The following is a 57,671-nucleotide window of genomic DNA, read 5'->3' as shown; positions in this document are numbered from 1 at the left end:
ATTACTTTCCCCATGATTGCTCCGATGATTCTGGTGAACACACTGTTTACGATTGTCAATTCGTTTACTGCGGCCAATAACCAGATGATGGCCTATATACGTACTGTTGTGTTCAATCAAAATGATTACGGCTATGGCGCTGCGATCGGCTGGATTTATTTCCTCATGATTTTCCTGATTATTGCGTTCGTATTCTGGCTTTTCCGCAAAAACTTGAGCAACACGGAAGGAAGGAGATAGCGCATGTCCAAAACGGCAACCCAAAAATGGAGCGACAAGGTACAGGCCGACTGGGTGGTCACCGCCAAGAAAAGAGGCGGCCTGTTCATCAGCAAGTTGTCGCTGTACACAGTGCTGATTTCTCTTTCCTTTGTATTTTTGTATCCGCTGCTGTTCATTGTCTCGCAGTCGCTCATGATGTCCACGGATGTCTCGGATTCGACGGTTCAGTGGATTCCGCAGAGCCTGTCCTTCTCCAATTATCTGGATGCGTTTCTGGCACTGGGCGGCGCCCAAAGCCGCACTTACTGGGATGCATTCATGTACAGCGGAATCATTTCCTTCGGCAGCGCGGCGCTGCAGGTATTCAGCTGCGCGCTCGCCGGCTACGCCTTCGGGCGGTATCGTTTTCCGGGCTATACCTTATTCCTGTCGCTCGTCCTGTTCGCGTTTCTGGTACCGCCGCAGACGATTATCGTTCCATTGTTTCAACTGTTCTCGGATTTCGGCTGGATCAACACCTTTTATCCGTTTATTGTCCCGAGCCTGACCGGACATGGGCTGAAAGGCGCTCTGTTCGTGCTCATATTTATTCAATTTTTTCACAGGCTTCCGTTTGTGCTGGAGGAGGCGGCCAGAATAGACGGCGCGAGTGCATTCCGCACGTATTGGACGATCATGCTGCCGCTTGCCCGCCCGGCGATGCTTGTTGTCTTCCTGTTCTCCGTTGTCTGGCACTGGAACGATGTGTTCGAGCCGAATCTGTACTTGCGCGTGCCAAATTATTACAACCTTTCACAGACATTGGCCATTTTCAACGGTGTCGGTTCCGCCCAGATTGATGCTGCGACAGCCGGATTGAATGCTGCCCAGACGATCGGTGTTGCGCCGACGATGATGAACAAGATTATGGCTGCGGCAATGCTGTCTATTTTACCGATGCTGGTTCTGTATCTGTTCACGCAGCGCTATTTTGTCGAAAGTGTGGAGCGCGCAGGAATCGCGGGCGAATAACAGACAAAGTGATACGATTCGGGGGAGGCGATGTCCGGCATAAATGCGTGAATGGAACGCCAGCAAAAGCGTGATACCAATCCAATGGAGGATGATAGGCAATGAGAAAAACATCGATTTTTTTATTCATGCTGTTATTCGCTCTTTCGGCTGCACTGTCGGCTTGCAGCAGTGGTTCGGGCACGACCCCGACTAACGGTAATTCTGTCAACAGCAATACGGGAGGCGGCGATCAGGGTTCGAACAAATCGGAGCCCGAGCCTGAGCCGGTCAAGGACTTGAGCGGGGAACTCGAGTTGTGGTCGTTCAACCCGGACAGCTTCCCTGAATCGATAGAGGCGTTCGAGGCCAAATACCCGAAGGTGAAAATCAATGTTGTTGTCATGAGCATTGCAGAGATGCATGAGAAAGCGTTGACGGCAATTGCCAGCGGCTCCGGCGGACCCGACGTCCTGTTCCTGGAGGGTGGTTATTTCAGACAATTTAATGCTATTGAAGGGCTTGAAGACCTGCTGCAGGAACCTTACAACGCCGGGCAGTACCGCGAGCATTTTACAGATGCCAACTGGAACCGCTGGCTGTCGATTGACGGCAAACGCCTGATCGGGATGCCGTGGGATATGCCGCCTTCTGTAACGTACTACCGTCAGGATATTATGGAGGAGAACGGCTTCCCCACCGATCCTGCCGAACTGATGCAGTACATGGCCGATTCGAACAACTTCCTCAATATGGCGAGAACGCTGAAAAACAAAGGCGTCTACCTGCTGGAATGGCGGGATCAGCCGGTCGGTCTGATGAACAACGGCATCTCGTTCTTTGACAAGGACCTGAACTACCGCCGTAATACGGATGGGTTCGTTAAGGGGCTGGATATCTCCAAGCAGATTGCGCAAGAAGAGCTGTATCTGGGCCAATCCATCTGGTCTGAGGAAGGGCAGCAGGCGGTGAAAAATGGCAAATTGGCCTTCTTGTACATGGGTTCCTGGGGTGCCAATATTGTTCAGGACTGGGGCGGAGAAGAGCAGACTGGCAAATGGAGAGTGACCGGGCTTCCATTCGGCGCTTACGGCGGCAACGGCGGTTCCGTGTTGTCCATTCTGTCTCAAAGCAAAAATAAAGAGCTGGCTTGGGAGTTTGTCAAGTGGAATCTGGCTACGGATGAAGGGCAGCTGATCTGGACGAAAAAGGGGATGATGCCGGGCTATAAGCCAGCCTGGGAATTCCCGGAATTCAAAAATGTCAGACACCCGTACCTGGGCAACCAAAATATGAATCAGCTTTATGCCGCGCTGCTTGACAAGGTTCCGCCGTCCTTCGCGACGCCGCTGGACGGCCGGGCAGGCGAAATTTGGGGCAGTGGCATAGCCGAGGTCATGGATAAGAATCTGGATTCCAAAGCAGCGCTGCAAAAAATCGAGGATGATATTTTGGCAGCTGTAGGAGCAGAGCGGCAGAAGCTGCTGGATGCCAGAAATTAATTGAATTTTAAATCTCATGCGATTGCTGTCTTCCATTATCGGGGACAGCAATCGTCTATTCGGAAGGCATCAAAGGAGGGACATTCATGTCTGTCAAGCGGACGGCCCTAAAGGCAGGTCTGTTCATTGCGCTTGCCGGCATTCTGGCAGCTGGCGCAGCTGTCTATCTATGGGAAAGAGGGGGACGTGATTCTGTGAATGTGGAAGCCTGGTATTCCTCGGAGGACGGCTCGCGCGTGCTGGAGCAACAGGCGAGTCTGCAATGGCATCAGCCGGGGAGCGCAGCCGAGCCTATTCGAACCTTCACGATCGACGACTCCATTACTTACCAGCCATACTTTGGCGTCGGGTCCTCGCTGGAGGAATCCAGCGTCTATAATTTGATGCGCATGAGCAGGGAGAACCGCGAGAAGGTTCTGCAGTACTTGCTTGATCCAAAGGGCGGTCTTGGCTGGAACGTCATGCGCATTACGCTTGGAACATCGGATTTCACAGGCCGGGAATGGTACAGCTATAATGATAATCCGCCAGGCGGAGAAGACAGGGCGATGGAGCGCTTTTCGATTCAAAAGGATATCGACTACAATATCGTTCCCGTCATTCAGGAAGCGCTGCGCTACAATCCCGAGCTGAAGATTATCGCCTCGGCCTGGAGTGTGCCCGGCTGGATGAAGGACAGCGGACGCCTCGAAGGCGGCCCGTCCAAGAGCGGCAAGATGAAGAGTGAATATATGCCTGCTCTGGCATTGTATTACCGCAAGGCGATTGAGGCTTATGCGGAGCAGGGCATCCCGATCTATGCGATCAGCCTGCATAATGAACCGGGCATTCATGTCGATTATCCCATGACCGAGTTTTCGCTGGGACAGCAAATCGAGCTGCTGAAGCTGCTCAAACAGGAATTTGGCAGTACGGAGCACGGGGAGATTATCGACACACAGGTCTGGGTCCATGAATTCAATATTTATGACTGGGAGCTGCAAAATAAGAGAATTTACGACGACCCCGAAGCTTACGCTTTGTCTGACGGCACAGCCTTTCATGATTATTGGGGGCACTTGTCCGTCATGACGGATGCGCATGAAGCGCATCCCGACAAGCCGATCTATATGACGGAGCGGTCTGTATGGGGGACGCGGGGGGCAGATCGGATCATTCAATATTTCCGCAACTATGCCCGCAGCTATAACGCCTGGGTGACGCTGCTGGACAGCAGGGGCAAGCCGAATGTATCCAGTACGGCGGCAGGCCGCACCTTGGTGACCATCGATGCCGATACACCTGACAACTATACGATTAATTTCGAGTCGCATATGATGGGCCACTTCTCGCGGTTCATCAGGCAGGGCGCGCTGCGTCTGGACAGCAATTACTATGACGAGAGCTTTGACCGCCATGAGCCAAGGATGAACGGGGAGGAAGAGGTGCGCCCGGAGGTATCCAATATTGCGTTCAGGAACGAAGACGGCGCTATAGTAATGATTGTTGTCAACAACAGCCGCGAGTCCCGCCCGTTCCGGGTATTGTATGCAGACGGGGAGTGGCAGGATACGCTGCCGGGGAAGACAGTCGCGACCTACCGGTGGAAGGAAGCTGAGAAGGGGACATTCAAGGAGCGGGTGAAGGTGCCGACTGTCAATCCGCAGGACGGAAGTGTGTTTGGGGAGATTCAGGCGACGCTTGCATCCGCGACGGAAAGCGCAGAGATCAGGTACACGCTGGATGGCTCTGTGCCGGGTGCAAGCTCGACGTTATATACAGGTCCGATTGCAATTAAGGGACAGGGAGAGACGATCCAATTGAAGGCTATTGCCATGAAGGAAGGGATGCATGATTCTACCATTCGCGCCGTATCCTATCCATTTGTTCTTCCATCGGTCATTCCCGGACAAATCGAAGCCGAGGCGTATCTGGCAGCGAGCAGCGGACGAACGGAACCAAGCTCTGAGGGCGGCCTGAATATCGGTTGGGTCCAGCGCGGCGACTGGCTGGATTATCCGGTAGATGTGGAAGAGTCGGGGATGTACCGTGCGTCTTATCGTGTAGCAGGAGTGGGTGCTGAAGGCAACATTGAGCTTCAGGATGACGGCAAGGCGCTTGCGGCCACAGGTCTGGAAGATACGGGAGACTGGCAGAAATGGACCACCATTCAGAGCGAACCTTTTCTGCTGGTGGAGGGGGAGCGGGTGTTGCGGCTTCATTTGGACGGCTCCGGCTTCAATTTGAACTGGTTCAAGCTTGAACGGGTCGAACGGACTGATTAAGCAAGAGAGAATTCAAATATCATGTAAAAATAGGAATACTTCTCTATTTCACTCTAGGTTATAATAGAAGAGTTCGCAGCGGATGAGGCCCTATTCAGCAGTGGAGAGGCAGGAGACGGCCATGTTCAGACATACCATATTGACCAAAATGATTCTCGTAATCTTGCTATTCCTTGTTCCGGCGCTTCTATTATACGCTTACAGCAATCGGACGAGCGTCAAGGTTGTCGAGGATCTCATTCATCATTCTACTAAAAAACAGCTCCACTTCTTCTCCAGGCAGATGGACGATTCCGTCAACCGCCTATCCGACTTCGCGGTCAGCATGACGCAGGACCCCAATGTAAGGCAATTCATGGGGTATTCCTTTATTCGGACAGATTATGAAGAGGTAAGGCTGCATGCGGCGATACTCGAAAAACTTGATTTGAATAATATTTCTTCCGCCTGGCCCAGCGAGACGGCAATCTATTCGATGCTGGAGAAGCGTATGCTGGCCAAATCGACGGTACAGCCCTTCGAGCCGGGTCGGCTCGGGAGCAAAATAACCAGCAATGAATGGGCAAGCCGGCGGGATGAGGATGGCCGGCCAAGCTTTTTTTACTATGCGATGGTTCCGGCTGTCTATAAGAAGCTTGAAGACCTGCATATGGTGATCGAGGTGAAATTCCCGCAACACAATATTGAGAACCTGCTGGACCAGTTTGCATCTGCGAGCAACGGGCAAGTCTTTTTGTATTCATCGGACACGGGTCAGATCATTTCAGGCAAACGGTACATGCGCAGTCACTTGCGGGAGTTGGAGCCTCAACTGCACAATAGGGAGCTGTCCGATAGCGGAAACTTCCGAATACGTATGAGCAACATATCCTATGAACTCTACTATGAGAAAGTTTCAAGTCTGGGCTGGCATGTGGTGGAATATGTGCCTGTGGAGACGATTTTGCAGCCGATTCGCTCCAATCAGGTGCAGTTTTACGGGACAATGCTGTTGCTGCTGGCTGTTGCGGTCGGTCTTGTGCTTATGTTGTATCGAAATGTGCAGCAGCCGATTTTGAAGCTGATCCGCAATATTGAGCGGGTCAAGCAGGGCAACTATGTGAATACGACCCTCAGCGGAAGCGGGGATAATGAGTTCCAATATTTATTTGACCGATTCAATGAAATGACTATGGAGATCAGGCAGCTTATCGAGAAAGTCTATGAGGAAAGGCTGCGGTCACGGGATGCGACGCTCAAGCAGCTGCAATCCCAGATTAACCCGCACTTTCTGTACAATTGCCTGAGCTTTATTATGAATATGACGAAGCTGAAAAAGCACGACGACGTCGTTATGATGACCTACCATCTGAGCCAGTATTACCGCTATGTAACGCGGATTGAGGTAGAAACAGTTCCGCTCCCGGTGGAGATCGAGTTTACGAAGCACTATTTGAAGATTACACAGCTAAGGTTCGTGCAGATTGACATGGAATATGATATCCCGGATTCGGTGAAGGACGTCATGATTCCGAAGCTGCTTATTCAGCCGATTATTGAGAATGCGATCAAGCATGGAATTGAAACAACCGGCGAGCCGGTCAGACTCCACATCAGCGCGTTCAGGGAAAACGGCGAAGTTCGGATCATCGTCGAGGATAACGGGGTCGGGATCACCGCGGACAAGATCGCCGACATTGCAGAACGTATGCAGCAGCCGCTTGGCAGCGATATGGGAACGGGGTTGTGGAATATCAACCAGCGTCTGCAAATGCATTTTGGAGAAGGCGCGGGGATTGAGCTTTTTGAATCAACAGAATTAAACGGGTTGAAAATCGTCCTTCGCTGGAAGGACCCGGGAAGCGAGGCGGATCACTATGACTGAACTGATGATTGTCGATGATGAGCCGCATTCTGTGGACAGCCTGGCGGATACGATCGATTGGGCTTCAATCGGGATTTGCGGCGTGCACAAGGCTTATTCGGCGCCTGAAGCGCTGGATAAGCTGAAGGAAGCGCCAGTGGACATTATTATTACAGATATTCATATGCCGAAGATGAACGGACTGGAGTTAATTGAAGAAATTCGCAAGGTGTGGCCGAGAACCAAGTGCATTATTCTGTCCGGCTATGCGGAATTTGAATTCGCACAGAAGGCGATGCAGCTCAAGACGACGGAATACTTGCTCAAGCCGGTGTTGAACGAGGAAATTATCGAGAAGGTAAAGGCGCTGACCGAGCAGCTCCAGTGCGAATGGTTGGAGATCAGCTCCAGAGAACAGGCCGTTCGCGCCGTCAAGGAAAATCAGTCTCTTCTGAGAGGCAACCTGCTGCTGGAATTTCTCTATGGCAGTCAATATCCCCGTGAAACCTGGGAGCGCAAGCTGGAGTTGCTGCACCTGCCGTTCGAGTTTGGGGACCGCTATAACAAATTCATGATCCGGCTGGAGGATGGCTTTCAGTCGTTCAATCAGGGCAGCAGGCCGCTGCTGGAATACGCAGTCTATAATATTGTGGAGGAAATCTTCGGCCTGAGCTTTGATGTCTGGTACGGCAAGGATGACTATGATTATCATATTTTTCTATTCAAGTGGAAGGGTGATGAACAGGAACGCAATCATTATTTATCCGCATTGCATATGAAGGAGGATGAGTATATTGACGCGCTTTTTTCGCGTATTCAGCATAATGTAAGGGTTTTCTTGAAGGGTCAGCTGTCGATTCTGGCTGGCAATTGGGGGCATTTTCCCGAACAGCTGTCTGCGGATTACTATGAGATGCTTACCGTCTTTCGCCAGCAGATTGGCAGGGAAAGCGGTTTTTGCATGAAGCTCTCCGGCTACGCTAAAGACAAGGATGTGCATACGCTGAGTTCTCTTTACGAACCACCGGTGCTCTCGCAGCTGCTGGAGACCGGCAGATGGCAGGAGGCGGAGGATAAGCTGCGGCATATCTTCGGGCAGATGGCCGATGACAAATACAAGTCACGGGATAATCTGATTGAGGTCTATTTCCATATCTATAACGCCTTCACTTATATCTTGCATCGAAACGGGAGGAAAATATCGGAGTTTCTCGGTCGGGGGCTGGAGCAGCTGATAGACGGCAATACGTATCATCACGCCGAGCAACTGCTTGGCCGCACGCTGCGCATGCTGCGTCAATTGCAAGATGAATCGCTGCTGGAACTGAAGGATAGTCGCCGCCAGACTATTCAGGATGTGCAGCGCTATATTGAGAATCATTTGGCTGAAGATGTGTCCTTGCAGACACTGTCTGAGCAAGTTTTCATGCATCCGACCTATTTGTCCAAAATCTACAAGTCGGAGACCGGAGAAGGCATCAATCAATATATTCAACGGCTTCGTAAAGACAAAGCGATTCAACTTTTGAAGCATACCGAGTTGAAAATTTATGAGATCGGCAACCGGGTCGGCCTTGTGAATACCACCTACTTTATTAAACAGTTTCGCAAGGATACCGGTATGACGCCGCAGGAATTCCGGGATTCGCTGAAGGGGTGAGCGGGAATGAGGAAACTGACAGCAACAGCGGTCATTTTAATATTGATTATGGGATTGTCGGGTTGTCGGGCAGGCGGAGGTCTGCCTGAGGATATTGGGGATCAATCAGTTCCCGGAAGATCGGCCTGGAACGGGGAAAAGTATGATCCGCCGATTACCTTGACAAGAGTAGTGAAGCACAACACCTATTCGACTACCTTCCGGGATAATGAGGATTGGGACGATAACGTGTTCACCCGCTGGCTCGAAGACACCTTGGGCATGAAGACCGAAACGCTTTGGGCTATCCCCGAGGAAAATCATGCGTTTTCTAAAAAACTGCTGCTGTCGATCAGCAGGGGCGAGGCGTTGCCGGACATTGTCTCCTACCGAGGCTCCTATGAAACGATGATGCAGCTGATGGAGTCCGGCCGGTTTATGCCAGTTGATGAGTTGTTTGACAAGTACGCCAATGATATCTGGAAGGAAGCGGCGGCCAGCTATCCGCAGATGTGGGAGAACGTAACGATTGGCGGCAAAAAATACGCCCTCCCGCTGCTGGACTATACGATGAATACAGAGCCGGTATTATGGATTCGCGAGGATTGGCTGGAGAAGCTGGACCTCGACCCACCTGAGACGATCGAGGATTTGGAGCGGATTATGGAAGCATTCACCTATCTCGATCCGGATGGCAACGGCAAGGATGATACGTATGGGCTGGCGGTAACTTTGCGCGAGAATCTGAATGCATGGATGACGGATTTGAGCTGGTTGTTCGGGGCGTACGGGGCCGTTAACTCCCAGTGGAATAAGGTCGGAGATCGTCTGGAATACGGCTCGGTCCAACCCGCGGCGAAGCAGGCGCTGGGCAAGCTGAGCGAGTGGATGAAGAAGGGGTATATTGCCCGGGATGCAAGCACCTGGGATGAAGTGAAGGCGTCAGAATTATTCACGACGGGCAAGGCGGGTATTATTGCCGGACCTCACTGGCTGCCTGACTGGCCGTTCCCGAAGCTCAAGAGCTACGCGCCGGAGGCCAAGTACAGGGCGTTCCCGGTGCCGGCCGGTCCGGAGGGGAAGAGAGGGGTGAGAGCCGGCAGTCCGGCTCCGACGAATGGAGTTATCCTGATCAACAAGGACAGCGAGCACCCGGAGGCGTTTCTGCATTACTACAACTATTTGATGGAGCATTACGCGAACCCGGCGGAGGGCTCGCCGTTCGAATACGGATTTGCCAAGGGATATGACTACGACCTTATCAATGGCAAACTGGTGAAGGATAATCCCCAGTTCATCAGTCCGATGGATTATTCCCTTAGCTATGAGGGCGCTCGTATTCCCGAGTTGATGATCAACACGCTGGTTAAGCTCGCTACGGAGGAACCGACGACGCCGTTCGAGCAGCAGGTAAAGGCGAAGCGAAGACCAGAGGAGATCGAGGCTGCATCCATTGTGATGGACTATGATCGGCAGGGTATTCGCTACCATAACTGGTATTCCGGCAGATCCCTTGGCATTGCCAAGAGCCGCAGCAGTCTGCTTGTTCAGATGGAGCGGGAGGCGTTCAACAAAATTATATACGGTCAGCTCCCGGTTGACGCGTTCGACCAGTTTGTCGAGCAGTGGAGGCAGGCGGGCGGAGATGAGTTGACGGAGCAGGTAAATAACGCTTATCAGCTGAGCAAGAATGAGCGTTGACGGGACTCGCAGTTACATCAACTGGTGTACCGGTTGAGCATAGTTACTTGAGCGAACTGGAAACACCAAGGCTCCCAGGCTATGATGCGCCTGGGAGCCTTGTAAGTGGAACTGCGATCATCCCACAATCGTATAGCTTGCCTCTAGCATTATTCTTCCGAATACCATTCCTTGATCTTTTTATCGGTTGGCAGCAGGAAGGTCAGCAAACCGAGAATCGGCAGCACGCTGACAACTTTGAGCACGGCATTCAGTCCAAAGGCGTCGGTCATACCGCCCAGGGCAACAGCGCCCAGCGCTCCGAGTCCGAAGGAAAGGCCGGTTGTCAGTCCGGATACGGTGCCGATCATGCCGGGTACAAGCTCCTGCGCGTAAACAACGGTCACCGACCAGCCGGACATAACAACCAACCCGATCACTGCCACAAGCGGGTACGCCCAGAAGGCGTCAGCATAAGGCAGCGCCAGCGCCAGCGGGACCGTTCCTGCCATGGAAAAGAACAGCACATTGCGGCGTCCGAACTTGTCCGATAGCGACCCGCCAAGGAAGGTGCCCAGCGCACCGGTGGCTGCAAACAGGAAAATATAGATTTGCGCTTGCTGGAGATTCAAATTGAACTTCTCCATGAGCTGGAACGGGTAATAGATCATAATGCTGGAATGATACCAGGTGCGAACGAACAGCAGGCACATAATGACTGCAAGCGCAAACGTAATTTGCTTTTTTCGTTCCGGCGACACTGTGCGTGCGGTTCCCTTCTTCACAGGCATCGGATGGGCTTTAATATAACCTTGATACCACTTGGCTATCGAGATTTGCACGGCTGCTGCTGCCAGTGTAATAACGGTAAACCATAAGGCACCAAGCTGGCCAAGCGGAACAAAAATCAGCGCGGTCATAATAGCGGCCAGCGACTGTCCTGAATTGCCGCCGACCTGGAAAATGGACTGGGCCAGTCCGCGGCGGGAGCCGCCGGCCATGTAGGCGACACGGGAAGCCTCCGGGTGGAACACGGCTGATCCCAGTCCGACGAACAGGACAGAGAGCAGAATCGTCCAGTAGCCGGGTGAGAAGGCGATGCCCAGAACACCGAGAGTCATTAGCGCCATCCCGATCGGCAGCAAATACGGCGTAGGCTTTCGGTCCGAGTAGAGGCCCACGACGGGCTGCATGACGGATGACGTCATATTGAGCGCGAACACGATCATTCCGGCCTGCATATAGGACAGGTTCATAGCGTTTTTCAGTATAGGCAAAATGGCGGGAATAACCGCTTGGATCGTATCATTGACCAGATGGACAATGCTGATCGCGATCAGAATTCGGAACACGGTCGGCTTCACATCAGGCTTTAGCGTTCCCGCTGTCTGGATGGAAGCTATATTTTCGAGAGGGGGCTGCAAAGCAAGGTTCATCTCCTTCTTGTCTGTTTCTCACATTATAGCAAAGAGACAAAATAGGTTAAATCATTTCAGCTAAATCTGCTTCAATTGATTTTTACGGTTGTATAGAATACGCGGTAATTAGAATGCTGTGAAGCCGTTCAATTGTCAGGAAAATGGCTTGAAAATAGCTTTGCGTTCCAGGCGGCAATCAAGTATGATGTAGAGAATAGCGATTTTATGCAAAAGGAGCTCTGAACACATGAGTGCAAAGACAAGTGCGAATTACAAGATTGTAGACTGTACGATACGGGACGGCGGACTCGTCAATAATTGGGATTTTAGCGTAGAATTTGTTCAGCATTTGTACCACAGCCTGAACGAGGCTGGTGTGGAATATATGGAAATCGGCTACAAGAATTCCCCGAAGCTGCTTAAAGGCGCCGATTCAGCCGGTCCGTGGCGTTTCCTGGACGATAATTTCCTGCGTGAAGTCATTCCGCAAAAGCTGGGCACGAAGCTGTCTGCGCTTGTCGATATCGGGCGTGTTGATGAAAATGATATTTTGCCGCGCGAGCAAAGCCTGCTGGATTTGATCCGCGTTGCCTGCTACATTCAGGATGTGGACAAGGCGCTGGAATTGGTGCAACTGTTCCACGACCGCGGATACGAGACGACGCTGAATATTATGGCGCTTTCGAATGTAATGGAGCATCAGCTTCTGGAAGCATTTGAGCAGATTAACGACAGCGTTGTCGACGTTGTCTACATTGTAGATTCTTACGGCAGCCTGTCTCCTAATGATTTTAGCCTGCTGGTCGAGAAATTCCGCAAGTATCTGCCAAACAAGCGTCTGGGCGTACACACGCACAACAACATGCAACTGGCATTTGCCAATACCTTGATCTCTGCCGAGAAAGGCGTTGAATTGCTGGACGCTTCCGTATACGGTATGGGACGCGCGGCAGGCAACTGCCCGACGGAACTGCTCGTTGCCAATTTGAAAAATTCCCGCTACAGCCTGCGTCCGGTGCTGGATATGATCGAGAAGTACATGATCCCGCTTCGCGAGAAGGAAGAGTGGGGCTACATCATCCCCTACATGATTACAGGTATGCTGGACGAGCATCCGCGTTCCGCGATGGCGCTCCGCAATACCGCAGACAAGGATAACTCGGTTGATTTCTACGACAAGCTGACGACGCCTGAAATTTCGCACGGTAATTAAGAATGAATGACACGGTCCGGAACGGGCCGTGTTTTTAATTTTGCTAAGTGAATGAGCAAAATAAATATGTCGCTTGATAGGGCGGACGACTCCATTTTGCTTGCGGTGTCAGTCTTTTGTTAGGGAACGGGAAAGTTGCTAAAGCTGCCTGGTGCAATATAATGGTAGTAGAGATAAACGGGCAAAGGAGGGGAGGGGAAGACTGTGGCGCTATCCAAAGTTACAACACGCAAAATTTATGAACAAATCGCGGATCAGATGAAGGAGCACATCATGAACGGCGGCTGGAAGGTAGGAGAGAGGCTGCCGTCGACAAAAGAATTGACCGAGCAGTTCCAGGTAGGCCGTTCCACCATGCGGGAGGCGCTTAGCGCGCTCAAGGCGATGGGGCTGATTGATATTCGCCATGGCGAAGGCTGCTTTGTGCGGGAGACGACTGCTGCCGAGCTGGAGCTGCCACAGTTCGATACGTTGCTGCTGAGTAGAGAGACGATTCTGGAGCTGCTTGAAGCCAGGAAGGCGCTTGAGATATCCAATGCGGCTATTGCGGCAGTGAAGCGGAACGATGAAGATTTGGCGGGCTTCGAGAAGCTGCTCAGTATTATGGAACAACATGCGGGTGATGAGCAGGAAGGGGAGTCGGCAGACATCGGCTTCCATCAACTGTTGGCTAAGGCGACCCATAACTCGATCATGGTCAGGCTGCTGGATTCGATATCCTCCCAGATGGAGATTGCCATCCGCGAGACCCGGAGGTTGCAGATGTACAGCAGCAAAGAGGTTTCCCATCGCCTGTGGCTGGAGCATCGCGCCATTTACAAAGCTGTTGTGAACCGCAATCCGGCTAAAGCCGAGCAGCGTATGCGCGAGCACCTGGAGCATGTGGAGAGAGTGCTGCGGAAGTATCTGGAGCGGGAGTAAAATAGACAGGCTGCTAAAATAATTTGAAAAGATGGGCCTCCCTTTTTTGGTGCGAATGTGAAGCTCCCATGATTTTCCCGGTTCCTTCGCACCTCGAAATTTGTCGAAAAAGAAGTAAAATCATATAATCATAAAAAAGTCAAGTCGTGAAATAGTAGTTTTCAAACGGTATAATTGGAATAAATCAGTTGATTTGGACCCTGTTGTAATATTTATAGCTTTATTTCGCTGTCGCACTCTATGTGAGTGCGTGGATTGAAACGTAATGGGGTTACCTGGTGGCAAGGTCTCTCCCTTGTCGCACTCTATGTGAGTGCGTGGATTGAAACCAGACGAATCCGGCCTCCAAACGCCAACAAGCCGCGTAAGTCGCACTCTATGTGAGTGCGTGGATTGAAACAGCGGACGAATCGTAGTCAGCAATCGGTATGTGTGCCGTCGCACTCTATGTGAGTGCGTGGATTAAAACTCCAGGAATGTTTTGATCCTCCAACACAGTAATAGTCGCACTCTATATGAGTGCGTGAATTGAAACTGCCGCTTGCTGGATAAGAACCGTTTTGTTAATCACGTCGCATAAACGTTTCCGTTTTTGTACCCCAAAAATTGCAGGTCGCTTTTTATGTGCTTCAAGTGTTCAAACGTCCCTATCCGCCAATTCTCTTTATTTCACCGGGCAATGTTCTTGCAGATGCACATGTTGTGATAATGAATCTATGTTTCTCTCCGGTCTGCAAGCCACTGTAGACGACTACGAATTGCACAATCCAAACAAGCTGATACTGCTTGTTATCGCCTAATCAGCATTTTGTCCGTTATTTATAGAAGCTTGGCCGTATCATTTATTCGTTTTAGCTATTTCAAAATAAACGATTTCAGATAATCGAATGTGATGCTTTTTCCATGAATTACAAGAGTTACGTGATCCATAAAAACATTTTTTAAAGTACCTATTTAATTTGCCGACGGTTGTCGTGATGACAATCATTAGCCCTTTGTGTTAAAACAATTGCTCAGTGAAAAATACCATATAGTAAATACCCAGGTGGGGTTCCCGGTTGATGCTCGGCCTTAAATAAAATATGTTGAACAACAGTTGACATACACTAGGGGGGTATGGTAAATTAACAATTAAGGATGCGAGGTGAATTAATGTGGAGCAACTTCATGTAATCCGTTATGAAATTGAACACTCGTGCTGTTCAACAAATGATGAGCGGAAAAGCAATCATTCCGAAAAAGTGAAAAGCAATCTTAATTCCCGATTAAATCGGATTGAAGGACAGATTCGAGGTGTTAAAGGCATGATTGAAAAAGACACTTATTGTGATGATGTGCTGAACCAGATTGCTGCTATTCAAGCGGCATTAAACGGAGTCAGCAAGCTTCTTCTCGAAAATCATATGAAAAGTTGCATAGTTGATCGTATTCAAGCCGGAGAACTTGAAGTAATTGATGAGTTGTTGGTCACCGTTAATAAGTTAATGAAATAATTCAATTGTTATTTTCACTTGTATTATTGATTTTATTTACACAGAATATAGGGTACAGTGGTATAGTTTATTTAGATTTATAAATAATTAAGTTGTTGGAAATTACTAATAAGACAATCCGTGAAGGGAGCAAATAGAAATGGAGAACATTACATTGCAAGTAGAGGGAATGAGCTGTCAGCATTGTGTCAATAGCATCGAAGGTGCTTTAAAGGAAATTGGGGTATCGGGAAAAGTTAATTTACAACATCATACGGTGGATGTTTCATTCGATAAAAACAAAGCCAATCTTGAAAAGATCAAGGAAATAATTGAAGAACAAGGGTACGATGTTGTTTAATTCATAAATGCTGGAGAGGAATGTGATAGAAGATGGCGACAACTTCGGGCTCTGCCAATAAACAATCTACGTTGCAAATTAGCGGCATGACTTGTGCCGCTTGTGCAAACCGAATAGAAAAAGGTTTAAATAAACTTGATGGCGTAACTTCTGCTAATGTGAATTTTGCTTTGGAGAAAGCAAGCGTAACGTATGATCCGAACAAGGTCAAGCTCAACGATATGGAACAAGAAATTAGCAAATTGGGCTATGCAACGGTCAAAGAAACGGCTCAATTTCAACTTGAAGGCATGACTTGCGCTGCTTGTGCCAACAAAATCGAAAAAGGACTCGGCAAGCTGCCTGGCGTGACCAGTGCAACAGTCAATTTTGCGTTGGAAACAGCCCGTGTCGAATACTCGCCGGATGAAATATCTATTACAGATATGCAAGCTAAAGTAAAGCAACTCGGCTACAAGGCTCATGTAAAAGAAGAAGACGGCTCTGAGAAAGACCATCGTAAGAAGGAAATCAGTCGCCAGAAATTGATGCTGCTCATTTCGGGGATTCTCTCTTTCCCACTTTTATGGAGTATGGTTGCGCATTTTTCCTTTACTTCCTGGATTTACATGCCTGACTTTTTTATGAATCCGTGGTTCCAGTTTGCTCTGGCAACACCTGTGCAGTTCATTATCGGTTGGCATTTTTATGTCGGTTCTTATAAAGCACTGCGCAATAAAAGTGCAAATATGGATGTGTTGATTGCGCTAGGTACGTCAGCGGCGTATTTCTACAGTTTGTATCTGTCACTTGATTGGACGTTTGGCAGCAGTGGCGCGCATCATGAGCTTTCCTTGTATTACGAGACGAGTGCGGTGCTTATTACGCTGGTAGTGATGGGCAAGTTATTCGAATCGCTAGCCAAAGGTCGCACATCCGAAGCGATCAAATCCCTTATGGGGCTGCAAGCCAAGACAGCTTTGGTCATCCGTGATGGACAAGAATTGACCGTTCCGGTAGAAGAAGTAATTGTCGGAGATATCGTGCTTGTACGTCCAGGGAATAAAGTACCGGTAGACGGAGAAGTGCTGGAGGGCCAATCCTCGGTTGACGAGTCGATGTTGACGGGTGAAAGCATTCCGGTGGAGAAGAAAGCTGGCGATCCTGTCATCGGGGCTACAATCAACAAAAATGGGATGCTTCGTATTCGTGCGACCCGTGTAGGCAAGGAAACGGCATTGGCGCAAATCGTGAAAGTAGTGGAAGAAGCGCAAGGCTCTAAAGCGCCGATCCAACGGGTTGCTGATAGAATTTCAGGAGTTTTCGTGCCAATTGTTGTCGGTATTGCGATTGTAACGTTTTTGATTTGGTATTTGCTTGTGGAGAAGGGTAATTTCGCAAGTGCATTAGAGAAAGCAATCGCGGTACTTGTAATCGCATGTCCTTGTGCGCTCGGTCTTGCAACGCCAACATCAATTATGGCAGGCTCCGGCCGTGCAGCCGAGTTCGGGATTTTATTCAAAGGCGGAGAGCATCTGGAACAGACTCACCGGATTAATGCGATTATTTTGGACAAAACAGGAACTGTTACAAAAGGCAAGCCGGAACTTACTGATGTAGTAACGGATGGAGATGAAACGGCATTGCTCAGATTGGTGGGTGCTGCTGAGAAAAACTCCGAGCATCCGCTTGCAGAAGCGATTGTCGCAGGCATTCAAGAGCGAAATATTGAGCTTCCGGCAACGGAATCATTTGAAGCGATTCCAGGCTATGGTATACAGGCTTCGGTAGAAGGAAACAGCGTCCTTGTCGGAACGCGCCGGCTGATGGACAAATACGGCGTGGATGCAAAATCTGCTTTTCCCGTCATGGAACAGATGGAAGCAGCAGGGAAAACGGCTATGCTTGCAGCGATTAATGGCAAGTATGCCGGATTGGTGGCAGTAGCCGATACGATTAAGGAAACCTCTGCGGCTGCGGTTAGCAGGTTGAAAGAAATGGGTATTCAAGTCATTATGATTACTGGAGACAACGAACGTACTGCCAAAGCCATTGCGGCTGAGGTCGGCATTGAGCATGTGCTTGCAGAGGTTTTGCCTGAAGGCAAAGCGGAGGAAGTCAAAAAGCTGCAGGCAGCAGGAAAGAAAGTTGCAATGGTCGGGGATGGCATCAACGACGCGCCGGCATTAGCGACAGCAGATATCGGAATGGCAATCGGCACAGGCACAGATGTTGCGATGGAAGCAGCAGATGTTACGCTTATGCGCGGTGATTTGTCCAGCATTCCGGATGCCATTTATTTGAGCCGCAAGACGATGAGGAACATTAAGCAAAATTTCTTCTGGGCGCTTGGCTATAATTCACTAGGTATTCCAGTAGCAGCAATCGGCTTGCTGGCACCTTGGGTAGCGGGTGCGGCGATGGCATTAAGCTCAGTTTCCGTGGTCCTCAATGCGCTTCGTTTACAACGTGTGAAAGTAAAGCACTAGAGAAGTACGGATGAAAAGGCTGCGCCCTTGAAGGCTGATTTCGTGATCACTTTCCCGTAAAAAGGAACCCAAAAAATGAAGGTCAATTTCAACATCCAGGGAAAGTGTTCACGGTACCTTTTGCACTCCATATAAAATAATGCCTGAATAAAGGAGTGAATGACTTGTGAGGGAAACGGTCAAAATCGCTGTTAGTCCACCGATTCAGCTTGGTGGAAGCTTGTTCACTCCAAACCAGCTTGTAACTGTCGGAAACATCATTGGACCAGATTCAAAAGTGGAAATGACCAGTTTCAAACAACTATATGTAGAAATTCCGATCGAACAACGGGAAGCCATTAAGGAGGAACTTGAGCGCAATGGTCTTGAAGTGAATCCTGCAGGCTTTGCAACCAAAAGTCTGATTGCCTGTAACTTCTGTAAAGGTTCCGAAGATTCGGGGCTTGAAACCGCAGAAGCATTGAATAAAGCAATAGCTGGAATTGCAACGCCTGCGCCTCTTAAAATTGGCTACGCCGGGTGTGCGCTAGGAACCAGCGAACCGCTGATTAAAGATATTGGCGTTGTCAAAATGCGTGACAAGTTTGATATCTATGTTGGCGGTGAATCGAAGGGGCTTAAAACCTCCTTCGCCCAACTACTCTGTTCCGGATTAACAGAGGAGCAGCTCATCTCTGCTGTTACTGCTATCATTGGATTTTATAAAGGACATGCAAAAGGCAAAGAGAAATTCAGTAAATTTGTGCATCGGGTTTCGTTAGAGCATTTGCAACAACAAATTGCAGGTTAAAATCTTATAGGAAGAGGCGAAAACGAATGAAAGAAGCGACTGTAAAGGTACAAGGAATGTCTTGCCGCTCTTGTGTTGCGAAAATTGAAGGAGCCATCAGTGCAATCGGCGCCGAGGGACATGTGAATTTGGAACAAGGTACAGTTGACGTTCGATTTGATGAGGGAAAGATTCAGATCAATGAAATAGAAGAAGTTATTCGCAAAAAGGGATACAACGTCGAGGCGTAGTAATCGTCAATGAGCGAGGCAATCTCAACTTGCAGCGATTGTAATTACCTGCTCTCTTAAAATAATGGTGACAAAAGACACGGCCTTCCGAGGCAAACGTGTCTTTTGTCATTTGTGCAGGATACGGGGGGAGACTATACATAATTGCACGGGGATCCGAATTATTTTGTGAAATCTCAATAACCCTCTTTCCTTTATTACAGATGTCTGATAACCTGATAACATAAGATTGAGTCCAGAAAACAGAAGCAGAGGTGTCCATCCATGCAAGTGTCTTTATTTATTACTTGTTTGTCTGATCAAATGTTTCCTGAGGTTGGAGAAAGCATTGTGCGCATCCTCCATGATTACGGCTGTGAAGTAGATTTTCCGGAAGGACAGACTTGCTGCGGACAGATGGCATTCAACAGCGGCTACCAGGATGAAGCGCGCGAGGTGGCAAAGACGCTTATCCGCGCCTTTGAGCAAAGCGAATACGTCGTCTCGCCATCCGGTTCCTGCAACGGGATGATTCATCACTACTATCCGCATCTGTTTGCAGATGATCCGGTGTGGAAGGCGAAGGCGGAAGCGCTCATCGACAAAACGTATGAATTCTCGCAGTTTCTTGTGCAGGTGCTGAAGGTGACGGACCTGGGAGCACAATTCCCGCATAAAGTGACGTACCATCCATCCTGCCACGCATCCCGCCTGCTCGGTATTAAAGAGGAACCGATGCAGCTTCTTTCTAGTGTCAAAGGCGTCGAACTCGTCGATCTGCCTGCCAAGGAAGATTGCTGCGGGTTCGGGGGAACCTTTTCCATTAAAATGCCGGATATGTCGGAGGCGATGGTGTGCGAGAAGGTTGCCAACATTTGCAGCACAGGCGCAGAGGTACTGGTCGGTTCGGATATGGGTTGCCTGATGAGCATTGGCGGAAGGTTGAACAAGGAAGGACAACCGATTCGGGTCATGCATTTGGCACAGCTTCTTGAGGAAGGGAGGAAAGCGAAATGAGTGCAGGAGGGCAAGCAGCGGCGCTGGATCAGAAGATTGGTTCCGGGCTGAAGGATCGGACAAAGCAGGCGCTCGGCGATGAATTTTTGCGTAAGGCAGTTGCCTACACAACCGATAAGCTGAAAACCGGCAGGTTGCAAGCGATGGATATGTTCGGAGATTGGGAAGCTTGGCGTGACCGCGGCAAAGCGATTCGCGAGCATACCATTAACCATTTGGACTACTATTTGTCTCAATTCGCGGATAATGTAACGAAGAAGGGCGGCAACGTCTATTTTTGCAACGGGTCATCGGATGCGGTGAGCACTTTTATGGAGATTGCCGACAAGCAAAAGGCGAAGCTCGTAGCAAAAGGAAAATCGATGGTATCTGAGGAAATTCATCTGAACCATCATCTGGAGCAACGGAATATTGAGGCAATTGAGACGGACCTGGGCGAGTATATTTTGCAGCTTGCCAAGGAGACGCCTTCGCACCTGATTATTCCGGCGATTCATAAGAACAAGCAGCAAATTGCCACTCTATTCACGGAAGCCTCCGGGCAGCATTTTGAGCCGGAAACCAAGGTGCTTGCAGAATATGCCCGCAAGAAGCTTCGCAATTACTTTTTGGAATCGGATATTGGACTTACGGGCTGTAACTTCGGCGTAGCAGAGACGGGTTCAGTTACGCTGGTTGAAAATGAAGGCAACGGACGGATGGTATCCACCTTGCCGAAGGTGCATGTCGTGGTCATGGGGATGGAGCGTCTGGTGCCGACGATGGAGGATCTGGAGGTTGTGCTGAATATGCTGGCGCGCAGCGCAACAGGGCAAAAGCTGACAACCTATACGTCCTTAGTTACTGGACCGAAGCGTCCGGAAGACCTCGACGGACCGGAAGAGCTGCATGTCATTATTTTGGATAATGGCCGCTCGCAGCAGCTTGGAGATCCGATCTTTCAGGAGGTGCTGCATTGCATCCGCTGCGCGGCATGTCTGAATGTATGTCCGGTGTACCGCCATGTCGGCGGGCATACCTATGGTACGACATATAGCGGACCGATCGGGGCGGTATTGACGCCGCTGATCCAGCAGGATATGAAGGAAGCGGGCACCCTGTCGTATGCGTCCAGCTTGTGCGGCGCGTGCTATGAGGCGTGTCCGATGAAAATTCCGCTCCATGATATGCTTGTCCATCTGCGCCACCGCAAGGTGAAGATGAAGCTGACAGCGTTGCCTGAGCGGATTGCGTTCAAGTCGTATCAGACGGTGTTCGGGAATATTACCTTGTTCAAGCTGGCGACGAAGATGGGCTACTATATGCAAAAGCCGCTCGTCCGCGGCGGAATGATCAAATCCGGGCCGCCGCCGATTTCCGGCTGGACGCAGTCGCGTTTCCTGCCGATGCTGCCCAAGAAGTCATTCCGTGACCGCTGGGGCGATCTGCAAAAAGAACTGGCTGCGAAAAATACGGCAGGTGCGAGGGCGAAGGGAGGCCATGCGAAGTGAGTAGCGGACAGCAAGGAACAATGCGAGGCAAAGAAGCTTTTATGCGCAATATCTCCAGCCGTCTGGGCCGTCGCGAGCCGCTGGCTGAAGCGCCTTCCAGGCCATTCATCGGGGTGCCGGATTTTTACCGGGAGCGTACACGGACGCAAGATGAGCTGATTGATGAATTTATTCAGAGCTGGACTGCTCTGAGCGGCAAGACGCTTGTCGTAGATGAGGCCGAAGCGCCGCAGGCGGTGGAGGCCTATATTCGCCAGCTTGCCGGAGAACTGGGCATCAAGCGCATATCCCGCTGGGAGCATGAGGGACTGGAGAAGCTGGGCTTTGATCAGAGCCTGAATGAAGCGGGAATTGAAGTAGTTGCCTGGCGCGAGGGTGGAGCGGACCACATTGAACTGGGAGGTCTGCCGACCGGGCCGGACGGCAATTGGGCGAGGCGTTCGCATTTGCTTCATGCGGCAGAGCAATGCCGGCTTGGGGTAGTATGGCCGGATTGCGCGATTGCCAACACAAGTACGCTGGCGCTGTTCAGCCAGGGCGGCAAAGGCCGCTCGGTCAGCTTGCTGACGGAGGCGATCGTCGCTGTGTTCCGTGCGGACCAGATTGTTTACCGGATGGGAGAGGCGTTTGCACTGTTCAAAAAGCAGTTCCCGAATGTGACAGATATGCCGTCTTCTCTGAACCTCATTACCGGACCAAGCCGCAGCGCGGATATCGAGAACGATCTGACGATCGGAATCCATGGGCCAGGCAAGGTTCATGCGATTATTTTGAAATAAAGATTTGCAAATTCGGAATTGAATATTGTTCCATTAAGGACTGCTTTCTCCCTGCTTGTTTGCGGGAGGGGCAGTCCTTTTCAATGATTACAAGTCGTGGCCGTTATTTATGACGTTGATACTGTATTTTATTACATTATGGATTAGAACTTTGATTTGACTCTAAGAAATCTACAATGGATAACGTTGTTTTTCTAATTACATCACTACTTGCAGCGTTCTGCTCACCTTCTGAAAACATCGTAATTTTTATTAAGATATTACGATAGCTAAGAATATTATCATCAAATTTTTTTAACAAAGCATTATCTTTGTATTGATTTATTGAGTTGGTGTTCCAATAGACGAGATCATTGTCAAGTAGCTTATTTAAGTAAATCAAGTCAACAAACACGATGTATTTTTCGGAGGTATTTTCATAAGCGAGACGCCTTTGAGAAACACGTTCATCCTGTTGACCACTTACTGTAAGATAGCTCCTTTTGCCAAACGAACTTTCTTTATCTATAGCTACAAGTGCAATTCTATCTTCGATAGCTACTTTTGTTAAATCAGGTGGATTAAAATTAGTAGAAAAGTTTCTATAAAGATTGGAATATTCTTCGTAAGTTATCAATTTATCTGATGGTCCGTTATTAAAATTTTGACATCCCGAAATCCCAAGAGCCAGAAACATTATTAAAAGAAGGGGAGAAAGCTTAAAAAAATATTTTAAATTAAGTGATATCAACTTATTATACCCTCTTTCTGATAACCATGGTGGATTATAGAGTAAATAAATATAGATAACGCGCAAAAGTATGAGACTTTTGCTGCGTTATCTAGTGTGTTTTATAGCTTAATTTCTACTTGCCTCCAGCGGTCAATATTTTCACAAATACCCCAAGCCGTACCTGTTTCATAATAAAACCCTAAATCAGTCGCTTCTCCGGTAGATTTTACAATTTTATATTTTTTCCAAACACCAGAACCACCGCTGTACGCACCTTGTTTATATCTTGACAGTTCACCTATGTACCCTGGGCGAACAGTCATTGTCGACTCAATAGTTGAACTGGATTGTTGGGTCCAAGATTTGGAAACGGAACTTCCGATATTTGCTTTTAATTTAGCAAGCATAGCAACTCTAAACTCAGTTTCTATATCTACTTTCCCAGATACATTCCAAGTATTAGAAACAGAATTTGTTTGAGAGTATTTTAATTGTTGATTGGAGCCCGTTCTGTTTTCAAGGGACACTAAACCATAAAAAAATCGATAAGGATCAGTTAATTCGGAATTTTGAACATAATGCTGCCATGAGTAAGAGTAAATATAAGTACCGTAGTCTTCCACAAATGAAGGCGTGATAACCTCACCACTGGAAGAATAAGTTATCTCCCCATTCAACTCTTCTTTGCTAATAACAGGTGTAGAGCTTGCTACCCCATTGTTGTCAACAAACCAAGCAGTTGGCTCAGGTTCTTTAGGCTGAGAATTAAGAATCTCCAAATCACTTTCACTTGGTTGAACACTGAAAATTGGTTTGGGCTCATTATTGGCCTCAGCTGCAACAATAATAGGAATACTAGCAAAACATACTGATGCAATCAGTAGACTAACTGCGGTTCTTTTCCAAGAACTTAACACTTCATTCCACCACCTTATTTTATTTAATAACAAACATTATTATACTATATTATATTAAATTTCACAATAAGGTTATTTATAGAAATATTGTTGATCCGTGATCATGTCACTATGGGACAGGAGACAATCACATTGACTAACGCCGAGATGAAAAAAGTACTCGTTGTGGAAAAAATCTTAGATGAACATCTAACAAATGTGGAGGGGGCAGCGGTGTTGGGGTAACTCCCCGCCAAGTGATACGGTTTATGAAACGGAATGCCATTTTGACCGCACTCGTAGACATACCGAAGGCGGTCTTGCTGTACCTGCTTGCGTACAATACGGAGTCCTTGGCCAAAAGGACAAGGTTGCCCCAAACCGACCGTGCAATACAGGTTACCGTCTCCCCCTGTGTCAGAATAGTTGTCGTACTCATAGACGAGGTGGGAGACAATGAAGCAAGTGAATGAGAAGTTAAAGCAGAGCATCGTCCAACGTATGCTGCCGCCGAACAACGAATCGGTCAGTGGAATCGCTAAGGAAAGCGGTCTGTCCGAGACGACGCTATATAAATGGAAAAAGGCGGCGAAAGCGCAAGGGAAGAGGAGGTGTCACCCGAGCGTTGGAATACGCGTGAAAAGTTCGCCGTGGTCATCGAAACGGCAAGCCTAAGCGAAATCGAGCTGTCGGAGTATTGTCGGACAAAAGGGTTGTTCGTCGAGCAAGTTGAAGCATGGCGGGATGCCTGTATAGAAGCCAATGGTGGAATGGCCGCACAGGCGGGCAAGCTGCAGAAGGAGCTGCGGACGAAAGAGCAAGAGAACAAAGCGTTAAGTCGAGAACTGAGGCGCAAAGAAGCAGCGCTCGCAGAGGCAGCCGCTTTGTTAGTGCTGCGAAAAAAGGCCCAAGCGATCTGGGGGGATCAAGAGGACGAATGATCCATGCCTCAGATTGCAAGGAAGCCATCACACTGATTGGGGAGGCCGTTGCCGTCGGCGCAAGAGAAGCCGTTGCTTGTAAGGAGCTGGGACTGACGCAGCGAACGCTGCAACGCTGGCGTAAGCAAGGCGGCACCGAGGACGGACGTCCTAACGCCACGCGGCCAGCGCCTGCCAACAAGTTGAGCGAGGCGGAAGAACAGCAGGTACTCCATATTCTGCAGCAGCCGCAAAACAGGAGCCTGCCGCCTGTATTTCGTCAAGCAAAAATCCCCAAAAAAATCGTGCGTTTTTCCCCATCCTCATCATGGGGAATTTTTTTCACCGCTCTTTCATGAGCGCATGCTTCATTCTGTAGCTCTCACCTAAAATTATATACAAATTTATCTTCTGAACCCATTTTAAAAATAAAATTGTAAAATGAAGGAGGTTAATGAGGGTGTAGGTCGAATTTAGTAGTATCCTGTCTTTTTCCGGGACTTAAGTTGTATTTGTGAATGAAGCATCCCGTGCAAGAAGATCAGAAAATGATAAAGATGTGAGGTGAATTTATGTCGACTGAAAATGAAGTTCCATCGCAAATATTAACTAATGTGAGAGCGAAATTGAAACAATTGCAAGAGCAACAGGAGCGTATCGAGCCATATGTGATTACGCTGGTCACCCCCATGTTTGGTGGAAGCAGTGAACAAGGCAAGATAAATCTAAATTTCCCTATTCGGAGCAGTTCCATACGCGGTCATCTTCGTTTTTGGTGGCGTGCTACAAGGGGGGCCATGTATGACAATGTCCGCGATCTGCGGAAGCATGAGGTTGCCATATTTGGAGATACCGATACGCCAAGCAGAGTAAAGTTATGGGTGACAGCCGATAAGGCGAAAGTTGAAGATGCCAAGGAAACTATACTAAACAAAGACCAAAAAAAAGTTATCAAATTTAAAAAAGGATTCCCTAAATACGCTTTGTTCCCTTATGAAGAGCAGGGGCAGCTTTTCTATATTAAGCCTACTTACAAATTCCGTCTGTATATACGATATGAAGATGAGCCAGCGATAAGGCTTTCGAACAGTTCACCCCCCTTTACAACTGAAATCGAACTTGATCTGAGGAAAGAAATCGAGGCTGCATTGTGGGCGTGGATTAATTTCGGTGGGCTTGGCAGCAGGTCGCGCCGTGGTTGCGGAAGTATGCATTGTGATGGAATTTCGCCCGGAATGAACGAAGTACGAAACTTTAAAAAATGGTTTGCAGAGAAAATAAGACAATATGAGCTGTCTTTGCTTCCTGCGGGTCAATACCGGGAATGGCCGACGTTAAGCCGTGACAGACATATTGTTCAAGGCATAAAACCGGCATGGGATGCTCGTCCTCAGAATGTCTGGGGAGAAGTTATCCAAACTTATCAGACTTTTAGACAATCCAGGAATATCAAGGAAGACGAAAAAATTGGGCGAAGTCACTGGCCGGAAGCCGACTCACTTCGCAGAATTACAGGAATGGCTGAACCGGATCATCATGACAGTACTACTTTGCCTGATAAGACTAAAGAAGAACTACCCTATGCATTTCCAAGGGCGCAATTGGGGTTGCCAATCCTATTCAACTTTACACAAAGCAAGAATTTGAAAGCAAGCTTTCATGACAAGCGTGAGCCCTATAAAACAGAATTACTTCCCGCTAAAGCCGGAAAAACCAGACTGGCCTCTCCGCTAATACTCAAAGCCCTGGCGATAGAGCCGCATAAATCTGTAGGGGCCATCATTGTTCTTAACCATAAACCTGTTGAGGGATTAAAACTAACTGTCAAGGAAGATAAAGAATATAAGCCAAAGAAAAATACCAGGGAAGAGGAGCATTTCAAACAGGTTGAAAGTAATGTTTCAGAAATAAATATAGGACCAGAATCTATTTATTCCCATCTTGACTATCCAGATAGCCCAATGAGTATTACAAGGAATGAAACTGCTACTTCAGTAATTTCAGCAATTGAAGCCTTTTTAGAAAGTGAGGGGGTAAAGCAGTGGCAGAGAAACCAAAGGAACAACTCGCATCAAAAGAAACCATCTCAACCTCTCAAGCCGGGGCAACGTGCCTGGAACAATCACCGCAGCAAGTGATGATGTTGTTCTCTATCGGCCCTGTACAAGAATTCATTGCACAGGCTCGCAAAACAAGAGATTTATGGTTCGGTTCATACTTGCTGGCAGAGCTTGCAAAAGCTGCTGCAATTGCATTTACCGAGCATGGCGGGGACCTGATCTTCCCGGCTAGTAATCAGATTCAAGCGGCTTCAAATTCGCCTTACAGCAAGGTAGCCAGTGTCGCTAATAAGGTGCTTGGCATTATTGCAACCGATGATCCCCGGGCTGTTGCGCTGGCCATACGCAGAGCGGTTGATCTTAAATGGCGTGACTATGCTTCGCAGGCAGAGCAGTTGCTGAACCAAAAGATTAATCACGGAATCTGGAAACGGCAAATTAAAGACGTAATCGAGTTCTACGCAGTATGGAATAGGATGGATAAGCCATATAAGAATGTTTTGGAGGATACGGAGGGGCTGATGGCAGCCCGTAAAACATTGAAGGACTTCCGACAGAATGATCCTGCCGCGATTTATGGAGATATCAAATCCACACTGGATGGCGGAAGGGAGTCCGTCCTGTATAAGGAGCGTTATGAAGAATACAGCCGATACGGCATTAAGAATCGGGAAGCGCTGGACGCTATTTCGATGGTCAAACGGTTGTCCAGATACACCTTGGAAGAGCGCGAATTCAAATCCGTCTGTGATGTCGCTTTTCAGTCCTTCATTACTAAAATAGGGGAGCCGGATGCCCGTATTCGCCAAATTCAGGCCGGGGTCATCGGCTATTACGAGGAACTGAAAGCAAAGTATTCGAATGATTTCAAACTCACGGAAAAAGAAATTTCTCAATATGATACGCGCCTGTTTTACGAAAATCGCATGGAGGAATTTGTAGCCGAAAAGGCGATAAAATCATTAAGCCAAGACGAGCAAACCAAATATGTACAATGCTTTACAGAGGAGCTAAGAACATTTTATGCAAAAATTGGAATAGAACCAACCCCTTATTATGCATTTTTGATGTGTGACGGTGACCGGATCGGAAAACAGTTGCGAAAGTTGCAGACTCCTGAAGAGCATAAGAATTTTACCAAGAGTCTCTCGGAATTTGCCGAGAAGGCTGAAGAAGTTATCCGCAATTATAACGGGCAATTGGTTTATAGCGGCGGCGATGATGTTATGGCTTATTTGCCATTAAATTCTTGTCTTCTTGCGGTGGATGAGCTGAGACGGCAATTTGGAATCAAGATGGCTGAAGCGTTCCCAGACAGTGTTGAGCAAGGTACCACGCCTACCTTATCTGTGGGGCTGGCGATTGTCCATATGCTCGAAATGCTGGAGGATGCCAGGAAGCTGGCTTTATCGGCAGAAAAAGCAGCAAAGCAGGAACGAAATGCTCTGGCTTTGCATTTTCAAAAACGACATGGAGGAGACGCATTGAAATTTACGATTTCCTTCGATGCAGACCCGATAACAAATATAGGTGAAATTCAAGCTTTATATCGAAAAGGAACGATTTCATACGGGTTTGCTTATGAGCTGCGTTCGCTTTATAAGGAATATCAGGCGCTATTGCCGAAACAAACCTCTGAGCATGGCGTACGCTGGAAGACAAATATAAAGGAATTGCTCAATTATGAAGTGGCGAGGCTGATTGCCAAGAAGCATTCCGATAAAGCAAAAGCCGATCAAGCTGTGCAGGAAGTTCTGCCTTTATTTAGGGACATCAAGGGAGAACCAGAAGAAGTCGTACATCAGTTTGCTCAAGTTGCAGAGCAATTCATAGTTGCAGTGACATTGGTAAAAGAAGGTGATCCATATGAACAAGACGATACGCATACAGCCTCTTGAACCGATTTTGATTCGGGATGGCAGACCATTCGGAGATACGCCTGGCGCAGCCGCCCATAGTACAGGAACGATTTTCCCCAGTGTGGTAGCCGGTACGCTGCGTACTTTAATTGGAAAGCAAGTTTCAGGGCCGATGACAACCAGTTCTATCTTTAAGACAAATAAAATGGATGCGATAAAAAAGTCAGTTGTTCGGGGACCGCTCTATTTGTTGGGAGATCGTATATTTTTCCCGTTCCCTCAGGACCTTGATGTCTATGAGTCAGAGGAAGGAGCAATCCAGGTTTCATTTCGAAGACCGCGCCAGCTAACCCATTCGGGTCAGGGGTTCCTGGGCACGGACAAAGAGGGAAGGTATTCAGAGCTGTTATGGCCGGTTGCCGAAGCGTCAATACGCAAGCTGTGGACGGGCAAGCCTGCCTTCGTATCGAGTGAATGGATGAATCAGTGGCTGCTGGACGAGCTGACTCCTGTGGATTGGGAGAGAGAACTGGAGAAATGGAAAGAGGCCTCAAGAAACGGCAACTCAACAAGCGATAGTCATTTTCTTGCGTCGTTCAAGCGTGAGGTCCGGGTCCATACGGCAATCGATGCGAAAACTTATGCGGCGCACGATAAAAAGCTGTTCAGCACTGAAATGTTGATCTTGCCCGACGGGATGAGCTTGCTGGTAGAACTTGACGATCAGGTAATGGCTTTAAAAGAGCTCCACCAACCTATTTCGACTTTGCACTCCCTTGGCGGAAAAAGGAGATTAGCGCACTTCAGCCAAGATGTACAGAATGATTATTGGCGTTATCCCGATGCCTTGCAAAACGGGAAGCTGCATTCAAAAACCTTATATATCCGAATGGTGCTGGTGACCCCTGCCTATTTTTCGAGAGGGTGGCTGCCAAAATGGCTGGACGAGAATCTGGAAACGGACGATACATTTAGCCCTCACGTGAAATTAAGACTGTGTTGGGCCTGTATCCCACGCTCGGAGCCGGTATCGGGATGGAGTTACAAAGAGGAGCGACCGAAGGCGGTACGTCGCATGGTTCCGGCGGGAAGCGTCTACTTCTTTAAAGTAGAAAGCGGTAATCCTGAAGCCTTGGTCAGAGAGCTGTGGCTGAAATCGGTATCCGATATAAACCGGAGGAAGGTTGCTGTTGATAAGGAAGACGGATTTGGGCTGGCGGTTTGGGGAACATGGACGCCGGCATCCAGTACAGGTGAAGGAGAGAAGCGGGATGAAGAACAGTAAATTGTATACCGTCCATTGTCTCAGTCCGGTGCATGTAGGGACAGGAGAAGGGATCGGAATTATTGATATGCCGATCATTAGAGAAAAGACGACGGAATGGCCCTATGTGCCGGGTTCCAGTATCAAGGGCGTCGAGAGGGAGTATTATCTCACAAATGGAGACTTGCAATGGGTTGAGGCTGCGTTTGGCAAAGCTTCCTCGCATAAGGAAGATTCAGGTTATGCTGGAGCATTCATATTCTCGGATGCCCGGTTGCTGGCTTTTCCGGTAGCGAGCCGGTACGGGACCTTTGCTTATGTGAGCTGTCCTTTTGCTTTAAAGCGTATGCAGCGAGATTTGGCAGCCACAGGTACAGCGATGCCAACATTGGACTGGGATTCAATAGACGCTGTATTACAATCGGGAGACTATGCCATTGTGAATATGCCAACTGCTGTGACAGGGGAAGCACCAGGACAGAAATACATAGAATTGGACGAATTCAGATGCCCGGTTAATACAGACGGTCTGATTCCTGAAGAATGGATGAGTTGGCTGACGGATCAGCTATTCGATGAAAGCGACGACATGTTCAAATCATGGTTCGCGAAGCGATTTGTCATCGTATCCGATGAAGCTTTCCAATACTTTGCGACAAGCTGCTCGGAAATCGTTCCGCGTATTCGCATTGACCAGGAGAAGAAAACAACGGAACGTGGAGCGCTATGGTATGAGGAATATATCCCAACAGAAGCTATTCTATACGGAATCGTTTGGTGCGACAGAGTGAACGCGCCAGGGAGCAGCCTGAATGAAAAGCAACTGCTTCATCAGTTGTCGGGAGAGCAATATATTCAGATCGGCGCCAACGCGACAGTTGGAAAGGGAAGGGTTCGCCTGCGATTCTTTGGGGGTGAACGCTCTTGAAATCAGTTCAGCATCATTATGCGGCAACGGCATTGGCGTGTATCGAAAATATTAAAAGCACGAGCCTCCAACAGCAGCAACAGTACGGAAGTCTGTGTCATCGTTTTCCATCGATGGTCATGCTTAACGGGCTAAGACTGACGGTGACGTTTTTTAGCAGTGATAAAGGAATGCGATCACAGTATTTGGACGATATTTCGCGTGCATTGAACGTAAATCTAAGGAAACAAATCCCGGATGAAATGGACAAGTACCGTCTATTAACTCGTCAAGTGCTCGCTGCTTCCGTCTGGTATAAACGTTATGCTGAGGCTATTCTGGGCGTAACACAGTCGGATGCAGTGGAGGAGGAGAGGGATGAATCATGAATGCCTATTTGTCATTGACGAAGTTGAATGGCTTTGATAAAAAATCTAGTTTATTCCAATTTGTGGGCAATAAGACAACGAAAGACGATTTATATAAATCTGTTATAACGGAATTTCAAACAGCTTGGAAGACAGAAAAACAGCAGGATTGGTATAAGGAGCATTTTAATCGATTTTACGAGATTTCGAATCGGCAACAACGTTGTTATATTCATAGTGAATTGGCATGTAAATCCGCTTTTGTGACGGGGCAAGGGCGACCATCTGTTTTGGAAACACATATTACGCTTCATCCTATATATGGCATTCCGTATATTGCCGGAACCGCATTGAAAGGGATGGCAGCACATTTCTGTCATCGGTACTTGGGCGAAGATGAACCGAGATTCAAGCAGGGCGGGGCATACTATCAAGTTCTGTTTGGCTCTCAGGAGCAGGCTTCATCCGTTTGCTACTTTGATGCGCTTATAACTCCGGAGACAGTCAAGGATTCGTTATACCTGAATGTTTTGACTCCTCATCACCAGCTTTATAACAAAATTAATTTGAATCAATCCAGTGATGTTACTGATTCTGCTCCACATGATGATGATACCCCTGTGCCCGTTCATTTTTTGGAAGTAAGGGGAAGTTTTCGTCTAGAGCTTGCTTATCAAGGTAATGACAGTCATAGTGACGAATGGCTTGAAATCGCGGCCGAAATTGTATCTGCGGCTCTGCAGCAAGAGGGTGTAGGAGGGAAGACCAATTCCGGTTATGGACGGTTTATTTCATCCTTGCTAAAGCAAGAAAAGCAGGAATTGTGATTCTAAAATACATGTATAGAGAACATGAAGAATGAGGAGAGTAGGGGTCAGATAATGAGTCAGGATCATTCTAAAATAATTAAAAAAATTGCCGAAAATTACATTCAAATGGAGCAAACGATTGTAAAGCAGTTAGAAATGGAAAGTCACCATAATGTGACGATGGGTAGCTTTCGGGAAGAGGTATGGAAGGCGATGTTTACTCAAATCATTCCCAAAAAATTCTCTATCGAACGTTCGGTATTTATAATCGATTCAGAAGGAACAGTTTCGAACGAAGTCGATCTGGCAATTTTTGATGAGCAATACACCCCTTATATTTTTAATTATGGTCAAATGAAGTTTATCCCTGTCGAGGCAGTGGCTGCGGTGGTTCAATGCAAGAGTGAAACTACAAGTAGGAAGAAGCTAGAGAGTTGGGTTGATAGTATTACCGACCTGAAAACGTCTTTGCGCTCAATAGCCAGAATGCACAGTTACATGGCTGTTGGAGAGTACGATATTGATCCTGATGGGGAGTTTAATGGTCAAAAGACAACTCAGACAGCTACCAGGCCCATTCGGATTTTATGCCATACAAACGAAAAGGAGAGGCCGAAAAGCATTAGAAAGATGTTTGATCTTGTCATTGGCCCGGAAGCAGGGCGTTTAAAGGTGACATTCTCGTCGGAGAACAGTCTGTTGGATTGGTATAATAGTCTGAATCATGCAAATAAAAAGTACCAAGGATTCAAAAAAGAAAATATTGATTTCAAGGCTGCCAAAGAATTCAAGCTTGAACATTACAAAGTATTTCAAAAGAACAGTGAAGATCAGCAAGAGGAAATTGCTCTCTTGTCCTTGACCTTCCAATTAAATCAAATGCTCATGCTTGTGAATAATCCGATTTTATTCCCTCATTTGGCTTATGTAGAAATGTTTAATAATATGGTAAAAGACGCAAATGAATAGCAGATTTGATTGTCTGAAATTTGTATAAAAGAACAAGTTCAGACCCGCAGAAATTCATGGTACACACCATCGGTTCTTCGGGTCTTTCAACGATGTTTTAAAATTATTCTACGCCTTGCTATTATCCCTGAACCTCCCCCACCCCGGCCCCTGCAACTGCCAGTCCCTGGCGCGCTTGGCGCTTGCGGAAGACGATGCCGGAGAGCCAGACACTTAGCTCATATAGCACAATCAGCGGGACAAGCACCATCAGATGCGAAATGAATTCCGGCGGCGAGATCAGCGCGGATACGATGACCAGCACCAGATAGGCATACCTGCGCATCGTGCGCAGCCGCTTGGGAGTCAGGATGCCGATCGCCGTCAGGAACATCACCACTACCGGCAGCTCGAATGCCAGCGATACCGGCAAAATAATATTCATCATGAAGCCTAAATACTGAGTAATGCCGTACGTTTCCACCAGATCGAGCTTCCGTGAAATATTGGTCGTGAACGTGTAGCTCATCGGGAATACTACATAGTACGCAAAGGATAGTCCGGTGGCAAAACATAGTACGGTATAAGGAATGTAGCGAAGCGCCATCTTTTGCTCATGCTTGCTGAGTCCCGCCTTCACAAATTGCCAGAGTTCGAACAAAATATAAGGCAGTGTGACCGCAACGGCGAAAATCAATGCAATATTCATGTACATCCGAATACCATCCCAGGGAGAGAAAACGTTCCAGCTAATTTCCGATGCGGGAGGGACAGTCTTCAGGTGGTTCAAAATTCGAGGCGACACAAATAGTCCCCCGGCGGTAGATATCGCTAACATAATGAAAATCTTGATCAGCCGCTTGCGCAGTTCGCTAATATGAGCCAATATCGGCATAATGCTGTCGCTTTTCATTTTGGAAACCTTCTTTCCTCGCGTTCCTCAAGTTTATGTGCCTAACGCTTTAAGCCCCCTCTTTCTAAGCTCCACTGTTTGAAAACCGTCTCTCAGCTTTTGATGGATTTCTTTAATCGTCTCTACATCCGAAAACGAGTATTTTCTGACACCTCCCGGAGTCCGCTGCGGAAAAATAAGCTGTCTTTCTTCGTAATAGCGTATTTGACGCGCGGTCAGGCCGGTTAATTCACGAACAATGCCAATGCTCATTACTTTTTTTTCCATAAAATAACCTCCTACTCGAATGGGATTAATAGGATATTACAAATTTATTTTATATTACACAAAGTAATCTTATATGTAAATAATTTATTACTAAACAAATGGGAATTGTATGTTTTAAAATCAAAAAAAATCACTTGACCCTTGCAAGTTCTATCGTTCTATACCTGAATTACATACTCTTGTCGTGAGAAGAATGCGTCCCCAGGCTGTCATTGATGAGCTTCATCCTTTTTTCTTGGAGACTCTATGTAATAACCGTAATTTCGTCAAAAAGGCCGGATGTCCTCTTTTTGTTGATCATAACGACAAATGTTCTGATCATACGAGCTTAATCTACAAAGTTCTAAGGGGACATGTTTTTTACACTGGTGTTGATTACCAATTTTTTATCGATAGCTGGTTTTAATAGAAAACTTCTATGTTACATCTGGTTACATGAAATGCTGACGAATCCGTTACCGCCGTGATACTGTTGCCGTGTAGAGTTCAATCATACGGCAAAGGAGATGTCACATAAATGCTTAATGAGGATCGCCCAAAGGAAATGAGCCGCAGACAGTTTCTGACGACGGTCGGAAAAATCGGCGGATCAGCAGCTTTGTTCAGTGTAATGGGAACAATGGGGCTGCTTTCTCCGCAAACGCTCAAAGCGGCAGCCTTCACCCCGCCGGGGAAAAGCGATCTTGCCTTAACGAGCCGCAACGGTAAAAAAGTCGTGATCCTTGGGGCGGGCATTGCAGGTCTGACCGCAGCATACGAGTTGGGTGAAGCGGGCTACGATTGCGTCATTCTGGAAGCAAGAGCGCGGTCGGGAGGGCGGATTTGGTCGGTGCGCCGGGGTACGACGGTAACAGAGATTGGCGCTGCCAAGCAGGTAGCCAGATTCGCACCGGGGTTGTATTTGAACGCTGGACCAATGCGAGTTCCACAATTCCATGTCACGATGGAATATTGCCGCAAGTTCGGAATTCCCGTGGAGCCGTACAATAATGTCAATGATAATGCCTATTTCTACGGTGAAAATATAGGAGCACTGTCCGGGCAAAAGATTCGAAAGCGCGCAGCCAAAGCGGATATTCGCGGTTATGTAGCGGAGATGCTGGCCAAGGCGGTGGACCAGAAAGCACTGGACCTGCCGCTTACGGCGGAAGAGAAAGAAAAGTTGGTTACTTACTTGAAGATAGAGGGCGACCTGAATGCCGATTTGTTCTACAAGGGGTCTTCGCGGGGCGGGTACAAGGAAGAGCCGGGCGGACGTCTGGATGCAGGGGTTATCCGCGATCCGTTTGATTTGAAGGCGATTCTGAATACAGGCTTCGGCAACTTTTTCAGCAGCGAATATACCTATGACCAGCAGATGATTATGTTCCATCCGGTCGGCGGCATGGATGCGATCTCGGATGCATTCGAGAAGCGGCTGGGCAACCGGATCAAGCATCATGCCGAGGTAAAGGAAATTCGGCAATCGGATTCCGGTGTGCGAATTGTATATACAGATTTACAGACTGGGCAAGACCAGGAGGTAACAGGGGACTACTGTATCTGTACCATTCCGTTGTCCGTGTTAAAAGATATTCCTGCGGACTTCTCTCCCGCTATGAGCCGCGCGATCCGCAGCACCGATTATGACTCGTCCGGCAAAATCGGACTGCAATTTGGTCGCAGATTCTGGGAGGAAGACGAGAATATTTACGGTGGCAGTACCCTGACGAATTTGGATATTCTCGGCATCTTCTACCCGCCTACCGAGTATCTCTCCAAAAAAGGAATCCTGCTTGGCTATTATAATTATGGCCCTAACGCGGATAAGCTGGGCAATATGACATTTCAAGAAAGAGAGAACCACGCGCTTAAGCAGGGCGCCAAGATTCATCCGCAATACTACAAGGAATTTGAGACTTCTTTCTCCGTAAATTGGAAGAAGATCAAGTACAGTCTGGGTGGTTGGGCGTCCTATACGGAAGAGGATCGTAAAACTCATTATCCTTTGCTATGCAAGCCCGATCGCAGAATTTACCTGGCTGGGGAGCATGTTAGCTATCTTTTAGGCTGGATCGCCGGAGGAATTGAATCCGCGCGTCTTGTCGTGACGGATATTCATCAGCGTGTGATGAAGGCATAGAAGAAGGGAGCTGTAAAGATGGATATGAAGCTGAAAACGAAATTGAAAAAATGGGCGCCGGCGCTCCTCATTGCCTTCTGCTTCGTCGGGGCAACTGTATATGCCGCAGAGCCGGGCAAGCCTGCCAAGCTGCCGCTGGAACCAATTTATGAAGCGGAGTTCTACGGCAATCCAGCCTCTCCGATTTCAAGTGCGGTGGCCATTCCTGCGGGTGTCGCAACGTTCCATACGAGCGGTACAGTTCCTCCGGTCTTGAATAAGGCCGGGAAGACTGTTTATGAACGGTACGGCGATACGAAGACGCAGGGCATCGGTGTTTTGAAGGAGATCGAGAAGCAGCTCAAGGAGCAGGGGCTGACGATAAAGGATGTCGTTTACTTGCGGGTGTATCTGGTGGCAGACGCAGCCAAGGGGAACAAGATCGATTATACCGGGTGGTTCGACGCTTATGCCCAGTTCTTCGATAACAAGAGCAATCCGGTAAAGACTGCACGGTCTACAGTAGGGGTTGCGGGACTTGTCAACCCGGATTGGCTGATTGAAATCGAAGCCGTTGCGGTTTATCCGAAATTGCACAATCAGGACTAATTTGAAAATACATTCCAAGGAGTGAAGTATGATGCTGCAAAATATCGGGTTTCCGGGACTGGTTATGATTCTGGTCGTGGTGCTTATCGTATTTGGGCCATCGAAGCTGCCTGAGCTTGGCAGAGCTGTTGGCCGGACGCTCCATGAGTTCAAATCGTCGGCCAAGGAGCTGGTGTCTGACCACAAGGAGGAGAAGTAAGGAGAGAGGCCTCATTCAGTTAGAGATAGAGAGAATTCTCGGCAGCTTGCCCGTCAGGAGGACGCGGCAAGCTGCTTACGCTTGCGCAGCAAGCGGGAGGCGACAAGCGGCAGGTACAGCAGCAAGACAAAGATAAGCAGCGCCCCCCTTCCAACGCTAGTAAGTACCAGGGCTACAGACCTAGTAAATCGAGCAGAGAAGCGGTTTTCTGGCGAGAAACATATAATTGCCGCCTGTAGCCGTGTTGACAAATTTGAAGAGAGGCTACTGCTTTGGCGAGCAGCATTCAAGCCATGCTACAACAGGGAGATTACCAGCAATTCATACAGGACAAGCGGAAGAATGACATTATTGTAATAGTAATTTTGCGGAAAGAATGGACTGAATGCACGGTTGTCAAAGCCAGCCTGGGATGTCATCAGATACAGGTGCCCGTGTTGGACATCGGAAATATATCCGTCGTAAGTAGCGCCGTTAATCGTCTGGACACGGATCGGACGGTTAGCACATTGATGCAGGGCCGCTTGGATTTTATCCAGGTGTGTCTTGATATGCTCGACAACATTTTTATCGCAATGATACACAACTTGTAATCCCTGTACAGGTTCAGTCATGATAGTACCTCCAAATAAATAGTAAACCGATAAGCTGACCAACGGCTGCTCGGCCTGTAACCAGGTATTAGCCGTTACCGCTTGCATTAACAAAATATGCAGGTGCCTAGACATTGGTGATTAAAGAAAGTTGCCCTTACATGTGAAAAAGGAGTGCAGCCGCCTCGGCGGTATGCACTCCTTTTTCTGAACCCATTGATATATTTATTGCACAGATGCGGCATCTGTTTAATGTCTATATTGCCGCAATCATGATTTGACCAGGCAAGAAAGATTACAGTGATTCACCGTTCAGGTAGTTGAAGAAAGGAACGTCTACCCAGAACGTGTAGGACTCTACTTTAATAGATGGATCGACCTTCGCAAATCCTTCTTTTACCTCGGCGGCTTTTTCCGGAAGGGAGAAGGATTGTGCATAATAGTGACCATCAACAATTTTGTTATTGGCAATCAGCTTGTAGTCATCCAGCTTGGTCAGGGAGTAATACAGCGGCTGCCACCAGGAACCGGCGATCAAGCCTTTTTGATCTTTTTCGTTTTTCTTCGCATATTTCAAAATAATGCCCTGGAATTTCTCTTTGTCTGCAACAGTGTGGAATTCGAATTTCAGATCAAACTCTTTGGCATACGTAATATAATTGCCGTTTTCGATTTGTACAACTTTAGCAGTTTCGCTCTCGTACGGCTCTCCCCATTCTTTCAAATGAATAAATGCCGATGTTTTAGGCTCTAACTGAACTTTTGCATCCAGATATTCGCTGCGCAGCAAACCAATCAGTTGAATGATGTGCTTGAGGTCGGAGTGTCCGTAGGTGATGGACAAGGCCTCTACGAAATTGGAATCATAACGGGAATCTTTCAAGTTGTAGCCTGTTACGACATTTTGCTTGAGAGCCGTATCCACTATATTTTGCAGGTTCGGAATTTGAATGATGTTGGATGTATGGTAGGCATCCTGAATTTTGGTATAGATGTCTGCATCGCTAACGAGTCCGAGATAATGCTTGTAGTTGCCCTGGAAAGTAGCGATTTTGCCAAGCAGTACCTGAACAAGCTGGGAGGAAGCAGGTTTGCTCAATACGAGTTTCTCCTGGTAGGATTTCGGCAACAATCCGGTATCGATTGCCGCGGCCAGTTCCTGCTTTGTTTTCAGATCCAGTACGGACAGTGGAATGCCGGCCTTGGTCAGGGCAGCGTTCGCCTTTGCTTCTGGATAGGAGTAAGCAAGCTCCTTCAGATCGGAAGCTCTCAGGGCAATCAGGATGGCAGCCAGATTGGTCAGCGGCTGCTTGGCAGCGACTGCTGGTCCGTTCAGAATTCCGTTGTCATATAGCAGTGCAGCCTTGGCGAACAGGGGATCGCCTTGGTTCAAATCAGAGAACTTCGCTGTCGATTCAGCAGTTGCTTTAGGCAGCAAGGCAGCGACATAATCGATCAGGTCGCCTCTTGTCAGAGTGCTGTTCTCTTTAATCGCAATGTTGTACTTGTCCTTCAGAAAAACGCCGTATTCCGTTTCATAGCTTGTTGCTGCAGCGGCAGTTGGTGCTGCGTGTACAGAAGCAGCCAGCGGATTGAGCAGCAAAGTTGCCGCAAGCGCCGCGCTGAGCAATAGTTTGTTAGCGGGTAAGTGGATTTTCATAGGAACCTCCAATTTAATTCCGATCGGAATTCTATTATTTGAAATGTATAGTACCACCCATAGTTTGAGGTGTCAACGCATTTTTTTAGTTTTTAAGATAAGGTGGAAGTATTTGGACATCGTATCGAGTGGGCTTCGTGAGTACCGTTGCAGGGGGAACTGTGATTCTCCGTGATTCATCATAGTTTGGAACGGGTAAAAATTTACATCCTAAAAAGGTGGATAAGAGCCTGCCCGTAATTAGTAAAAGCGGGGGCCTAACAGTCGGTATTGCATGAACGGACAACAGGATCGTAAGAAGAAAGGGGCATGCGTCATGAAGATCAAGTTAAGATGGCTGCTGCTTTTCGCTGCGGTATTGCTTATACTGGCCGGATGCCAGAATCGGGGGGAAATACTGTCCCCGGACTATCAAGCGGATGGCGATACAACGGGTGCGGGTAATGGGGCAAGAACAGATGCTGACGGAGCAAATGCTTCCAGTGACGGGAATTCTGCAGTTGATCCGGGTCGTATAGCGCAGATTGCTGATGACGGACATCAGCCTTCAGGTGAGATCACTGCGCTCAGGCTTGCAGATAGAAATAAGGGATGGATTGGCGGTGACGGCTGGATCGCACGAACAGATAACCGTGGAAAGGACTGGAAGATCCAGCATGAAGGGGAGGGAACGGTCAACCAGTTGTTTGCGCTCAATGACCGGCAGGCTTGGGCGACCATTCGTACGAATGGCCAAATGACCGGAGGATCGCTGGAGTTGCTGCATACAGCAGATGGAGGTTCCAACTGGAGAGCGGCTGGTGAGGTACCGAACGACGGGTTTTTGCATTTTGTTACGGAGCAGGAAGGCTTGAGCGGCCGGGCGCATACAACTGACGGCGGTGCAACCTGGTCCTCGTTGCCGGTGCCTGACGGCATTGCAGGGGATGCGTATTTTAATAATTCCAGTTATGGCTGGGCGGTAACGAATGGCAATGGCAAAATAAACGTCATGCGCACAGTAGACGGAGGAAAAACGTGGAAAGAAATGTTGTCGCGCGATCTTGTAGCTGAACTTACGGGGACGGTCATTCGTTCAGGGGGCAAAGAGGACGTTTGGATTGAACTTGTCGGCGATTCCGGAATGACCCAAACGTCATATTCCTTATTCCATTCAAGCGACGGCGGGAAAACATGGACGACAGTCATTAACAATTCAACCGCTGGAGCCGGACCAGCGCCGGGAATCCCAGCAGATGATCCAAGTGGCTCAAGGAATGAAGGCTCAGGACCTGGACTGCTCTATGTAGTGGATAAGCAAACTGCTTATATGAGCGGAGTATGTCATGCTTGCGACAACCCGAACACAATCGGCTGGACCCATGATGGAGGAAAAACCTGGCACAACAGCAAACAGTCTTTAACGGGAGTCGGACCTCAGCAGCTTGGCTTTGCGGACGCCAACTACGGTTGGTGGGCAATATCCGATCATGACAATCCCACTTTACTGTACATCACGGAAGATGGCGGGGATACCTGGAAGGCAGCCTCCTTGTTTGAACCGGTTAAAACAAGCCAGTAGCTATAAAACAGGTCGGATGTACCAAAGGTGACTTTGGAACGACAGACGTGGCTTGGAGCTTGATTGCTTACACCTCCCTCGTACAAATATGACCTAATATTTCGGATACGGTAAAGAAAAAGCCAGTCAGCGCGCATGAACATGCAGCCGACTAGCCAAATAGTTGCTTTTTTCGATGATGAGTTGTTCTAAATAAGTTGTTCTAAAACCCGCTAATTTCCCCGTTTCCCCGGATGGCCGCGGCCTGGTGCTGCGGATTGGGATGAAAAAAGCCATACCCCGAAAACGATTTGCCCCCTACGGTAATACCGTCAAGCGTAACGCCGATATCCTCGCTTGTACTAAAATCAGCCAATAGCTGATGTTGTGCAATGCCGTCAACATCAATATACCAAAGCCGTGAACCCATCTCTGTTACAATGACCAGTTTCGCAGAGGCAAATTCCAGCTTTTCCTTGCGTCCGTTTTGTTCAATCCCCAGTTCAATCAATTCGTATTGCTCCATATGCAACCTACCTTCCTTGCAGTATCGTCTGCTCTAGAGTGCCTGCTTAAAATTTTAAAGGGAGCCATCCTGATTTGCAACTTATTCGGAAATGGAGGCGTCTGGAAATAAAACATAAATAAGGGGATGGTTCAATGAAAAGGAGTGTGGCTTCCCGGCTGATGGTTTTCGTTATGTTTATACTGGTAGTAACAGGGTGCTCTTCGAGTTCGAATTCGATTTCCACTGCGCCCTCCCCAAAAGCGGGAGATAATGCCTCTGCTAATCATTCTATTACGTCAGCATCGGAGGCATTATCAAATAGGTCTTCAGAGCCTGTTGAGAAAAAAGAGTTAAAACAGTCGAACAAAGTTACAGGAGGTCAGGCCGGACCTGAACCCAAAGCGGGCCAGCTAACCGCAGGAGAATGGGATGACGCGCTTAAATGGGGGGATTGGCTGAACCAATTGAATGGACATGACGGTTCGGAAGCCATCCAATTGTGGGGGATGTACCCTCTTCAGCGCATTGTGGTCGAAGTGACGGCCGGCCGGCGCTCTGTGCCGGATGTTTGGCTAACGGTCAAGAATAAGAACGGGGAGACGGTATGGGAGGCGAGGACGGATATGCAAGGGAAAGCATATGCATATCCGCTTCTGTTTGATGCGCCCAAGTGGCGCAAATCAAAAGGAGATTATCAAATTGAAGTGCGTTCAGGCGGGCAAATAGTAGCCCATGTTGAGCATGTCAATTTCTCGGAATCCGAGCCTTTGAAAATAGATATTGGTTCCCAGCCGGACATTTCCGAGCTGGTGGATGTCATGCTGGTTGTCGACACGACAGGATCGATGGGAGATGAGTTGCAATATCTGACTGCGGAGTTGAAAGATGTAGTCACACAGGCCGTGGAGCGCAGTAAAGACAAGCTGACGATGCGAATTTCGGCCAACTTTTACCGCGATCATTATGATGAATACTTGGTCAGATCATTTCCGTTCACGAAGGATGTCGATGAGGTCATTCGGCAGTTGGCTGCCCAGACGGCGCAAGGGGGCGGAGACTATCCGGAAGCGGTCGATGAGGCGCTTCGCAATGCCTTGTATGAGCATGAATGGAGCGAAAATGCCCGAGCGCGCCTGCTATTCCTTGTTCTGGACGCACCGCCCCATGACGATAAGCAGTCTCTGACCCGGATGCGGGAGCTTACCCAGGAGGCTGCCCGGATGGGCGTCCGAATTATTCCGGTTGCCTCCAGCGGCATCAACAAGGATACCGAATATTTGCTTCGCACGCTGGCTGTGACGACCGGAGGGAGCTATATCTTTTTAACAGATGACAGTGGAATCGGCAATGAGCATATCAAGCCCGACGTCGGCCAATATGATGTGAAGCTGCTCAATGAGCTGCTTGTGGAAGTCATTCTCCGATACACGCAGCAGCAATAGGCGAAACGATGCTTTGCCTGTCGCAGGACGGCAAGGTCGTTCACGTTTAGCGTTAGATTGCAAAAAAACAGCCAAATACCTGTGCAAAGTTCAAAGCGCAAGGTGTTTGGCTGTTTTTATCTGGACAAAAATAGGATGTTTCATACAAACTAAAGGGTAGACGAGAAAAATAGTGTAACCTCATTCCATGTCACGGAGTTTCACTTTTGGAAGCAACAAAGATTATTAACGCTCATTGTTGGATGAAACGGAGGAGGCGGGGCATGATGCATGTGGAGTATGCTTTTAACATAGAGGGTGAGACATTGCGAGTGTTTCCGCTGGGAGACCGGGCAATCGTACTTGCGGTTGCGACAGGCAACAAGCAGACTTGGCAGATGCTTGCGCGAATTGCCCACCGATTGCGAAGCTCCAGTCCATCCTGGCTGGAAGATATTGTGCCTGCTTACGAAACCGTGACACTGTACTATAATCCTTTCCAATTAATGAAGGAAGAAAGAGAAAATGATAGAGGGATGGCTCTTCGAGAGGAGAACAAGCTTCCCTATAAAATCGCCTTGGATAGAATCGAAGGGCTGCTGAAGATGTCGGAAGGGGAAGCCGATGAGACGGCATCCCGCCTTGTGCATATACCTGTATGCTACGGCGGCAACTTTGGGCCAGATCTTGAAGAAGCGGCTGCCCGGTCGGGAGTTAGCGCGGAAGCATATGCCGCCTTGCACGCCGAAGCCGAGTATACCGTAGCAATGCTTGGTTTTATGCCGGGGTTCCCTTACCTGACAGGTTTGCCGGAGAGACTGGCACAGCCTCGAAGAGCCGAGCCGCGCAAAAGTGTGGCTGCCGGCTCGATAGCGGTTGCGGCACGGCAGACAGGCATTTATCCGGTCAGTGTCCCGGGCGGCTGGCAAATTATCGGGCGTACCTCAGTGCGCTTGTTCGATAAGACTAAGGAAGAGCCTGCTTTGCTGCGAGCTGGAGACCGGGTGAAGTTTGTAGCGGTAAGGGAGCATGAGCTGGATCGTGAAGGGAAGTGGATAGTGTGAGTCTGACCGTGCTTGAACCGGGGTTCTATACCACCATTCAGGATATGGGACGTCCGGGACTGCGTCACGCGGGTCTAGGGGCAGGCGGAGCAATGGACAGTTATGCGCTATGCGTAGCGAATTTGCTGACAGGCAATGAACCGCAGGCTGCGGGTCTGGAGCTAACCCTGTCAGGACCTGTGCTCCGCGCAGAGCAGGATATGCTCATTGCGCTAACGGGGGCAGACATGGAGCCACGAATTGTCGGCGGTATGGAGCTGCCCATGTGGCGGCCGGTATGGCTTGCGGCCGGCACGGTGTTCACGCTGGGGCGCGCGGCGGCGGGATGCCGCGCGTACCTTGCGGTGGCGGGCGGCATCCATGTGCCGCCGCAGCTCGGCGGGCGCGGCACAGATGTGCGCGTCCGTATTGGCGGCCTGAGCGGCCGCCCGCTCGCCGCAGGCGACGCGATCCCCTGCATGGCAGCAGGGGATGGAGCGCCGCCCGCGGTCGCGCTGGAGGCGCGGCTGCGCCAGCGCGTCCTTGCGGAGGGCCGCCGCCAAGCGATAGCTATGGCGGCGCCCCGCTGGTTTGCGCCGCCGCGCGCTTACGGCGGCGCAGGCGCGGACGGCATCGTGCTGCGCGCGATGCCGGGGGCGGAAAGCGGGCAATTCAGCGAAGCTGCCCGCACCGCCTTGTACCGGGAGCCGTTCCGTGTGGCTCCCGCGTCGGATCGCATGGGCCTGCGCCTGAGCGGGCCTATGCTGGAGCGAACCACCCGTGCGGAGCTGTTGTCGCACGGGGTTGCGCCCGGCACCGTACAGGTACCGCCGGGCGGCAGCCCGATTGTGCTAGCCGCCGATTGCCAGACCACCGGCGGCTACCCCAAGATTGCGCAGGTCGCTCACGTCGACCTGCCGCTGCTTGCCCAGGCGCGGCCGGGCGCAACCATACGCTTTCAGCCGATTGACCTGGCTGAAGCACAACAACTCGATCTTGCACGCGAGCAGGAGCTGGCTCAACTCGCGGCGGGCATTAAAGCTGCTATGAGCGGATTGTAAAAACATCCATAGCGGGATATCGGCTTGCAACAGTGATTTCAGTGTTTCAGTAAGTTGTACAGCTCAAGCATCTCTTAAATTTCGATTAAAGGGGTCTTCTACTTGAAAAAAATAGATCTGAATTGTGATTTGGGGGAAGGCTTCGGACCCTACTCCTTTGGGCAAGACGAATTGCTGCTTCCATATATATCCTCCGCTAATATTGCCTGCGGCTTTCATGCCGGCGATCCCCATTCGATGCGGGACATGGTTGCCAAGTGCCTTGCCGCTGACGTAGCGATAGGGGCGCACCCGGGATTCCCCGACCGTTTGGGCTTCGGTCGCCGCGCTATACAGGTCACGGCCCGGGAAATTTATGATTATCTGCTCTATCAGATTGGAGCGTTAAATGCCTTTGTCCAAGCTGCCGGGGGAGAACTTTCCCATGTGAAGCCGCACGGAGCACTCTATCATATGGCGGGCAATCAGCCGGAGCTTGCAGAGGCCGTCATTCAGGCGCTGCTGAATTTGAACCCCCGGCTTATTCTGTTTGCCCAATCAGGAAGCCTGCTTCTGGAACTTGCATCCGCAGCCGGTCTCCCTGTCGCCGCAGAAGCATTTGCTGACCGCACGTATCAGCAAGACGGCAGTCTGACACCGAGGACAAGCTCCGATGCGCTTATTGGCGACGCTCAGTTTGCACTTGAGCAGGCCTTGTCCATTGTGTGTGAAGAACGGGTATTCACGCCGGAAGGCGCAGGTGTTCCAATCCATGCCGATACCATATGTCTCCATGGTGATGGCATCCATGCGGCTTCATTTGCAGCGATGCTGAATGAAGGGCTGCGGTCATCAGGGGTTAGCGTTGCCGCGCCAGGGAGGAATGCATGACAATAAAAAGGGCGGAACTCAAAACAATTGGCGTTGCAATTGCAGCAGGGTTGAGCTTTGCCATCATGCTGTTGCTTCGTGATTCAATCTATGCCGTATTTGAATTTCAGGATTATTTGCCCTTTCAGACGATCATCAAATTTTTCAGCTTTGCGATGTGCTTTTCCATTGTTTTTCTGGGAGCGGTCTTTTTCGTACAGACGTTGACCAGACAGCGCCTGCTTTCTGCGGCATTATTTATCGTAATAGGCCTGCTGGAGCTTGCCGACATGCTTTCCTTATGGGGAATGTCCTTTCTTTATAGGGATGCAGGCAATACCTACAACTACGGCGTAATCAGCAGTGTGGGACAACTTGTGATGGCGCTTGGCATTTTCATTATTTTTACCCGGGATGACAGACAGGTACGGGCTTCTGCACGAGGCGTTCCATTTACGCTTGCTCTTGTCGGGGGAGCGCTGTTATGTGCGTCCGTCCGATTTGTGATGCACGAGTTTCCGGAATTTATGGAAAGCAACGCTTATGACATGATTCATAATGCGATGAGGATGCTTACTTTGGGGCTGCTCACAATGTCTATTATTATGGTCATGTATCGGCATCGCGAGGCACGTCCGCAGGCGCTGCTTCTGATTATCCAGTCCCTCATCTTCTTGTTTTTTGCCAATATTGCACTGATGATTTCGCGCACCGCCTGGGATACCGATATGATTGTGGGTTATCTGTATAATCTGGTCGGTTACTATTACTTGCTCAGGGGAATTTACTACGTGACAATTGAGGAGCCGCACCGACAGCAAAAACAGGCCGAAGAACGCATCAATTTCCTCGCTTATCACGATGAGCTGACCGGACTATCTAACCGCAGGCTGCTCAGGGAGCGTCTCGACTCGGAACTTACCCGGGCCAGGAGCAGCGGTAAAAAAATGGCGGTTATTTTGCTCGACATTGACCGCTTCAAGACGATTAATGATACGCTTGGCCATTCTGTAGGCGACGAGATTCTTGTAGCGGTTGCAGGCCGACTCCAAAGCATTGTTCCGTATCCCGAATGCGTATTCCGCATGGGCGGCGATGAATTCACGATTATTCTGCCCTATTTGCGAACGACGGAGGAGGCGACGGCGACCGCAGAGGCAGTTATGCGCTTGTTCCATTCGCCAATTATGCTCCAAGATGCTGAATATCACATTACAATCAGCCTGGGCATCTCCTTTTACCCGGATAATGGGGACAGTGTGGACGTACTGGTTAAAAATGCGGATGTGGCGATGTACAGCGCCAAGGCGCAGCGAAATGATTTCAAGCTGTTCGCGCCGCAGATGAATGAGCGGGCGGGGGAGCGGCTGCGACTTGAAAATGACCTGCGCAAAGCATTGGAGCAACGGCAATTTGTGCTGATGTACCAGCCGCTTGTTGAATTAGAGACGGGCAGAGTGGTCGGAGTAGAGGCGCTTGTCAGATGGAATTACCCGGAGCGCGGAATGATTCCGCCTGGCGAATTTATTCCATTGTCCGAAGAGACCGGCTTTATTCTTCCTCTGGGGGAGTGGGTGCTGAGCGAAGCTTGCCGTCAAAATCGCCAGTGGCAAGACGAGGGCATACCGCCGATTATTGTCTCTGTCAACTTATCGATGCGTCAGTTCAAGCAGTATCAGCTCGTCGAGCGGGTGCGAGCAATACTGATGGAGACGGGGCTGGAAGCCAAGTATTTGGAGTTGGAAATTACCGAAAGTTTGACGACGGAAGTCGATTATGCCGTAGAGACGCTAAATAAGCTCAAGGCATTGGGCGTACGCATCAGTGTGGATGATTTCGGAACCGGGTATAGCTCCTTGGTTTATTTGAAAAAGCTTCCCATCGACAAGCTGAAAATTGACCGCTCCTTTGTCAGCGATATCCTCCATGACAACAATGATGCGGCAATTGTCTCGACGATTGCGGCCATGGCCAAGCATTTGAAGCTGCGAATTACCGCTGAAGGGGTAGAAACGATGGATCAGCTGGAGTTTTTAAAAGAGCAGCATTGCGAAGAGGCGCAGGGCTTCTACTTTTCCGAGCCTATTCCGGCTTTGGAGTTTGCTGAGTGGATACAGACGCAAGGCTCACAGAAGAATAAAGTGCAATTGGCATTAGGATAAAACTGAACGATTTGAGCGGATTAAACTGAAAACAGGCCTGGATGTCCTCTGTGGAAGGGCAATTGGCCCGTTTTGTCTGTCAAATGGTGGACACCGCATACGGATAAGTTGTCGAAGTGCTCTTAGGTTGATATACCTATATATAGAGGGCCGATTATGAGATAATGCTATATCTTGTAATGAGAATTTGAAGGCTTACTATAGGTGGCTGTCCACCATTTGATAGACAAATTCATCATTTTGTCTACTCCCAGTGGATGTTATCAGAATAGCAAAAATAGCTCCAATCATGCCGATTCCGGCTGCTTCGAGCGTTTTGGCTTCCGTCAGGATCACGCTGAATACGAATCTACACATAAACAAATGGTGCTGACTCGCGTGATCGCAGGGGCACAGCACCATTTCTGTTTTAATAACCCACAATGTGGAAACCGGAGTCTACGTGAATGACCTCGCCAGTGACGCCTCTGGACAGGCGGCTGAGCAGGAACAAGGTGGCATCGCCAACCTCATCCTGGTCGACGTTGCGGCGCAGTGGGGCCTTTTCCTCCATTGCTGTAATAATGTCATTAAATCCGGCAACCCCGCCTTTGGCAGAGAGCGTGCGGATCGGTCCGGCAGAAATCGCATTGACGCGAATTTGCTCCTTGCCCAAATCTTCAGCCAAATAACGGACGCTTGCTTCAAGAGATGCTTTGGCGACGCCCATCACATTATAGTTGCGCACCATCCGTTCAGCGCCCAGGTAGGATTGGGTTACAATGCTGCCGCCCTCAGTCATCACCCCCCGCGCTTCTCTTGCCATAGCGACCAGAGAGTAGGCGCTGACATCATGCGCCAGTTGGAAGCCCTCTCTTGTCGTAGCAACGAATTCCCCTTGCAGGTCATCCTTTTCCGCAAACGCGACAGAATGGGCCAGTCCATGAATGACGCCGACCTTCTCTTTGATTTCTGCAAATGCAGCCGCGATGCTCTCGTCACTTGAAACATCACATGCGACGCACAGCAGCGGCTTTACGCCGTTCTCATCCAGCAGTTGGGTCAGTTTTTGGAAGGAGCGTTCCTTCCGGTACGTGAAAATCAGATTGGCTCCTGCTTCATGCAATGATTTGGCAATGCCCCAAGCAATGCTGCGAGAATTCGCAATTCCTGTAACGACGATATTTTTTCCGCTCATTAATCCTGGCATTCCAGTAGTTGTCATACTTGATAAACCTCCGATAGTAAATCTGCTGCTTTAATTGTCTCTGTACCAGACACTAGAGGTCAGAAATTTATTACAAGATATTAGTACCTGATACTAAACGAGATGATACTCTTATCATAATGCTCTACGGTTTGATTTGCAAGGTCGGGCAGACGTTATGGGGATTTAGGGATTAATAACGCAATCCACTTGCATAGTTGTGCTGGAATTTTATTTGGTTATTCATTGAATAGTTCATATTGAATTATTGGAACGTATCACTTATGATGAGAAGAATACTGGATGCTTTTGCTAAGGGGTTTAAAAAATGTCTGGCATTCTAACCTAGAAATTTTCGAGCAATTCAGGTGCGAATGTGAAGTGCACATGATTTTCCCGGTTCCTTCGCACCTCGAAACTTGTCGAAATAACACGAAAAACTTTCGTTTTGTAAAAAGTCAAGTGCCTATCAATATTCTTTTGGCATCGTTAAACTGAAAAACTAGAGAATTTATGCTTTACATAGCTATTTCATGCCTATTTTCGCTGTCGCACTCTATGTGAGTGCGTGGATTGAAACATAACTCTCGTAGGCTGCAGACTTGGTTTGCGTGTCGCACTCTATGTGAGTGCGTGGATTGAAACTTTTAAAAAAAAGCACTCCCTCATAATAAGGAGTGCGTCGCACTCTATGTGAGTGCGTGGATTGAAACAGATCCCGAACCCAAGGATGCTGCGCGACAAGCGGTCGCACTCCATGTGAGTGTGTGGATTGAAACAATCAGGCCGTCATTAAAATTGATGAGGTCAATGTCGCACTCCATGCAAGTGCCTTGAAATTTGCGTTGCAAAGGAAAATGATGAATTAATTCTTGGGTCGATAAATAAAATGAGCGGCATTCCTGAGGGAGTGCCGCTTTTTTCTGCGCGATATTCAGTTTTTGCCCTTCAAGGGGGGCAAAGCTCGTTTGCGCCTGACAAACAACTGTGCTGAACCAGCTTTATGGACATTTCCGCCCGCTACAAGTCCCCCCAATTCATATTCGATGACTTGCTGTAGTTCGTAACCTTTTGCTCGAAGAAGTCGGTTTTCATGCCGTTCATATTGCTGAAGCTCTCGACCCATTTCATCGGATGCTCGGTGACTTCCGGGTAGAGAATGTCGAGACCCAGCTTCTTCAAACGCTCATTAGACAGGAACTTGATATACTGGTCGATAATCTCATTCGTCAGGCCGGCAATCTGGTTGTTCGTAATATATTGCCCCCACGCAATCTCATGCTGGACCGCCGTGCGCATCATCTGGCGCAGTTCCTCGATAAGCACGGGTGTGAACAGCTCCGGGTTTTCCTTGCGAATCTCGCGGAAGATGCCTTGGAACAAGGCCAGATGCGTCAGCTCGTCACGTTGAATATATTTGATTTCCGATACGGTTCCAAGCATTTTGCCCTGACGCCCGAGCGCGTAGAAAAAGCTGAATCCGCTGTAAAAGTAGATGCCCTCCAAAATATAGTTGGCCATAATCGTCTTGATCAGGTTCTGGGCTGAAGGGTCGGCAATGAAATTCTCGTACAGATCGGTGATGAACCGATTGCGCTTCAGCAGATTTTTATCCTCTCGCCACAGATTGTAAATCTGATCACGCACTTCCGCAGAGCAGACACTGTCGAGAATATAGGAGTAGCTCTGACTGTGAACCGCCTCCTGAAACGTATGCACGGTCAGGATCAAATTGACCTCCGGCGCTGTAATATATTCGTTGATATTCGGCAGGTTGGCGGTTTGCAGAGAGTCCAGGAAGATCAGGAAACTGATGATTTTGTCATAGCTGTTGCGCTCGGAATGAGACAGATTTTTATAGTCCTTGGCGTCCTGCGCCAGCGGGATTTCTTCAGGAATCCAGAAATTGTTCATCATCGTCCTGTACATCTTGGTCGCCCAGTCGTACTTTACGTTGTTGAGCTCGATCAAGTTGGTCGTATTGCCGCCGATCATCCGGCGCTTGCCCCAATCCCTGTCTCCATCCTCGTTGAACAGCTTTTTTCGGCTCAGTTCCATCCGTGCTTCCTCCTTCTAAATTAAGAGCTGCAGCTCACACAATCCTCGACCTCAAGGCTCTGGTTGCGACAGTAATAGACCGTCTTCAGTCCGTGTTTCCATGCTTCCATGTACAGTTCAAGAAAATCTTTGGCCGTATAATCTGGCGTAATATACAGGTTAAAAGATTGCGCCTGGTCAATATGGCGCTGGCGGCGTCCCGCGGCCTTGATGCTCCAGTGCTGATCAATATGATGCGCCTCTTTGTAAAACCAGAACGTATCCTCATTCAAATCAGGAGCCGTCTGCGGAATGACGGCATTTTTCTTTTCCTCAATGAAGAATTTATTGAAAATCGGATCAATCCCGGCCGTCGAACCCGCGATCAGCGAGGTGGAGGCTGTCGGCGCAATCGCAAACATCCAGGCATTGCGGACGCCATGCTCGGCAACGCTTTCCTTCAGTGTCTGCCACTGTGGGCTGTCGTAGCCGCGCCGCTCGAAATATGCGCCGCTCTGCCATTCACTTCCCTCGAACGCAGGGTAGGCGCCTTTCTCGCGAGCGATCTCCATCGATGCCAGAATAGCACAATAGTTAATCCATTCGTAGAGCTCATCCGCCTGCTCCAGATGCTCGTCGCTTTCCCAATTGATCCGGTTCAGCGCCAGCCATTGATGGTAGCCGCTTGTTCCAAGCCCGACAGCACGGTATTTGCGGTTCGTAATTTCCGCTTGGGGGATCGGATAATGGTTCAGGTCAATAACATTGTCCATCATCCGCATCTGACATGCGACTACCTTGGCAATATCCTCCTTCTTGCGGGTGCGTCCCAGGTTCAGGGAAGAAAGGTTGCATACTACATAGTCGCCGCTTTTTACCTGCGTTGTTATGATGCCATTCTCATGCGTCGTTGACACATATTCGGTCGCGCTCATATTTTGGCAAATTTCGGTACAGAGGTTGGAACAGTAAATAATGCCCTTGTGCTTGTTCGGATTCGCCCGGTTCACCGTATCGCGGTAAAATACAAACGGCGTCCCCGTCTCAAAGGCACTCGCAAGTATCCGTTTCATAATTTCAATCGCGGGAACCTCTTCTCTGGACAGTTCAGGATGGTTCACGCATTCCTCATAACGGCGCTCCCATTCCTCGCCCCAGGCATCCTCAAGAGACCATCCCATCAGCGAGCGGACTTCATGGGGATCGAACAGGTACCATGAGTCACGATCCTCGACCTTGCGCATGAACAGGTCCGGGATGCAGACGCCCGGGAAAATATCATGGGCTTTCATCCGGTCGTCTCCATTATTCGTTTTGAGATTCAAAAAATCAAAGATATCCTTATGCCAAACGTCCAGGTAGATCGCAACAGCTCCCGAACGAACGCCAAGCTGATCGACGGCAACGGCGGTATTGTTATAGTTTTTGATCCAGGGGACGACTCCGCCCGCAACGCCTTTGTACCCCCGAATATCCGAGCCGCGGCTGCGCACTTTGCCGACATAGATGCCCATGCCGCCGCCGAATTTGGACACCTGGGCGAAGCTCGCGTCTACATTGTAGATGCCCCACAAATTATCCGGGACCGTATCGATAAAACAGCTTGAGAGCTGATGAAACGGCTTGCGCGCGTTCGCCAGAGTCGGGGTGGCAACCGTCATCTGGAGACGGCTGAGCACATCGTAAAATTTGCGCGCCCAGCTCAATTTGTCCTGCTCCTTCATCGCAAGATGCATCGCCACACCCATGAACAGCTCCTGCGGCAGTTCCAGAATTTCACCGTCGAAGCCCTTGATCAAATAGCGGTCGCTTAACGTTTTCAAGCCGATGTAATTAAAGAGGTAATCGCGTTCGGGAACAATATAAGTACCCAGTTCACGGATTTCCTCTCGGCTGTAATGATCCAGAATGTAACGGCCATAAAAGCCTTTGTCTGTTAAATAAGTGATCAGGGAGTAAAAATCGCCGTAGCCAAAATAACCGTATTTACGATTAATCTGTGCTTCCTTGTACAAATCATAGACGAGCAGCTTGGCCGCGACATATTGCCAGTTCGGCTGCTCTGCGCTGGTTTTCTCGACGGCAACTTGAATGAGCGTGCGCTGAATTTCCTTGGTCGTAATATGGTTGCGAAAATAAGGCAGCAGCGCCGTCTCCAGTTCCAGAGGATCACAGCTTTCAAACCCGTCACAGGCAAAATCGATGACCTTTTTCAGCTTGGAAAAAATAAGCTCTTCCTTCTGTCCGTTGCGTTTTACGATGTCCAAGGCAATTCACTCCCTGTCGTTATAAAAAGATCGATAACACAATATATAGGTTATAAAATTAAAATTACTACAATATATGGTATGTGTCAAGAAAGTCTCATCATAAGAATTATTCAAAAAATGGGAAGACCTTTTTGACGTCTTTGTGAAGCAGGATGCGCAGGAAAAAATAATAAGTATACTTAAGCAAGGGACCGGGCTGTTTTTTAATCTGCTATCTGATAGACTTATCGAAAGATCATAATTTTACATTTGAAATTTTTTCTAATGATCGTAAACAATAGAATGAGGAAAGCGAAGGTGTTGTTAAAGCATGTGGAATAACCGTATCGCTGGGGATCGCATGACGTTAAAAAGAGGGATTGCGCCGGCCCTGTTGATCCTGATGATGCTGGCGTCATGGGCATATGCGCCAATGCAGGCTCACGCACATGCTACCGCCGAATCGATGGTGCCGGAACCGAACACGCAAATGAACGAGAGCCCTCCAAAGGTCGAAGTTCATTTTAATGAACAGATCGAAACCGGAATCGGAGGCATTCAGGTTTTGGATTCCACCTCTAAGCCGGTAACGGAGAACAAGCATACGGTCTCCGAGAATCGCAAAGAAATTTCTCTTGAGCTGCCGAAGCTTGGTGAAGGCGTATATACGGTGTCCTATTCGATCGTATCTGCGGACGGTCATCCGGTGTCCGGCTCCTATATCTTCGTCGTTGGCAATCCGCCTAACGCCAGGGATGCATCCGCCTTTGACCTGCATAAGCAGTTGGGACATTCCGGGCATGGCGCCACGACAGAAGTCACCGTAAGCGAACTCCTGCTATATCTCAGCAGAGGGCTGTATTATGCCGCGCTGCTGCTCAGTACGGGACTGATGCTTTGGTATGGCATGTTGCGAAATAAGACAGAGGTACATCGCAAACTGTTCGGCAAATGGGGACTGTGGACGATTCGCGGGTTGCTCATTGTCAGCCTGTTTTACGTCTTCATTCATGCCCGTGAGCTGATGGAAGGGCAGCCGACATCGGATTGGGCCAAGCTGTTTACAAAGACCGAGGTCGGAATTTCCTGGCTGATTCTGCTCGTTCTGGCGCTGCTGGGCTTCCTGGTGCTGAAATCCGGCTCGGCAATAATCAAAATACTATGGGCTGCCGCATTGCTTGTGCTAGAGGGTTTCAACGGCCATGCCGCTGCCTATGAGCCGAAATGGTATGCGTTGCTGCTTGATATTGTCCATTTGGCCGGGTCGGCAATCTGGGCTGGCGGTCTGGCCTTCCTGCTGGTGCTATGGCTGGAGGAGCGCAAGGATGCCGGACGCTTCGCCGCAGCATTCTCGCGAGTTGCCTGGATTAGCATTGTGGTGCTCACGATAACCGGACTGCTCAGTACCTTCCTGTTCCTGCCGGATTTATCTTATTTGTTCTATACATCATGGGGAATCCTGCTTGTGATCAAGACAGTTCTCGTGTTGTTTGTCATCGTGACCGGCGCATTCCTGAGATTCCGAGTGCGGCGCGGCGACTTGCCTTCCGGTACGCTGCTTAAAGTGGATGTTGGCCTGATGGCCGCAATCATTATCGTCGTTGGTATCTTTACGTATATTAGTCCGCTTCCTGCGAATACACCGTTTTCCAAACATGTGATGGGGACGGATAAGCACTTTACGCTGCGGATTACGCCGAATGTTCCCGGCGAGAACCGGTTTACCGTCAAGATCTGGCTGCCGGAGAAATCCGGCGAGGCGACAGAGCCGAAACGGGTTAAATTATTGCTTCGTTCGCTGGATAAGCCGGATCTTGGAGCTATCGAAGTTCCGGTGGAACCTTACAAGGATGAAGAGATCGACGCTTTTCCGGATTTTACGAAGTCCACTTATCAGGCGAAGGGTCCATTCATTCCGTTCCCAGGCAAATGGATGGCAGAAGTTCGCATCCTGACGCCGGAAGATGACGAGATTGTATTCACGGAAGAATTCCGGAATTATTAATCTTGATGAGGGGGAGCAGCCTTGACATATAAGCAGCTTAAGTGGTTGATATTGTCAATCCCTACGTTGACAATCGGTTTGTGGGAGTATTTGCGGCATACGCTGCTGCTCCCTTATGTTTCCATGGAGCTAGGCAATTTGCTGGCTCCTTTTATTGTGTTTTTTGTCACCATTACGCTGCTGCGCAAATTGTTTGTCGTGCTGGAGCACGCGCAGGACTCGCTGCGCAGAGAGCAGTCGCTTAAGGCCGCGCTTGAGCAGCGGCAGCAGTTGGCGCGCGAACTGCACGATGGCATTTCCCAGTCCTTATTTCTGCTCTCTGTCAAGCTGGATAAGCTGGATCAGGTGCAGAGCAGCATTGAGGGCAAGCAGCAGACGGAGCAAATTCGAGAGACGGTCCGGCATGTCTATGACAATGTCAGACAGTCGATCGCGGCGCTGCATAGCAGTCCTGTTGTGACCGACAAGCCGTGGATGCAGTCCATGCACAAGCTGCTGGATGAAATTCGCGAGGACAGCGGGCTGCAGCTGACACTGGACTGGCAGCTGGCCGATGCCTGGTTGACGCCAAGGCAAAAGGTAGAGTTGCTGGCAATTTTGCGGGAGGCGCTCATAAATGTTCAGAAGCACGCGAGGGCTACCACTGCTGTCATTCAATGCTATCCGCATACAGATAACGGCAGAGGGTTCGTCTGCACAGTGACAGATAACGGCATCGGGGCAGACGCAGAGAATTTTAAGCGCAAAGGCTGCTATGGCATCAGGTCAATGGAGAGCCGTGCTGCGGCAATGGACTGGCGGCTTGAGATCGGTCTTCCCGATAGGAATCACAACCTTCCGGGAGAACATGGCCAGGGGACACAGGTGACTATTATAAGCGAAGGGAGCGGATGAAGAATGGCGGACCGGGTACGTACCGTCCGTGTTCTGATCGTGGATGACCACCCGCACGGGCGAGAGGGCATGCGCACGGTGCTGGAGTCGGACCGGACATTTGAAATTGCGGCTGAAGCGGTGAATGGCGAGGAGGCAATTCGGCTGGCATCCGAGTTGGAACCGGATCTAATCTTGATGGATATTAATATGCCGGGTATGGGCGGTCTGGAGGCTACGCAGCGAATCAAGGCTGCGCAGCCCTATATTAAAATTGTCATGGTTACCGTATCCGATGACATTACCGACCTGTTCGAGGCGATCAAGCGAGGGGCGCAAGGCTATTTGCTTAAAAATTTAAAACCGTCCTCCTGGCATGAATACTTGCGGGCGATCGCGGTGGATGAAGCGCCAATGTCGAAAGAACTGGCCTTTCGAATTTTGCAGGAATTTTCATCGCGGGCCCGGTCCGGCACGGCGGAAGATGATCCGATTCAGGGAGAGCAGGCTCAGGCGGCCGCGGCTTCTCGCCGCAGATCTCAGGGCGGTGTTCCTGTTTCTCCGCTCACGCCGCGGGAGACCGAAATTCTGGAGCGTGTTGCCAAAGGAGAATCCAATCGTGAGATCGCTTCGCTGTTTCATCTCTCCGAGCACACGGTCAAAAATCATTTGAAAAATATTTTGCAAAAGCTCCATCTGGACAACCGCGTACAGCTAGCCCGATATGCAATGGAGCAGGGCATTGCAAAAGGCCCTTTCTCCAACTGATCATTTAGCTCACAGTTTGTTCACGGACATATAGCCCTTTTGAGTCATGTCTTATTGCCGAGAGATGATTATACTTGGGTACAGATACGATTACCAAGTTGAAGAGGGGTTCTTGAATGAAAAAGTTATTAAGCGCGGCACTCATTTCCATGGCGCTGTTTTTGTTTGCGGGGATTGCAAGCGCGCATGTTACGGTTCGTCCTGCAGAAGTAAGCCAAGGTTCATATGAGGTGTTTGCCGTTCGGGTTCCGAGTGAGACCAGTGGAACCACAACAAAGGTAATTGAAGTACGCGTTCCCGATGGTGTTGAAGTTTTGCGCATTGAGCCAAAGCCGGGCTGGACTTATGAGCTGACCAAGGGAGAAGGAGACAAAATTACCGCTATCAAGTGGACGGCTGAAGGCAAAGGACTCGAAGTAACCGAGTTTACCGAGTTCCGTTTCCAGGGCAAGGTTGGCGCAGATGCCACCGAGCTTAACTGGAAGGCTTATCAGACCTACGCGGACGGCAGCAAGGTAGACTGGGTCGAAGCATCAGACGGTCAGCATCCTGCATCGGTCACTGTCGTAAACGCTGGAGCAGGCGGCAGTAATCAAGGCCACGGCG

At 49.1% G+C, this 57,671-nt stretch carries 52 protein-coding genes, 1 pseudogene and 1 CRISPR repeat array (2 of these 54 only partly in view); of the genes and pseudogenes, 41 read left to right on the top strand and 12 right to left on the bottom strand.

The window, feature by feature from the left end; all coding sequences use genetic code 11:
• From JFN88_RS22305 to JFN88_RS22275, 7 genes are all read left to right on the top strand, one after another.
• Window positions 1-240, top strand: the 3' end of a protein-coding gene (locus JFN88_RS22305; protein ID WP_199021544.1) for a carbohydrate ABC transporter permease. It extends 639 nt beyond the left edge of the window; the window shows 240 of its 879 coding nt (coding positions 640-879); the start codon falls outside the window, past its left edge; its stop codon occupies window positions 238-240.
• A gap of 3 nt (window positions 241-243) precedes the next feature.
• Window positions 244-1,233 (top strand): carbohydrate ABC transporter permease, encoded by a 990-nt coding sequence (locus JFN88_RS22300; RefSeq protein ID WP_199021543.1) that lies wholly within the window; start codon window positions 244-246, stop codon window positions 1,231-1,233.
• A 101-nt stretch (window positions 1,234-1,334) separates the two neighbouring features.
• The gene (locus JFN88_RS22295) at window positions 1,335-2,714 is read left to right on the top strand and encodes an ABC transporter substrate-binding protein (RefSeq protein WP_199021542.1); all 1,380 of its coding nucleotides are present in this window, start codon (window positions 1,335-1,337) and stop codon (window positions 2,712-2,714) included.
• 86 nt (window positions 2,715-2,800) lie between these two features.
• Complete coding sequence (locus tag JFN88_RS22290; RefSeq protein WP_199021541.1) at window positions 2,801-4,978, top strand: carbohydrate-binding protein; 2,178 nt, start codon at window positions 2,801-2,803, stop codon at window positions 4,976-4,978.
• Between the two features lie 82 nt (window positions 4,979-5,060).
• Window positions 5,061-6,842, top strand: coding sequence for a sensor histidine kinase (locus JFN88_RS22285; protein WP_199021540.1), 1,782 nt, complete (start codon window positions 5,061-5,063; stop codon window positions 6,840-6,842).
• Window positions 6,835-8,481, top strand: a complete 1,647-nt coding sequence (locus JFN88_RS22280; protein ID WP_199021539.1) for a response regulator transcription factor — start codon at window positions 6,835-6,837, stop codon at window positions 8,479-8,481. Before JFN88_RS22285 ends, JFN88_RS22280 begins: the two co-directional genes overlap by 8 nt.
• A gap of 6 nt (window positions 8,482-8,487) precedes the next feature.
• The gene (locus JFN88_RS22275) at window positions 8,488-10,161 is read left to right on the top strand and encodes a type 2 periplasmic-binding domain-containing protein (protein WP_199021538.1); all 1,674 of its coding nucleotides are present in this window, start codon (window positions 8,488-8,490) and stop codon (window positions 10,159-10,161) included.
• 149 nt (window positions 10,162-10,310) lie between these two features.
• Here the strand turns inward: JFN88_RS22275 and JFN88_RS22270 are convergent, their stop codons facing one another.
• Window positions 10,311-11,576, bottom strand: a complete 1,266-nt coding sequence (locus JFN88_RS22270; RefSeq protein WP_199021537.1) for an MFS transporter — start codon at window positions 11,574-11,576, stop codon at window positions 10,311-10,313.
• Window positions 11,577-11,805: 229 nt separating this feature from the next.
• Between JFN88_RS22270 and JFN88_RS22265 the strand changes: the two genes are divergently transcribed.
• The 10 genes from JFN88_RS22265 (at window position 11,806) to JFN88_RS22220 (ending at window position 22,278) form a co-directional block, all read left to right on the top strand.
• Window positions 11,806-12,771, top strand: coding sequence for an aldolase catalytic domain-containing protein (locus JFN88_RS22265; protein ID WP_199021536.1), 966 nt, complete (start codon window positions 11,806-11,808; stop codon window positions 12,769-12,771).
• A gap of 204 nt (window positions 12,772-12,975) precedes the next feature.
• Entirely contained in the window at window positions 12,976-13,692 is a 717-nt protein-coding gene (locus JFN88_RS22260) for a FadR/GntR family transcriptional regulator (RefSeq protein ID WP_199021535.1), read from the top strand.
• Window positions 13,693-13,922: 230 nt separating this feature from the next.
• Window positions 13,923-14,227: a CRISPR direct-repeat array (repeat unit 32 nt; unit sequence GTCGCACTCTATGTGAGTGCGTGGATTGAAAC).
• A 619-nt stretch (window positions 14,228-14,846) separates the two neighbouring features.
• Window positions 14,847-15,185, top strand: a complete 339-nt coding sequence (locus JFN88_RS22255; protein WP_199021534.1) for a metal-sensitive transcriptional regulator — start codon at window positions 14,847-14,849, stop codon at window positions 15,183-15,185.
• Between the two features lie 139 nt (window positions 15,186-15,324).
• A complete protein-coding gene (locus tag JFN88_RS22250; protein ID WP_199021533.1) occupies window positions 15,325-15,525 on the top strand; it encodes a copper ion binding protein in 201 nt (66 codons plus the stop codon).
• 32 nt (window positions 15,526-15,557) lie between these two features.
• On the top strand, window positions 15,558-17,993 hold the full coding sequence (locus tag JFN88_RS22245) for a heavy metal translocating P-type ATPase (protein ID WP_199021532.1): 2,436 nt from the start codon (window positions 15,558-15,560) through the stop codon (window positions 17,991-17,993).
• Window positions 17,994-18,159: 166 nt separating this feature from the next.
• Window positions 18,160-18,783, top strand: a complete 624-nt coding sequence (locus tag JFN88_RS22240) for a nitrite reductase (RefSeq protein ID WP_199021531.1) — start codon at window positions 18,160-18,162, stop codon at window positions 18,781-18,783.
• 26 nt (window positions 18,784-18,809) lie between these two features.
• On the top strand, window positions 18,810-19,013 hold the full coding sequence (locus tag JFN88_RS22235) for a heavy-metal-associated domain-containing protein (protein ID WP_199021530.1): 204 nt from the start codon (window positions 18,810-18,812) through the stop codon (window positions 19,011-19,013).
• A 264-nt stretch (window positions 19,014-19,277) separates the two neighbouring features.
• Window positions 19,278-20,009 carry a (Fe-S)-binding protein gene (locus JFN88_RS22230; RefSeq protein ID WP_199021529.1) on the top strand — a complete coding sequence of 244 codons (732 nt, stop codon included), beginning with the start codon at window positions 19,278-19,280 and terminating at the stop codon, window positions 20,007-20,009.
• On the top strand, window positions 20,006-21,499 hold the full coding sequence (locus JFN88_RS22225) for a LutB/LldF family L-lactate oxidation iron-sulfur protein (protein WP_199021528.1): 1,494 nt from the start codon (window positions 20,006-20,008) through the stop codon (window positions 21,497-21,499). The genes JFN88_RS22230 and JFN88_RS22225 overlap by 4 nt, the downstream gene beginning before the upstream one ends.
• Window positions 21,496-22,278, top strand: a complete 783-nt coding sequence (locus JFN88_RS22220) for a LutC/YkgG family protein (RefSeq protein ID WP_332908535.1) — start codon at window positions 21,496-21,498, stop codon at window positions 22,276-22,278. The genes JFN88_RS22225 and JFN88_RS22220 overlap by 4 nt, the downstream gene beginning before the upstream one ends.
• 136 nt (window positions 22,279-22,414) lie before the next feature.
• On the opposite strand, the gene JFN88_RS22215 is transcribed toward JFN88_RS22220, so the two are convergent.
• Together JFN88_RS22215 and JFN88_RS22210 are read right to left on the bottom strand one after the other, a co-directional pair.
• Entirely contained in the window at window positions 22,415-23,008 is a 594-nt protein-coding gene (locus tag JFN88_RS22215; protein WP_199021527.1) for a hypothetical protein, read from the bottom strand.
• A gap of 101 nt (window positions 23,009-23,109) precedes the next feature.
• Window positions 23,110-23,907: a hypothetical protein gene (locus JFN88_RS22210; protein WP_199021526.1), complete on the bottom strand. Its 798-nt coding sequence runs from the start codon at window positions 23,905-23,907 to the stop codon at window positions 23,110-23,112.
• Between the two features lie 248 nt (window positions 23,908-24,155).
• On the opposite strand from JFN88_RS22210, the gene JFN88_RS22205 reads away from it, so the two are divergent.
• From JFN88_RS22205 to JFN88_RS22155, 11 genes are all read left to right on the top strand, one after another.
• Complete coding sequence (locus JFN88_RS22205) at window positions 24,156-24,359, top strand: hypothetical protein (RefSeq protein WP_199021525.1); 204 nt, start codon at window positions 24,156-24,158, stop codon at window positions 24,357-24,359.
• A complete protein-coding gene (locus tag JFN88_RS25515) occupies window positions 24,343-24,561 on the top strand; it encodes a transposase (RefSeq protein ID WP_199021524.1) in 219 nt (72 codons plus the stop codon). Before JFN88_RS22205 ends, JFN88_RS25515 begins: the two co-directional genes overlap by 17 nt.
• Entirely contained in the window at window positions 24,462-24,827 is a 366-nt protein-coding gene (locus JFN88_RS24695) for a transposase (RefSeq protein WP_233168289.1), read from the top strand. Before JFN88_RS25515 ends, JFN88_RS24695 begins: the two co-directional genes overlap by 100 nt.
• Window positions 24,824-25,165, top strand: a complete 342-nt coding sequence (locus JFN88_RS22190) for a helix-turn-helix domain-containing protein (RefSeq protein WP_199021523.1) — start codon at window positions 24,824-24,826, stop codon at window positions 25,163-25,165. Before JFN88_RS24695 ends, JFN88_RS22190 begins: the two co-directional genes overlap by 4 nt.
• Window positions 25,166-25,378: 213 nt before the next feature.
• A complete protein-coding gene (cmr1, locus tag JFN88_RS22185) occupies window positions 25,379-26,944 on the top strand; it encodes a type III-B CRISPR module RAMP protein Cmr1 (protein ID WP_199021522.1) in 1,566 nt (521 codons plus the stop codon).
• Window positions 26,848-28,764, top strand: coding sequence for a type III-B CRISPR-associated protein Cas10/Cmr2 (gene cas10 / locus JFN88_RS22180; RefSeq protein WP_199021521.1), 1,917 nt, complete (start codon window positions 26,848-26,850; stop codon window positions 28,762-28,764). The genes cmr1 and cas10 overlap by 97 nt, the downstream gene beginning before the upstream one ends.
• Entirely contained in the window at window positions 28,733-30,010 is a 1,278-nt protein-coding gene (gene cmr3, locus JFN88_RS22175; RefSeq protein ID WP_199021520.1) for a type III-B CRISPR module-associated protein Cmr3, read from the top strand. Before cas10 ends, cmr3 begins: the two co-directional genes overlap by 32 nt.
• Window positions 29,997-30,917: a type III-B CRISPR module RAMP protein Cmr4 gene (gene cmr4, locus JFN88_RS22170; RefSeq protein WP_199021519.1), complete on the top strand. Its 921-nt coding sequence runs from the start codon at window positions 29,997-29,999 to the stop codon at window positions 30,915-30,917. The genes cmr3 and cmr4 overlap by 14 nt, the downstream gene beginning before the upstream one ends.
• Complete coding sequence (cmr5, locus tag JFN88_RS22165; RefSeq protein WP_199021518.1) at window positions 30,914-31,285, top strand: type III-B CRISPR module-associated protein Cmr5; 372 nt, start codon at window positions 30,914-30,916, stop codon at window positions 31,283-31,285. Before cmr4 ends, cmr5 begins: the two co-directional genes overlap by 4 nt.
• The gene (gene cmr6, locus JFN88_RS22160) at window positions 31,282-32,091 is read left to right on the top strand and encodes a type III-B CRISPR module RAMP protein Cmr6 (protein WP_199021517.1); all 810 of its coding nucleotides are present in this window, start codon (window positions 31,282-31,284) and stop codon (window positions 32,089-32,091) included. Before cmr5 ends, cmr6 begins: the two co-directional genes overlap by 4 nt.
• Window positions 32,092-32,145: 54 nt before the next feature.
• On the top strand, window positions 32,146-33,042 hold the full coding sequence (locus JFN88_RS22155) for a DUF6602 domain-containing protein (RefSeq protein WP_199021516.1): 897 nt from the start codon (window positions 32,146-32,148) through the stop codon (window positions 33,040-33,042).
• A 121-nt stretch (window positions 33,043-33,163) separates the two neighbouring features.
• On the opposite strand, the gene tatC is transcribed toward JFN88_RS22155, so the two are convergent.
• Window positions 33,164-33,934, bottom strand: coding sequence for a twin-arginine translocase subunit TatC (gene tatC / locus JFN88_RS22150; RefSeq protein WP_199021515.1), 771 nt, complete (start codon window positions 33,932-33,934; stop codon window positions 33,164-33,166).
• Between the two features lie 33 nt (window positions 33,935-33,967).
• Entirely contained in the window at window positions 33,968-34,201 is a 234-nt protein-coding gene (locus JFN88_RS22145; protein ID WP_199021514.1) for a MerR family transcriptional regulator, read from the bottom strand.
• 517 nt (window positions 34,202-34,718) lie between these two features.
• Between JFN88_RS22145 and JFN88_RS22140 the strand changes: the two genes are divergently transcribed.
• From JFN88_RS22140 to tatA, 3 genes are read left to right on the top strand one after another with little or no spacing between them, the layout of a single operon-like run.
• Window positions 34,719-36,323, top strand: coding sequence for a flavin monoamine oxidase family protein (locus tag JFN88_RS22140; RefSeq protein WP_199021513.1), 1,605 nt, complete (start codon window positions 34,719-34,721; stop codon window positions 36,321-36,323).
• Between the two features lie 18 nt (window positions 36,324-36,341).
• Window positions 36,342-36,911 (top strand): RidA family protein, encoded by a 570-nt coding sequence (locus tag JFN88_RS22135; protein WP_332908534.1) that lies wholly within the window; start codon window positions 36,342-36,344, stop codon window positions 36,909-36,911.
• A gap of 31 nt (window positions 36,912-36,942) precedes the next feature.
• Window positions 36,943-37,110, top strand: a complete 168-nt coding sequence (gene tatA / locus JFN88_RS22130) for a twin-arginine translocase TatA/TatE family subunit (protein WP_199021572.1) — start codon at window positions 36,943-36,945, stop codon at window positions 37,108-37,110.
• Window positions 37,111-37,163: 53 nt separating this feature from the next.
• Here the strand turns inward: tatA and JFN88_RS24690 are convergent.
• From JFN88_RS24690 to JFN88_RS22120, 3 genes and pseudogenes are all read right to left on the bottom strand, one after another.
• A pseudogene (locus tag JFN88_RS24690) lies at window positions 37,164-37,374 on the bottom strand (TMEM164 family acyltransferase); the annotation flags it as partial.
• A 32-nt stretch (window positions 37,375-37,406) separates the two neighbouring features.
• Entirely contained in the window at window positions 37,407-37,724 is a 318-nt protein-coding gene (locus tag JFN88_RS22125; RefSeq protein WP_199021512.1) for an acetyl-CoA acetyltransferase, read from the bottom strand.
• A 274-nt stretch (window positions 37,725-37,998) separates the two neighbouring features.
• Window positions 37,999-39,363 (bottom strand): hypothetical protein, encoded by a 1,365-nt coding sequence (locus JFN88_RS22120; protein WP_199021511.1) that lies wholly within the window; start codon window positions 39,361-39,363, stop codon window positions 37,999-38,001.
• Window positions 39,364-39,679: 316 nt separating this feature from the next.
• Here JFN88_RS22120 and JFN88_RS22115 point away from each other — a divergent pair, with 316 nt between their 5' ends.
• Entirely contained in the window at window positions 39,680-40,924 is a 1,245-nt protein-coding gene (locus JFN88_RS22115; RefSeq protein WP_199021510.1) for a WD40/YVTN/BNR-like repeat-containing protein, read from the top strand.
• A 202-nt stretch (window positions 40,925-41,126) separates the two neighbouring features.
• Here the strand turns inward: JFN88_RS22115 and JFN88_RS22110 are convergent, their stop codons facing one another.
• Entirely contained in the window at window positions 41,127-41,429 is a 303-nt protein-coding gene (locus JFN88_RS22110) for a hypothetical protein (protein ID WP_199021509.1), read from the bottom strand.
• Window positions 41,430-41,563: 134 nt separating this feature from the next.
• Between JFN88_RS22110 and JFN88_RS22105 the strand changes: the two genes are divergently transcribed.
• From JFN88_RS22105 to JFN88_RS22085, 5 genes are all read left to right on the top strand, one after another.
• Window positions 41,564-42,853: a VWA domain-containing protein gene (locus tag JFN88_RS22105; protein WP_199021508.1), complete on the top strand. Its 1,290-nt coding sequence runs from the start codon at window positions 41,564-41,566 to the stop codon at window positions 42,851-42,853.
• A 263-nt stretch (window positions 42,854-43,116) separates the two neighbouring features.
• Window positions 43,117-43,896, top strand: coding sequence for a 5-oxoprolinase subunit PxpB (gene pxpB, locus JFN88_RS22100; RefSeq protein ID WP_199021507.1), 780 nt, complete (start codon window positions 43,117-43,119; stop codon window positions 43,894-43,896).
• Window positions 43,884-44,936 (top strand): 5-oxoprolinase subunit C family protein, encoded by a 1,053-nt coding sequence (locus JFN88_RS22095; RefSeq protein WP_332908533.1) that lies wholly within the window; start codon window positions 43,884-43,886, stop codon window positions 44,934-44,936. The genes pxpB and JFN88_RS22095 overlap by 13 nt, the downstream gene beginning before the upstream one ends.
• A gap of 102 nt (window positions 44,937-45,038) precedes the next feature.
• Entirely contained in the window at window positions 45,039-45,806 is a 768-nt protein-coding gene (locus JFN88_RS22090; protein WP_199021505.1) for a LamB/YcsF family protein, read from the top strand.
• Window positions 45,803-47,947: a putative bifunctional diguanylate cyclase/phosphodiesterase gene (locus JFN88_RS22085; RefSeq protein ID WP_199021504.1), complete on the top strand. Its 2,145-nt coding sequence runs from the start codon at window positions 45,803-45,805 to the stop codon at window positions 47,945-47,947. The genes JFN88_RS22090 and JFN88_RS22085 overlap by 4 nt, the downstream gene beginning before the upstream one ends.
• Before the next feature lie 409 nt (window positions 47,948-48,356).
• Here the strand turns inward: JFN88_RS22085 and fabI are convergent, their stop codons facing one another.
• The 3 genes from fabI to JFN88_RS22070 form a co-directional block, all read right to left on the bottom strand.
• The gene (gene fabI, locus JFN88_RS22080) at window positions 48,357-49,136 is read right to left on the bottom strand and encodes an enoyl-ACP reductase FabI (protein WP_199021571.1); all 780 of its coding nucleotides are present in this window, start codon (window positions 49,134-49,136) and stop codon (window positions 48,357-48,359) included.
• Between the two features lie 1,017 nt (window positions 49,137-50,153).
• On the bottom strand, window positions 50,154-51,191 hold the full coding sequence (locus JFN88_RS22075; RefSeq protein ID WP_199021503.1) for a ribonucleotide-diphosphate reductase subunit beta: 1,038 nt from the start codon (window positions 51,189-51,191) through the stop codon (window positions 50,154-50,156).
• Window positions 51,192-51,211: 20 nt separating this feature from the next.
• The gene (locus tag JFN88_RS22070; protein WP_199021502.1) at window positions 51,212-53,437 is read right to left on the bottom strand and encodes a ribonucleoside-diphosphate reductase subunit alpha; all 2,226 of its coding nucleotides are present in this window, start codon (window positions 53,435-53,437) and stop codon (window positions 51,212-51,214) included.
• A gap of 313 nt (window positions 53,438-53,750) precedes the next feature.
• Here JFN88_RS22070 and JFN88_RS22065 point away from each other — a divergent pair, with 313 nt between their 5' ends.
• From JFN88_RS22065 to JFN88_RS22050, 4 genes are all read left to right on the top strand, one after another.
• Window positions 53,751-55,424 carry a copper resistance CopC/CopD family protein gene (locus JFN88_RS22065; protein WP_233168287.1) on the top strand — a complete coding sequence of 558 codons (1,674 nt, stop codon included), beginning with the start codon at window positions 53,751-53,753 and terminating at the stop codon, window positions 55,422-55,424.
• 21 nt (window positions 55,425-55,445) lie between these two features.
• A complete protein-coding gene (locus JFN88_RS22060; RefSeq protein ID WP_199021501.1) occupies window positions 55,446-56,318 on the top strand; it encodes a sensor histidine kinase in 873 nt (290 codons plus the stop codon).
• A 3-nt stretch (window positions 56,319-56,321) separates the two neighbouring features.
• Window positions 56,322-57,065 carry a response regulator gene (locus JFN88_RS22055; RefSeq protein ID WP_199021500.1) on the top strand — a complete coding sequence of 248 codons (744 nt, stop codon included), beginning with the start codon at window positions 56,322-56,324 and terminating at the stop codon, window positions 57,063-57,065.
• Between the two features lie 116 nt (window positions 57,066-57,181).
• Window positions 57,182-57,671 carry the 5' portion of a YcnI family copper-binding membrane protein gene (locus JFN88_RS22050; protein ID WP_199021499.1) on the top strand. The gene runs 170 nt beyond the window's last position, so 490 of the gene's 660 nt are visible here — the first part of the coding sequence; it begins with the start codon at window positions 57,182-57,184; its stop codon lies beyond the right edge, outside the window.

This window comes from Paenibacillus roseus, assembly GCF_016424485.1.
Taxonomy (GTDB): domain Bacteria; phylum Bacillota; class Bacilli; order Paenibacillales; family Paenibacillaceae; genus Paenibacillus_D; species Paenibacillus_D roseus.
The sequence above is the reverse complement of the archived record's forward strand: the minus strand, read 5'-3'. Positions and strand labels throughout refer to the sequence as shown.

What these genes read in the sequence shown, in the direction of transcription:
- JFN88_RS22300 (WP_199021543.1), top strand. Translation starts at nt 244, where the DNA reads ATGTCCAAAACGGCAACCCAAAAATGGAGCGACAAGGTACAGGCCGAC.
- JFN88_RS22295 (WP_199021542.1), top strand. Translation starts at nt 1,335, where the DNA reads ATGAGAAAAACATCGATTTTTTTATTCATGCTGTTATTCGCTCTTTCG.
- JFN88_RS22290 (WP_199021541.1), top strand. Translation starts at nt 2,801, where the DNA reads ATGTCTGTCAAGCGGACGGCCCTAAAGGCAGGTCTGTTCATTGCGCTT.
- JFN88_RS22285 (WP_199021540.1), top strand. Translation starts at nt 5,061, where the DNA reads ATGAGGCCCTATTCAGCAGTGGAGAGGCAGGAGACGGCCATGTTCAGA.
- JFN88_RS22280 (WP_199021539.1), top strand. Translation starts at nt 6,835, where the DNA reads ATGACTGAACTGATGATTGTCGATGATGAGCCGCATTCTGTGGACAGC.
- JFN88_RS22275 (WP_199021538.1), top strand. Translation starts at nt 8,488, where the DNA reads ATGAGGAAACTGACAGCAACAGCGGTCATTTTAATATTGATTATGGGA.
- JFN88_RS22270 (WP_199021537.1), bottom strand. Translation starts at nt 11,576, where the DNA reads ATGAACCTTGCTTTGCAGCCCCCTCTCGAAAATATAGCTTCCATCCAG.
- JFN88_RS22265 (WP_199021536.1), top strand. Translation starts at nt 11,806, where the DNA reads ATGAGTGCAAAGACAAGTGCGAATTACAAGATTGTAGACTGTACGATA.
- JFN88_RS22250 (WP_199021533.1), top strand. Translation starts at nt 15,325, where the DNA reads ATGGAGAACATTACATTGCAAGTAGAGGGAATGAGCTGTCAGCATTGT.
- JFN88_RS22245 (WP_199021532.1), top strand. Translation starts at nt 15,558, where the DNA reads ATGGCGACAACTTCGGGCTCTGCCAATAAACAATCTACGTTGCAAATT.
- JFN88_RS22235 (WP_199021530.1), top strand. Translation starts at nt 18,810, where the DNA reads ATGAAAGAAGCGACTGTAAAGGTACAAGGAATGTCTTGCCGCTCTTGT.
- JFN88_RS22230 (WP_199021529.1), top strand. Translation starts at nt 19,278, where the DNA reads ATGCAAGTGTCTTTATTTATTACTTGTTTGTCTGATCAAATGTTTCCT.
- JFN88_RS22225 (WP_199021528.1), top strand. Translation starts at nt 20,006, where the DNA reads ATGAGTGCAGGAGGGCAAGCAGCGGCGCTGGATCAGAAGATTGGTTCC.
- JFN88_RS22205 (WP_199021525.1), top strand. Translation starts at nt 24,156, where the DNA reads ATGAAACGGAATGCCATTTTGACCGCACTCGTAGACATACCGAAGGCG.
- JFN88_RS25515 (WP_199021524.1), top strand. Translation starts at nt 24,343, where the DNA reads ATGAAGCAAGTGAATGAGAAGTTAAAGCAGAGCATCGTCCAACGTATG.
- JFN88_RS24695 (WP_233168289.1), top strand. Translation starts at nt 24,462, where the DNA reads ATGGAAAAAGGCGGCGAAAGCGCAAGGGAAGAGGAGGTGTCACCCGAG.
- JFN88_RS22190 (WP_199021523.1), top strand. Translation starts at nt 24,824, where the DNA reads ATGATCCATGCCTCAGATTGCAAGGAAGCCATCACACTGATTGGGGAG.
- cmr1 (WP_199021522.1), top strand. Translation starts at nt 25,379, where the DNA reads ATGTCGACTGAAAATGAAGTTCCATCGCAAATATTAACTAATGTGAGA.
- cmr3 (WP_199021520.1), top strand. Translation starts at nt 28,733, where the DNA reads ATGAACAAGACGATACGCATACAGCCTCTTGAACCGATTTTGATTCGG.
- cmr4 (WP_199021519.1), top strand. Translation starts at nt 29,997, where the DNA reads ATGAAGAACAGTAAATTGTATACCGTCCATTGTCTCAGTCCGGTGCAT.
- cmr6 (WP_199021517.1), top strand. Translation starts at nt 31,282, where the DNA reads ATGAATGCCTATTTGTCATTGACGAAGTTGAATGGCTTTGATAAAAAA.
- JFN88_RS22155 (WP_199021516.1), top strand. Translation starts at nt 32,146, where the DNA reads ATGAGTCAGGATCATTCTAAAATAATTAAAAAAATTGCCGAAAATTAC.
- tatC (WP_199021515.1), bottom strand. Translation starts at nt 33,934, where the DNA reads ATGAAAAGCGACAGCATTATGCCGATATTGGCTCATATTAGCGAACTG.
- JFN88_RS22145 (WP_199021514.1), bottom strand. Translation starts at nt 34,201, where the DNA reads ATGGAAAAAAAAGTAATGAGCATTGGCATTGTTCGTGAATTAACCGGC.
- JFN88_RS22140 (WP_199021513.1), top strand. Translation starts at nt 34,719, where the DNA reads ATGCTTAATGAGGATCGCCCAAAGGAAATGAGCCGCAGACAGTTTCTG.
- JFN88_RS22135 (WP_332908534.1), top strand. Translation starts at nt 36,342, where the DNA reads ATGGATATGAAGCTGAAAACGAAATTGAAAAAATGGGCGCCGGCGCTC.
- tatA (WP_199021572.1), top strand. Translation starts at nt 36,943, where the DNA reads ATGCTGCAAAATATCGGGTTTCCGGGACTGGTTATGATTCTGGTCGTG.
- JFN88_RS22125 (WP_199021512.1), bottom strand. Translation starts at nt 37,724, where the DNA reads ATGACTGAACCTGTACAGGGATTACAAGTTGTGTATCATTGCGATAAA.
- JFN88_RS22120 (WP_199021511.1), bottom strand. Translation starts at nt 39,363, where the DNA reads ATGAAAATCCACTTACCCGCTAACAAACTATTGCTCAGCGCGGCGCTT.
- JFN88_RS22115 (WP_199021510.1), top strand. Translation starts at nt 39,680, where the DNA reads ATGAAGATCAAGTTAAGATGGCTGCTGCTTTTCGCTGCGGTATTGCTT.
- JFN88_RS22110 (WP_199021509.1), bottom strand. Translation starts at nt 41,429, where the DNA reads ATGGAGCAATACGAATTGATTGAACTGGGGATTGAACAAAACGGACGC.
- JFN88_RS22105 (WP_199021508.1), top strand. Translation starts at nt 41,564, where the DNA reads ATGAAAAGGAGTGTGGCTTCCCGGCTGATGGTTTTCGTTATGTTTATA.
- pxpB (WP_199021507.1), top strand. Translation starts at nt 43,117, where the DNA reads ATGATGCATGTGGAGTATGCTTTTAACATAGAGGGTGAGACATTGCGA.
- JFN88_RS22085 (WP_199021504.1), top strand. Translation starts at nt 45,803, where the DNA reads ATGACAATAAAAAGGGCGGAACTCAAAACAATTGGCGTTGCAATTGCA.
- fabI (WP_199021571.1), bottom strand. Translation starts at nt 49,136, where the DNA reads ATGCCAGGATTAATGAGCGGAAAAAATATCGTCGTTACAGGAATTGCG.
- JFN88_RS22075 (WP_199021503.1), bottom strand. Translation starts at nt 51,191, where the DNA reads ATGGAACTGAGCCGAAAAAAGCTGTTCAACGAGGATGGAGACAGGGAT.
- JFN88_RS22065 (WP_233168287.1), top strand. Translation starts at nt 53,751, where the DNA reads ATGTGGAATAACCGTATCGCTGGGGATCGCATGACGTTAAAAAGAGGG.
- JFN88_RS22055 (WP_199021500.1), top strand. Translation starts at nt 56,322, where the DNA reads ATGGCGGACCGGGTACGTACCGTCCGTGTTCTGATCGTGGATGACCAC.